The sequence below is a fragment of the Bacillus salipaludis genome (assembly GCF_030938565.1).
Classification (GTDB): Bacteria; Bacillota; Bacilli; order Bacillales; family Cytobacillaceae; genus Neobacillus; species Neobacillus salipaludis_A.
Genome location: NZ_JAVGVR010000001.1, coordinates 5,762,884 through 5,820,554, shown reverse-complemented (window position 1 = coordinate 5,820,554; position 57,671 = coordinate 5,762,884). Strand labels below are relative to the sequence as shown.

Sequence of the window (57,671 nt, the reverse complement as noted above, 5' to 3'; positions counted from 1 at the left end):
TTCATTCATATGGGTTCCGGATATGTTTATGAATCCGTGGGTTCAATTAGCTTTGGCCACTCCGGTTCAGTTCATGATTGGGAAACAGTTTTATGTTGGTGCCTATAAAGCTTTAAAAAATAAGGGTGCCAATATGGATGTTCTCGTTTCACTGGGAACTTCCGCTGCTTATTTTTATAGTTTATATCTATCTATTGTCTCTATTGGAAGTCACGGAAATTCAGTGGAGCTTTATTATGAAACAAGTTCAATCCTGATTACATTGATCATTCTTGGAAAGCTGTTTGAGGCGAAAGCAAAGGGTCGTTCATCTGAAGCGATTAAGAAATTGATGGGTCTTCAAGCGAAGACAGCAATGGTTGAGAGAGCAGGAATTGAACAGGAGGTCCCGATTGAGGAAGTAATCGTTGGGGATATCCTTCATATTAAACCCGGTGAGAAGATTCCAGTCGATGGAAAGATAATAGAGGGCCGTTCGGCTATTGATGAGTCGATGTTAACAGGTGAAAGCGTTCCTGTTGATAAAAGTCCTGGTGATGAGGTAATTGGAGCTACCATCAATAAAAATGGATTTCTCAAAGTGGAAGCAACAAAAGTTGGCAGGGATACAGCTTTGGCACAGATCATTAAAGTTGTGGAAGAAGCCCAGGGATCAAAAGCGCCGATCCAACGTCTAGCTGATAAAATTTCCGGCATATTTGTCCCTATTGTTGTGGCACTTGCCGTCCTAGCCTTTGTTGTTTGGTATTTTTTCGTAACACCCGGGGATTTTGCAGAGGCGTTGGAGAAGTTGATTGCGGTTCTCGTAATTGCCTGCCCGTGTGCATTGGGATTGGCAACACCAACTTCGATTATGGCTGGTTCAGGGCGAGCAGCAGAATATGGAATTCTGTTTAAAGGCGGGGAACACTTGGAAATGACGCATAAAATTTCTACTGTTGTTCTCGATAAAACTGGCACAGTTACAAATGGTACACCGGTTTTAACCGATGTTTTCACAAACAACTCTAAATCAGAAGAATTTTTATCACTTGTGGGATCAGCTGAGAAACAATCCGAACACCCACTTGCTCAAGCGATTGTTCAAGGGATTAAAGATAAAGGAATTGCTTTAAAGGATGTAACGGAGTTTGAAGCGATTCCTGGATTTGGTATAAAGGCAATTGTCGAAGGAAAAGAGCTGCTGGTGGGAACAAGAAAGTTAATGAAACAGTTTAATGTATCTGCGGAAAATGCTCTTGATCAGATGGATGTATTAGAAAGGGCTGGAAAAACCGCGATGCTTACAGCAATAAATGGTCATTTTGCAGGAATAGTGGCCGTGGCGGATACGATAAAAGAAACATCCCAAACAGCGATCAGCCGCCTAAGAAATATGGGAATTGAAGTAATCATGATTACAGGGGATAATCAGCAAACAGCAAATGCCATTGCAGTTCAGGTTGGAGTAGACCAGGTAATTGCTGAGGTACTTCCTGAAGGGAAGGCGGATGAAATCAAGAAGCTTCAGGCACAAGGTAAAAAGGTTGCCATGGTTGGAGATGGAATCAATGATGCACCGGCCCTTGCTATTGCCGATATCGGTATGGCGATTGGGACTGGTACGGATGTGGCGATGGAGGCAGCTGATATTACACTAATTCGCGGGGATTTAAATAGTATTGCTGATGCCATTTTTATGAGTAAAAAGACGATTCGTAATATTAAACAGAACCTTTTTTGGGCGCTTGCCTATAACACACTTGGTATTCCGGTTGCTGCGCTTGGGTTCCTTGCACCTTGGCTTGCAGGGGCAGCAATGGCATTCAGTTCCGTTTCAGTTGTTTTGAATGCATTACGGTTGCAAAAGGTTAAATTGTAAAGGTGTGGATATGATCCACTCCTTTTTATGGTGAAATCCTTATAGGAAATACGGAATTTCAATAGCTAATTTCATTTTTCTGTTGCAATTTTGTGAATAAATTTTTAGAATTAATTAACAGAAATGAATGAATGAGGTGTACCCATTGGTGATTAAATTTTTGTCGGCGCTTATTTTGCCGGGCTTACTCGTTTTGTTTTTTACACGGGTCACTTACAATCGGATTATAGGACTTGCATTAACCGTCGCACTTATTGCTGCTTCTGCTTATAAAGGTTATACCCATACTTTACCGCTTATTATCATCGATGCTCTATCATTGACGGCCGGTTTTTGGCTGGCTGCAAAAATGAAGCCGAGAATCATAAAAAAAAGCTAGAAGTCTGCCAAATCAGGATTTGGCAGGCTTTTTGTTTTTTATAATTAATAGACAGGATATTGGATTCGCGGATAAACCTGGTCAATTCGCGGAAAAACATTTAGTTTCAGAAAGACTAGTAATTTTACGACGGTATTCTATTTAATTTTAATTTGAGTGTAATATAGGTAGGAAAACAGCACTTATTTCAAAAAAACGAATATTCGTTCGCATATTATTGGTTTGTTTTTGGTGTTTTGTGGTAACATGGTAATATATATTATGGAAAGAATCACTTTTCAGCCGCAACCGGTCCGAGACTTTCTTAAAAAGGCAGAAAAGTAATGAATCGAACCTATTGTATTTAGGGGGAAATTTTGTGAAGGACCAATTTGAATTAGTATCTAAATATTCGCCGCAGGGCGACCAACCTGAAGCTATCCGTCAATTAGTGCAAGGAATCCATGAAAATAAACGTTATCAAACCCTTTTAGGAGCAACTGGGACGGGTAAAACATTTACGATTTCCAATGTCATTAAAGAGGTAAATAAGCCAACCCTTGTGATTGCTCACAATAAAACCTTGGCCGGCCAGCTGTACAGTGAGTTTAAGGAATTCTTCCCAAACAATGCTGTGGAGTACTTTGTCAGCTACTATGATTACTATCAGCCGGAAGCCTATGTTCCACAGACTGATACATTTATTGAAAAAGATGCAAGCATCAACGATGAAATTGATAAATTGCGGCACTCAGCAACCTCTTCGCTTTTTGAGCGGAATGATGTCATCATCATTGCCAGTGTTTCGTGTATTTATGGTCTCGGTTCGCCAGAGGAATATCGTGAAATGGTACTTTCACTCCGAACAGGGATGGAAATTGAACGCAATCAGCTGCTCCATCGTCTCGTCGATATCCAATATGAACGAAACGACATCGATTTCAAACGGGGAACATTCCGTGTCCGCGGTGATGTGGTCGAGATCTTCCCGGTTTCACGGGATGAGCACTGTATGCGTGTTGAATTTTTCGGCGATGAAATCGACCGGATTCGTGAAGTAGATGCCTTGACAGGAGAAATTATTGGAGAGCGGGACCATGTAGCTATTTTCCCTGCCTCCCACTTCGTTACGAGAGAAGAAAAGATGCGCATTGCCATTGAAAACATTGAAAAAGAACTCGAAGAACGCCTAAAGGTCCTTCGGGAAAATGATAAATTGCTTGAGGCTCAGCGAATCGAACAGCGGACACGCTACGACCTGGAAATGATGAGGGAAATGGGCTTTTGTTCAGGTATTGAGAACTACTCGCGCCATCTAACATTACGGCCGCCAGGTTCGACACCTTATACCCTATTAGACTATTTTCCAGAGGATTTTTTAATGGTTATTGATGAATCACACGTGACATTGCCACAGGTCAGAGGAATGTTTAATGGGGATAAAGCTCGGAAAGAAGTGCTTGTTGAACACGGATTCCGCCTGCCTTCCGCATTAGACAACCGGCCGCTTACGTTTGATGAATTTGAAAAACATATTCACAATATTATTTTTGTGTCCGCCACCCCTGGTCCCTTCGAGCTAGAGCATACACCGGAAATGGTTGAACAAATTATTCGTCCAACCGGCTTGTTAGATCCGCCAATTGAAGTTCGTCCAATTGAAGGACAGATTGATGATTTAATTGGTGAAATCCAGGATCGAGTGAAGCGTAATGAACGTGTGCTGATTACAACATTAACGAAAAAAATGTCAGAGGACCTAACCGATTACTTAAAAGAAATCGGCATTAAAGTCCAATACCTTCATTCAGAAGTCAAAACGCTTGAGCGGATTGAAATAATTCGCGAGCTGCGTCTTGGTAAATATGATGTCCTCGTTGGAATTAACCTGCTCAGGGAAGGTCTCGATATACCGGAGGTTTCGCTTGTAGCTATTTTAGATGCGGATAAAGAAGGGTTCCTCCGTTCGGAACGCTCTTTAATCCAAACGATTGGACGTGCGGCCCGGAATGCAAACGGACAGGTAATCATGTATGCTGATCGGATGACTAATTCAATGGAAATGGCGATTAGTGAAACGAAGCGCCGTCGCGAGATCCAGGAGGAATATAACCAAAAGCACGGGATAACACCAAAAACGATACAGAAGGATATTCGCGATGTTATTCGTGCAACGCATGCGGCTGAGGAGCAGGAAGACTACAAACCGGCAGCAGCACTTGGCAAGCTGTCCAAGAAAGAAAAAGAACGCTTAATTGCCGATATGGAAAAAGAAATGAAGGAAGCCGCCAAGGCGCTTAATTTCGAGCGTGCCGCCGAGCTTCGTGATTTAATTTTAGAATTGAAAGCGGAAGGATAACTTAATCATGGCAATGGAAAACATTATTGTAAAAGGAGCAAGGGCTCACAATCTTAAAAATATAGATGTTACAATTCCGAGAGATAAACTAGTGGTCGTAACGGGACTTTCCGGGTCAGGAAAGTCCTCGCTTGCCTTTGATACCATTTACGCAGAAGGTCAGCGCCGTTATGTTGAATCCCTTTCCGCCTACGCCCGGCAATTCCTTGGACAGATGGATAAGCCGGATGTCGACGCGATTGAGGGATTATCTCCGGCAATCTCGATTGATCAAAAAACAACAAGCCGAAATCCGCGGTCAACAGTAGGAACAGTAACCGAGATTTATGATTACTTACGACTGCTGTTTGCTAGAGTTGGGCATCCCACTTGTCCGATTCACGGAATTGAGATTTCGTCACAAACGATTGAGCAAATGGTAGACCGAATTCTGGAGTATCCGGAACGCACGAAAATGCAAATCCTTGCCCCAATTGTATCTGGCCGTAAGGGAGCACATGTAAAGGTGTTCGAGGATATTAAAAAGCAAGGCTTTGTACGTGTCCGGGTCGATGGTGAAATGCTCGATCTCAGTGATGAAATTGAGCTGGAAAAAAATAAAAAGCATTCCATCGAAGTAGTTGTTGACCGGATTGTCGTAAAAGAAGGGGTTTCTTCAAGGGTGGCTGATTCCCTTGAAACGGCCTTAGGACTCGGAGCTGGAAAAGTCATCGTCGACGTTATTGGGGAGGAAGAACTACTATTCAGTGAAAACCATGCCTGTCCGCACTGTGGTTTTTCCATTGGGGAATTAGAGCCGCGAATGTTTTCTTTTAATAGCCCGTTTGGTGCCTGCCCTCAGTGTGACGGGCTTGGCTCGAAGCTTGAGGTCGATGTTGACCTTGTGATTCCAAATAAGGATTTAACGCTAAAACAGCATGCAATTGCCCCGTGGGAGCCAACCAGTTCGCAATACTATCCGCAGCTGCTTGAGGCAGTCTGTGATCATTATGGTATCGACATGAATATTCCAGTTATAGATATTCCAAAACACCAAATGGATAAAATTTTATATGGATCTGACCGTGAAAAAATATATTTTCGCTATGAAAATGATTTCGGACAAATCCGTGAAGGTCATATTGAATTTGAAGGAGTACTCAGGAACGTTGAGCGCCGTTATAAAGAAACAAGTTCCGATTATATTCGTGAACAGATGGAAAAATACATGGGACAGCAGCCATGCCCGGCTTGTAAGGGGTATCGTTTAAAACCAGAAAGTTTGGCTGTCTTAATCTCTGGCAGGCATATTTCCCAGATTACGGACCTTTCTATTGAAGAAGCGCATCAATTTTTCTCCGAATTGAATCTATCTGAAAAAGAGATGCAAATTGCTAGGTTAATTTTTCGTGAGATTAGTGAGCGCTTAGGATTTCTGATTAATGTCGGTCTTGATTATTTGAACCTTAGCCGTACAGCGGGAACTCTTTCCGGCGGTGAGGCCCAGCGGATTCGCTTAGCCACCCAGATTGGATCACGGTTAACAGGGGTATTATATATTCTTGATGAACCTTCCATTGGACTGCACCAACGGGATAATGACCGTTTAATTGGAACCTTGCAAAACATGCGCGATATCGGGAATACCTTGATTGTCGTCGAACATGATGAGGACACAATGCTTGCGGCGGATTACTTAATTGATATCGGACCTGGTGCAGGGGTGCATGGCGGGGAAGTGATTTCTGCTGGTACACCTGAAGAAGTGATGGCCGATCCTAATTCTTTAACCGGCCAGTATTTATCAGGAAAGAAATTTATCCCACTCCCACTTGAACGCAGAAAATCTGACGGCCGTTTTGTTGAAATTAAAGGAGCCTCGGAGAACAATTTAAAAAATGTCAATGTGAAAATCCCACTTGGAATGTTTATTGCCGTTACCGGTGTCTCTGGGTCAGGGAAAAGTACGTTGATTAATGAAATCCTTCATAAGTCACTGGCACAAAAGCTGCATCATGCCAAAACGAAGCCGGGTGAGCATAAGAGCATTAAGGGGATTGACTATTTAGAAAAGGTCATAGATATTGACCAATCGCCAATCGGCAGAACTCCGCGTTCGAACCCAGCGACATACACAGGTGTGTTCGATGATGTTCGCGATGTTTTTGCGACAACGAATGAGGCAAAGGTTCGCGGTTATAAAAAAGGCCGTTTCAGCTTTAATGTTAAAGGCGGCCGCTGTGAGGCCTGCCGTGGTGACGGGATTATCAAAATTGAAATGCACTTTTTGCCTGATGTGTATGTCCCTTGTGAAGTGTGCCACGGGAAACGCTATAACCGCGAAACACTTGAGGTAAAGTACAAAGGAAAGAACATTGCCGATATATTAGATATGACGGTAGAGGCGGCTGTTCAATTTTTCGAGAACATTCCAAAAATCAGCCGCAAGCTGCAAACGATTTTGGATGTGGGGCTTGGCTACATCAAATTAGGGCAGCCGGCAACCACGTTATCTGGAGGGGAAGCGCAACGGGTGAAATTGGCATCGGAGCTCCATCGACGTTCAACTGGAAAATCCTTCTACATTTTGGATGAGCCGACAACCGGATTGCATGTGGATGATATTTCTAGGTTGCTTGTTGTGCTTCAGCGCTTGGTAGAGAATGGCGATACCGTTCTTGTTATCGAGCATAATCTTGATGTGATTAAAGCAGCGGATTATTTAATTGATCTAGGTCCGGAGGGCGGCGATAAGGGTGGTACTATTGTGGCGACCGGTACACCGGAAAAGGTCGCGGAGGTTCCTGAGTCCTATACAGGAAAATATTTAAAACCAATTCTTGAACGTGATCGCGTGCGGATGAAAAAGCAAATTGATGAAAAAGAAATGATTGCAAAAAGCTAAGGCCAGGTGCTCTAGCTTTTTTGCATGGGGAAAACTGAAACTTTAATTCCACTCAATTCGTATTAATAAAGTAGTACAGAAGGCGTAAAAGTCCCAGGAATGGAATAAGATGAATAGAATAAATGATTCGGGGTGAAAAACATGAAAGAGGAAAGAAAGCGGATTTTACAAATGGTTGAAGAGGGAAAATTAAAGGTTGACGAGGCACTATCCTTGCTTGAGGAGCTGGAAAAGGCACAGCAGACCATGGAGCAAAAACAGGAGCAAATCGTTCGTGAGCTTTCCACTGCAGTCAAGTTTGAGGAAGCGAATAAGGAAAATCAAGAATATGCAAATGGAAACAGGTTCCAATCTACAAAAGATAAAATATTTGACTTTGTTGATTCCGCTTTAAAAAAAATTAAAGACTTTGATCTCGATTTAAACTTCGGACAATCCGTAGAAATCTCCCATATTTTTCAACATGGCGACGTTTATTTAAAGGATATGGATTTGGATGTGGCCAACGGCTCATTAAAAATTGCTGCATGGGATCAGAAGGATGTTCGGATTGAATGTCAGGCAAAGGTATATCGGGTTGATACACCCGAACAGGCAAGACAAAACTTCTTAAAGGATGTCATTTTTGCCATAGAGGGGGAAAAACTGCGCTTTACGACCCAGCAAAAATGGATGAAGGTCGATGCGGTTATATATATCCCGCAGGCACAGTATGAACGAATTCGTGTAAGAATGTTTAATGGACCGATTTCAGGTGAAGAATTGAATGTAACCGATTTTCGCGTCAAAACCGCTAATGGTAAAATTGACTTAGCAAGGGTAACTGGAAAGCGAGCGGAAATCGAAACAGCCAATGGTCATATAAAGCTTCAAAATAGTATTATTGATGATATTGAGGCTGAGACCATTAATGGGGCAATTAAGCTGGATGGGAATTTTAGAAAGATGGCAACGCAAACATTCAATGGCAATGTAACATACAGCCTGAATGGCAATCGCTGTGAGTTAATCTCAGCAAAGGCAACCACAGGCAGTATTGATCTTTATGTTCCGGAGGGTGTTCCAGTTAATGGGGAATTAAAAACCAATCTCGGCGGCTTTAATATGAAGCTTGAGGGGGTCCAAATTCTCGAGGAAAAAAGCGAAATGATACAAAAATTACTGCGTTTCGAATCGATTAATCATCCTGAGCGACAGTTAAAGGTATTTGCCGACACAAAAACGGGTTCTATTACCATTCATAAATCAGACGGAGTTATTCCATTTAAATAGGTGGGAGTTTACATGAAAGAAACATTATTACCAATTGAGCAGGATGCGAGAAGATGAGATGGCTGATAGGAGTCCTAATTAATGCTATTTTATTTATGGCGCTTGCCGGATATTTTCGTGAAAGTATCCAACTGGCAGGTTTTACAGCTGCCCTTCAAGCAAGTTTTCTGCTCTCCATACTAAATATTTTGGTACGCCCACTGTTAATCCTGTTAACCCTGCCGGCAACCATTTTAACACTTGGCTTATTTTTGTTTGTGATAAATGCGCTTACCCTTGAGATTACTGATGCCATTATGGGACCGGCCTTTGAGATATCCGGCTTTGGAATGGCTCTGTTTGCTGCCATTATCATGGCAATTGTTAACCTGATTATTCAAAAGACGATTTTGGAACCTTCTAAAAAACAATAAAATGAAAAATAACGCGGGAGTGAATCCTGCGCTATTTTTTTGCAGTAAAATCAATAAAAACGTCAGTTCTTCGGCATAAACTTGTTCGGAAAATGGACATGGTTGTGTGGGAATTTAATAGAGTTGCATCTGTTTGTTTTCTTTTGCTCCTATGGTGTCATTTCAGAGAAATTGTCTAAATTATTTGGTTCTTGTTTAAAAAATGCTAAAATAAGAGGAAACTTATTTTAATTAATACCACTAGTATCAGCACTTATAACCAAATCATCAGCATCATTAGAAGTTTGCGCTTTTCTAAAAAAGGAGGAACCTACTTGGTAAAGGTACGCACGAAGGAAATTTTAGAAAAATTTCATCTAGAACTTATGAGTGGTGAAGAAGGAATTAACCGCCCGATTACCACAAGTGATATTTCCCGCCCTGGAATTGAAATGGCTGGATACTTTGAGTTTTATCCTGCAGAGCGAATCCAACTGTTAGGAAAAACAGAGCTTTCCTTTTTTGAGGAACTCACACCAAGTGAACGCATGTCCCGAATGGAACAGCTTTGCACCGATATTACTCCGGCAATCATTGTCACACGTGGATTAGAGGTTCCTCAAGAACTGTTTGAAGCGTCCGAACGCGAATCTGTTCCTGTCCTCCGCAGTGGTATGAAAACAACTCGATTTTCCAGCCGGTTAACCAATTTTTTAGAAAGTAAACTTGCGCCAACGACCGCTGTTCACGGTGTATTAGTCGATATTTACGGCGTCGGGGTGTTAATTACTGGTAAAAGCGGCGTTGGTAAAAGTGAAACTGCTTTGGAATTGGTGAAACGCGGGCACCGCTTAGTGGCTGATGATTGTGTTGAAATCCGCCAAGAGGATCAAGATACTCTTGTTGGAACTTCTCCAGAATTAATCGAGCATTTATTAGAAATCCGCGGGCTCGGAATCATCAATGTTATGACGTTATTTGGTGCGGGAGCTGTCCGCAGTAACAAAAAGATTTCGCTCGTCATTAGTCTCGAAAATTGGGATTCTCAAAAGCAGTATGACCGTCTTGGTTTAGACGAAGAAAAAATGAAAATTATTGATACAGATGTCACCAAACTGACTATTCCTGTTCGCCCAGGACGAAACATCGCAGTAATTATCGAAGTTGCGGCGATGAACTTCAGGCTTAAACGGATGGGTGTCAATGCCGCCCAGCAATTTACTGAGCGTCTCTCCGAGGTCATTGAAGAAGGCGAACATGAAGACATTTAAGGGAAATAAGGAGACTAGAACATGAAAGAAAATATTCAGCCGCTTAATCCCATTGCTTTTACACTTGGACCCATTCAAGTGCATTGGTATGGAATTATTATTGGTTCAGGATTGGCGCTTGCTTTGTTCCTTGCCATCAGGGAGGGGAATCGCCGCGGCCTGCCAAAGGATACATTTGCAGACTTAATGCTTTGGGCGATCCCGATTGCGATTATTTCAGCGCGGATTTATTATGTGATTTTTGAATGGAAGTATTATGCCCAGCATCCATCTGAGATTCCAGCCATATGGAATGGCGGGATTGCCATCCATGGGGCCCTTATCGGCTCCGTTATTACCACCTATGTTTTTGCGAAAAAGCGGGGAGTGTCCTTTTGGAAAATTACTGACATTGCTGCTCCAAGCCTCATTCTCGGCCAAGCCATCGGCCGATGGGGGAATTTTATGAACCAGGAAGCTCATGGTGGGGAAGTCACGAGAAGCTTCCTAGAAAATTTACATTTACCGAACTTCATTATCAATCAAATGTATATTAATGGAACTTATTATCATCCGACATTTTTATATGAATCTGTCTGGGACTTTATTGGCTTTATTTTATTAATACTGCTTCGCCGTGTTAATCTGCGCCGCGGGGAGTTATTCCTTTCCTATGTGATCTGGTATTCCGTCGGCCGTTTCTTCGTTGAAGGAATGAGGACTGACAGCCTTATGCTGACTAGTACTCTCAGAATGGCACAAATGATTTCCATTGTCCTAGTCATTGGTGCCGTGGCAATCCTGTTGATTAGACGAAAGAAGAATCTGTCAGAAGAGCGTTATTTAGATCAATCCATATCATAAGGCGGTGTGAGAAACAACCATGAAGAGCAACATTACCACCCTTCTATTTGATTTAGACGGGACATTAATCGATACGAATGAATTAATCATTGCGACTTATTTACACACACTTGAAAAATATTACCCAAACAAATATAAGCGAGAAGACGTACTTCCGTTCATGGGTCCTACCCTTCATGAGGCATTTTCAACCGTTGACCCTGACCGGGTTGAGGAAATGATTTTAGAATATCGGACCTATAATCTTGCCAACCATGATTTGCTCGTGAAAGAATTTCCTAGTGTGCTGGAAACCATCGGTACTTTGAAGGAAAAGGGCTATAAGCTTGGAGTTGTCACAACCAAGCGTCATGATACGAGTTTAAAGGGTCTACGCTTAATGAAGCTCGAGGAATATTTTGATGTCGTAGTTGCGCTGGATCATGTGACAAAAGTGAAGCCAGATCCGGAACCGATTCTTAAAGCGTTGGAGCAATTAAATTCCCAACCTGAGGAAACCATTATGGTCGGTGATAATTTCCATGATATTTTGGCTGGGAAAAATGCAGGAACAAAAACAGCAGGAGTCGCCTGGACCATTAAAGGCCGAGACTATCTTGCCAAATATGAACCAGATTATATGCTAGAGAACATGGCAGACTTATTAACCATTCTCGGAGAGTGAGAAGGATGAGAAATACAACCCGCTATCCGGTTGAAGGGGCGAATTCCCTATGGCATGTTTATAAGACTGTGCCATTTTGGAAGGTGGTCAAAAATTTTATTGTCATTCAGCTGGCACGTTACACACCCTTTCTCGGGATGAAAAACTGGCTGTACCGCACCTTCCTTCGGGTAAAGGTAGGGGAGCAAACCTCCTTTGCGTTAATGGTGATGCTCGACGTCATGTTTCCGGAAAAGATTAGTGTTGGCCGCAATACGGTGATTGGCTACAATACCACCATCCTGGCCCATGAATATTTAATCAAAGAATATCGGCTTGGCCCGATCGACATTGGCAGTGAAGTCATGATTGGCGCGAATTCGACGATTCTCCCTGGAGTTACAATTGGAGATGGGGCGATTGTTTCAGCCGGAACCCTTGTACATAAAGACGTACCGCCAGGGAGCTTTGTTGGCGGCAATCCAATGAGGGTAATCTACACAAGAGAAGAACTGGAAAAGCGCTGGGCAGCTGACCCGATTTATCGAAAAAATGAATAAGATTTTAGAAAAGAGCCCGGTTTTAGACTAGGCTCTTTCCTATTGTACAGACTATTCAATGAGATTTTTTCATTGACGAACTGCAACCCTAGCGTTAAACTACTAATAACTTTACTTTACTACCATATTAGCAGACTAAAGGATTTCCATAAAAAGGATGAGCGTAATGAGTCGTTTGTTTATGTTTGAGAAACCATTGGGCATGAGAGATACACTTCCAGAGTTATTTGAAAAAAAACATCGTGTTCAATCTTTATTAGCTGAAACGATTAAGCTTTGGGGCTATCAATTTATCGAAACCCCTACTCTTGAATACTATGAAACGGTCGGAGCGGCTTCAGCGATTCCGGACCGTCAACTTTTTAAATTACTTGATAAAGATGGGTATACGCTCGTATTGAGGCCGGAGATGACCGCCCCGATTGCACGTGTTGCCGCTTCTAAGCTATTGCAGGACGACCTGCCATTAAGGTTAGCCTATACGGCAAATGTTTATCGGGCTCAGCGCCGTGAAGGCGGGAGGCCGGCAGAATTTGAACAAATTGGCGTGGAGTTCATAAATGATGAGACCGTCTCGTGTGACGGTGAAGTGATATCACTTTTAGTCTCCTCTTTAAAGCAAGCCGGTTTGGATAAATTTCAAGTATCAATTGGCCATACCTCTTTTACCGAAGAATTATTTTTACAAATATTAGGTACGGAGGAACGGGCAGATTCACTAAGGAGATTTTTATTTGAAAAAAATTATGTCGGGTATCGTGAGCATATTCAAGCGCTCTCGTTGTCCTCGATTGATAAACAAAGGCTTCTGCAATTCCTAGAATTACGCGGCGGGGCAGAAGTGATCGGCATGGCACTTGATTTAATTGAAAATGAACAAGGAAAGCAAGCGATCCTCCAGCTCAAAGAATTATGGGATGTCCTCAGTGATTATGGAGTGCAGGATCAGGTGAGATTCGATTTAACCCTTGTCAGCCATATGAGTTACTACTCAGGAGTTTTCTTTGAAGCCTATGCAGGCAATGTTGGTTTTCCAATCGGTAATGGCGGCAGGTATAGTTTAATTGAGAAGTTTGGTAAAAAAGCAAGTGCGACCGGATTTGCACTTCAGCTTGACAGGGTATTAGAAGCTTTGGGTGAATTTGAAACCCAAAATGACTTGCAGTGTATTTTCTTCAGCCAGGAACGGCGAAAAGAGGGCTTTCTGTTAGCTCAAAAAATGCAGGAACAAGGGGAACGGGTCGTGCTTCAGGATATTTCCGGAGTGAAAAATCTAGATGCTTTTTCAAAGAAATTTTCCAATACCATCTATTTAATTGGAAAAGCAGGAAAGGAGCCTGCAGATGAGTGATTTACTAACGATTGCGATGCCTAAAGGACGGATTTTTGAAGAGGCGGTTGTATTACTTCGCCAGGCAGGCTACAAGCTGCCGCCGGAATTTGAAGATTCCCGTAAGCTAATCATCGATATTGAGGAAGAAGGTCTTCGGTTTATTTTATCCAAGCCAATGGATGTCCCTACTTATGTTGAACACGGGGTTGCCGATGTCGGTATTGCTGGGAAGGATGTTATGCTTGAGGAAGACCGAGACGTGTATGAGCTTCTTGATTTGAAAATCAGCAGCTGTTATTTGGCGGTGGCTGGTCTGCCGAACACGAAAATGAACGATGTGGCTCCAAAAGTAGCCACCAAATATCCCAAAGTGGCGGCTGCCTACTTCCGTGAGCAGGGCGAACAAGTGGAAATTATCCGTTTAAATGGATCGATTGAACTTGCCCCGATTATTGGTTTATCCGATCGGATTGTAGATATCGTTTCTTCCGGCAGGACATTGAAAGAAAACGGTCTTGTCGAATATGAACGAATTGTCGATGTGACTTCACGGGTCATCGTCAATCCTGTTAGTTATCGAATTAAGGATGTAAAAATAAATGAACTCGTATCAAGGCTTAATGAAGTGGTTTCAGCGGAGGTGGATTTATAATGAAAATTCAAAAAGTGGATGATTTGGTTTCCATTAAACGTTCGATTGAAACCGGTACGTCGGAACAGCTGTCGATTGTAAAAAATATTCTCTCCGATATCCGCACCCGCGGCGATGGAGCGTTACGGGAATATACAGAAAAATTTGACCGTGTACAATTAGCTTCTTTTTTCGTAACGGAAGAGGAAATCGCGGAAGCCTACAAGAAGGTGGATGAGGGTTTTGTTGCAATTGTTCGAGAAGCAGCGGAAAACATCCGCTCCTTCCATGAAAAACAGCTGCGTCCTTCCTGGATGACAACAGAAGAAAATGGAACAATCTTGGGACAAAAAATCACACCGCTTGATTCCGTAGGTGTTTATGTACCGGGAGGAACCGCCGCATACCCTTCTTCGGTGCTGATGAATGTGATTCCGGCTAAAGTCGCAGGGGTTAAACGGATTGTCATGGTATCGCCGCCCGACCAGGAAGGGAAGCTGCCTGCTGCCGTTTTAGTTGCCGCAAAGGAAGCCGGCGTGAAGGAAATCTATAAGGTCGGCGGGGCACAGGCAATTGCTGCACTTGCCTATGGAACAGCTTCAATTACAGCCGTTGATAAAATTACCGGACCGGGGAATATATTCGTTGCACTGGCAAAGCGTGAAGTTTTTGGAGATGTCGATATCGATATGATCGCCGGACCTAGCGAGATTGCAGTTCTTGCGGATGAAACAGCTAGGGCTGAAGAGATTGCAGCCGATTTATTATCACAGGCAGAGCATGATCCACGTGCCTGCAGTGTTCTAGTCACACCATCGCAACAATTGGCAGATGAGGTTTCTTTGGAGGTTGAAAAACAGCTGGCTTTGCTTCCGCGAAAAGAAATTGCTGCGCGTTCCATTGCAGATTACGGTGTCATTTATGTGGCAGAAAATCTGGATCAGGCAGTGGAGACAATCAATGTCCTTGCACCGGAACACTTAGAAATTATCACTGAAAATGCAATGGAGCTTCTTGGGAAAATCCGTCACGCAGGGGCGATTTTTATTGGACGATACAGTTCAGAGCCAGTTGGCGATTATTTTGCCGGTCCGAATCATGTATTACCGACCAACGGCACAGCACGGTTTTCCAGCCCATTAAATGTGGATGATTTTCAAAAGAAATCCAGTGTCATTGTATACAGTGAAAAAGCTTTAAGGGATAACGGTGCGAAAATCGCAGCGTTTGCCCGCATGGAAGGGCTAGAAGCACATGCAAGGGCAGTAGAAATGAGACTGAAAAACTAACTTGAGGAGGCCCCTTCATGGAAAGAGTGGCAGGAATTGAACGGAATACAAATGAAACACAAATTAAACTTTCTTTAGCAATCGATGGTGAAGGGCATTCAGAACTTGAAACAGGGGTGCCATTCCTTACACATATGCTTGACCTATTTACAAAACATGGGCAATTTAATCTTATGGTGGATGCGAAGGGCGATATTGAAGTTGATGATCACCATACTTCAGAAGACATCGGAATATGCCTCGGACAGGCACTTCGTGAAGCACTCGGTGATAAGCGGGGAATCAAACGCTATGGAAATGCGTTTGTACCAATGGACGAAGCATTGGCGCAAGTCGTGGTCGACCTCAGCAATCGCCCGCATCTTGAAATGCGGGCGGAATTCCCAGGTCAAAAGGTTGGGACTTTCGATACTGAACTCGTCCATGAGTTTTTATGGAAGCTGGCCCTTGAAGCGCGAATGAACCTTCATGTTATTGTACATTACGGAAAAAATACACATCATATGATCGAAGCTGTTTTTAAAGCATTGGGCAGGGCGCTTGATGAAGCGACGACGGTTGACCCACGTATCAAAGGGGTTCCATCGACAAAAGGGATGTTGTAGTAACAATAAAAACCACAACGAAGGGAGTGCTATCGATGATTGGCATTGTTGACTACGGAATGGGCAATCTTTTTAGTGTCAGTAAGGCGCTAGAGCGTTTAGACGCAGATTATTTTATTTCCGCCCAAAAAAGTGATTTGCTTGCGGCAGATGCGTTAATTCTTCCGGGTGTTGGTGCGTTCCGGGACGCAATGGAGCGCTTGCCAGTGGAAACGATTAAGGAATTTGCAGCAACAGGAAAACCGCTCCTTGGAATTTGTCTTGGCATGCAGCTTCTTTTTGAGGAAAGTGAAGAACATGGACCAACGAAGGGATTAGGCCTGTTACCAGGAAAGGTTGGCAGATTTCCAGGAAAAACAGATCAAGGAGAAACCTACAAGGTTCCTCATATGGGCTGGAACCGCCTTGAATTTGTTAAAGCCTCACCTCTTTTAAAAAATCTTGAAGAGGATTACGTTTATTTTGTCCATTCCTATTATGTGGACGCTGCTGACTCGGATGTATTATTGGCGAAGGCAAACTACCATGAGGAAGTCTCTGCAGTTGTTGGCAGGGAAAATATTTTTGGAATGCAGTTTCATCCGGAAAAAAGCAGTAAGCTTGGAATGGCACTTTTAAATAATTTTTTACAATTGGTTGATAAAAAGGAGGTTGTACGATGAGTATCACAATTTACCCTGCGATTGATATGCTGGGCGGAAAATGCGTACGCCTTCTGCAGGGAGATTACGAAAAAGAAACGATTTATGGGGACTCCCCTTTTGCGATGGCACAACAATTTGCGGCAGATGGGGCAGAATGGATCCACATGGTAGATCTTGATGGGGCAAAGGATGGAAAACGTGTTAATGATCGTTTTGTTATTGAGGCAGCCAAGCAATTGTCGGTGAACATTCAAATCGGCGGCGGTATTCGCTCTGAAGAAGATATCGCCCATTACCTTGAAAATGGGGTAAATCGGGTGATTATTGGGAGCATTGCTGTTTCTAATCCTGATTTTGCAATTGAAATGATTAAAAAATACCGAGAGCAAATTGTAATCGGCATTGATGCGAAGGATGGCTTTGTGGCAACACATGGCTGGCTTGATACATCAAAGGTAAAGGCGGTTGATTTAGGCAAACGGTTTGCTGAAGCAGGTGCCGAGACGTTCATTTTTACAGATATCGCCACAGATGGAACGCTTGCCGGACCAAATATTGCCGCGGTTTGCGAACTGGCAAAAGTGACGGGCAAAAATGTAATTGCTTCCGGCGGCGTGAGCAGTTTAGCCGATCTCAGTGCCTTAAAATCGGTTTCCTATCAGGGCGTAGGCGGTGCCATTGTTGGAAAGGCTCTCTATGAAAACCGGTTTACTTTAAAGGAAGCACTTGATGAGGTGAGAGTATGGCCTTAACAAAACGAATTATTCCTTGTTTGGATGTAAAAGAAGGCCGGGTTGTAAAAGGAATCCAGTTCGTCGAGCTGCGGGATGCCGGTGATCCTGTGGAACTGGCGAGATTTTATGATGAACAAGGTGCTGATGAACTTGTATTTCTTGATATTTCTGCATCGGTAGAAGGCAGAAAAACGATGGTTGAGGTTGTAAAAGCAGTTGCCTCGGAACTTGCAATCCCTTTTACGGTTGGTGGGGGAATCAATGCTTTAGAGGATATGAAACGAATTCTTCGGGCCGGGGCAGACAAGGTATCATTAAATACAGCTGCCGTTTTAAATCCCAAGCTGATTGAAGAAGGCGCTAATTTTTTCGGATCTCAGTGTATCGTTGTTGCCATTGATGCAAAATTTGATAAAGAGATCGGGACGTGGCGTGTTTATACCCATGGCGGCCGCACACCAACAGATAAAAAAGTAGTAGAATGGGCACAGGAAGCAGCTGCCCTTGGTGCTGGGGAAATCTTATTAACGAGTATGGACAGCGATGGCGAGAAAAATGGCTTCGACCTTGAACTGACAAAAGCAGTGGGCGATGCAGTATCGATCCCGGTGATTGCTTCAGGCGGCGCGGGAAATGCAGCCCATTTTGAAGAAGCATTTCTAACAGCAAAAGCGGATGCGGCACTTGCGGCTTCCATTTTTCACTATAAAGAAACGTCTGTACATGAAGTGAAGAGCTACTTAAGGGAAAAGGGAGTGACGGTACGATGAAGGTGAAATTTGATGAAAAGGGACTTGTTCCTGCGATTATCCAGGATGCGGGTACAAAAGAAGTATTAACACTTGCTTATATGAATGAAGAATCGCTCAAGAAAACATTGGAAACAGGAGAAACATGGTTTTACAGCCGCTCTCGCCAGGAGCTTTGGCATAAGGGGGAAACGAGCGGGAATACACAGTCTGTTGTGAGCATTAACTATGACTGTGATCAAGATGCGCTCTTAGTACTTGTTTATCCGAAGGGCCCTGCCTGCCATACCGGTGCGGTTAGTTGTTTTTCCGAAAGAGTATATGAAGGCGGATCAAGTTTAGACGATTATCAAATCTTGCAATCTCTTGAGAAAGTCATTTTAGACCGGCAGCGGGAACGTCCGGAAGGGGCATATACAACCTACCTTTTTGAAAAAGGCGTCGATAAGATTTTGAAAAAGGTAGGGGAAGAAGCAGCGGAAGTGATCATTGCGGCAAAAAATCGCAGCCATGAAGAACTAAAGTGGGAAGCATCGGACTTACTCTACCACCTTCAAGTTTTGTTGGTTGAACAAGAACTTCCGTTTAAAGAAGTATTAAAAACATTAGAAGAAAGACACAAAGACCGGTCGTAAGTTGGCTGGTTTTTTTCTTTTCGACAAAACTCGGGCGGTGCCTGTCACCACCCGAATTTTGTCGAATTTCTACTGTCTTTGCCTTCCAGACTCTTCTCGTACAAGCGCCTATTATGTTATACTACATTAGTTATGTAAGTTTACTGAAAGATGGAGGACATTATGGGAAAAGACTCGAAAGCAAGAATTCAAAAGGGAAAAATTCTCTCATTTGTCCCAACAGGGGAATATTACTTCAAGAAGGGATTAAAGGCCTACTATCGACGTGACTTTATCAAAGCAAAGAAATACCTAGGGCGTGCCATGCAGCTTGAACCAGGTGAACCCATTATTACTTGCCAGTTGGCTATTGTATCGACAGAACTAGGTGAATTTGAAAATTCAAATCGACTTTTGCATCAGATTCTTGAAGAACTTGATGAACAAATGGTAGAATGCCATTATTTTTTAGCGAATAATTATGCCCATATGGGATTATTTAAAGATGCTTATCACCATGCAAAACTTTATATAGAGCTTGAGCCCGACGGTGAATTTATTGAAGATACAGAAGACCTACTCGAGTTACTTCTTTTTGAAGAAGAGGATCTTGAAGATGAGCTTTATCAGCAGGATGATCTTATTGTAAAACAAGAACAAGCCAGAGATTTACTAGAGTCAGGATATTTTCCAAAGGCAATTGAATTATTAAAAGACGTTGTCGAAGAATATCCAGAGTATTGGTCAGCCTATAATAATTTAGCCCTTGCCTATTTTTATTTAGGAAAAACAGAAAAAGCAGAATCGATTTTAGAGGATGTTTTGGTGAGAAATCCGGGGAATCTTCATGCCCTTTGCAACCGGCTTGTATTTGCCCATTATCAAGGGGAATTTAAGAGCGCTGAAAGATTAATGGAATCCTTGAAAAAAATAAAACCGCTTCTTGTTGAACAACAGTTTAAATTAGGGGCAACGTTTGCCTTAGTAGGGGAATATGAACTTGCCTACTTTTGGCTTAAAAAGCTATATAAAAATGGCTTTGATGGAGACGGTCCATTCTACTATTGGCTCTCGAGTGCCGCCTACCAAATCGGTAATAAACCCTTTGCCCAAAATATTTGGAAAAAGGTTCTTGAAATCAATCCTGAAAAAGAAGGATTTGAGCCATGGAATACTGACAAAGTGCAGGGGAGTGGATTTGAGGACCATCCAAGTTCCATATTTCAAAAATTAGACAGTGATTATATTGAGGAACGATTATTTGCTCTATTTCTTACAGCTTTATCAGATAAAGCGGAAGATATTTTTTCATCCAAACGATTTTTGGATAACCAAAAGCTGACGCCGATGGAACAGGAATACATGTCGTTTATCAAATCTGGTACCCCATCGATTTCGGCTGATGCGCATGAAATTGCCGCGCTTTTATACCAAAATCATCAACCAATTGGTCCGATTGAATCGGGTTTATATTTAATCTGGTTTTCGACATTTGTGGAAATCTCGAAGTCGGATGTCAAATTGAAAAATAAGCAGGCCTGGGCCGGAGCAATTGACTATGTTTGGAACAAGCTTCGCAGCGAAAAAGTAACGCGTGAGGAAATTGCAGAACGGTATGGGCTTTCCACAGCGACTGTCGGAAAATATGTTAAATTGGTGAACAACTTTTTAAACTGAAACAAGGTATTTTCGCTCTTTTAACAAGCATATTTTTGGACTATAATCTATTTGTTTTATACGATTAGGGAAAGGGAATGATATAACCTAATCGTATTTTTTATAGGGAGTGAAAAAAGTGTCCGAAGAGAAAATTTATGATGTTATTATTGCGGGTGCCGGCCCAGCTGGTATGACCGCTGCAGTATATACTTCACGTGCAAACCTTTCAACACTTATGATTGAACGCGGAATGCCAGGCGGGCAGATGGCCAATACTGAAGATGTTGAAAATTATCCAGGCTTTGAAAGTATTTTAGGCCCGGATTTATCCACCAAAATGTTTGAGCATGCTAAAAAGTTTGGTGCAGAATATGCCTATGGTGATATTAAAGAAATTGTGGACCATGGTGAATATAAAGTAGTAAATGCAGGTTCAAAACAATATAAAGCCTATTCGGTCATTATTACGACTGGTGCTGAATATAAAAAGGTTGGCGCACCTGGTGAAAAGGAACTAGGCGGACGTGGTGTTTCTTATTGTGCAGTTTGTGATGGTGCTTTCTTTAAAAACAAAGAACTTGTTGTAATCGGCGGCGGTGACTCAGCTGTTGAAGAAGGTGTTTATTTAACAAGATTTGCATCAAAGGTAACGATTGTTCATCGCCGTGATCAGCTTCGCGCTCAAAAAATTCTTCAAGACCGAGCGTTTGCCAATGAGAAAGTGGATTTCATTTGGAATCACACCATCAAATCGATTAACGAAAAGGATGGTAAGGTTGGCAGTGTTACATTGGTTTCTACTGTAGATGGTGAGGAGCAGGAATATAAGGCGGATGGTGTATTTATTTATGTCGGAATGCTGCCATTATCGAAACCATTTACAAACCTTGGGATCACGAATGAAAATGGCTATATTGAAACAAATGAACGAATGGAAACAAAAGTGCCTGGAATTTTCGCTGCTGGAGATATTCGCGAAAAAACATTGCGCCAAATCGTAACCGCTACAGGTGACGGCAGTATTGCCGCACAAGCTGCCCAGCATTATGTCGAGGAGCTTAAGGAAGAATTAAAACAAAAACAATAAAAAATGGAAAAAAGTAACTCTGTTTTAATTCTTCTGTAACAGTAGTGAAATATTGATGGGGTAAGATAGAGATAGTAATTGACCCCCTTTAAAAATATACCTTTTTTGTGCACAGGCTAAAGCCTGTGCTATTTTTTTGCTTTTCCTGAGGATTTAAATAAAGCAGGAATTTTTTAGTTAATTATCAAATTTGTATTCATTGTGACTGGATATTAAAAATAGTATAATGAAATGAATCATGAACACGGAAATTTTTTTGAAAAAAAATTATCGATAGAGGCTAGTTTTTAGTGCGTGGGGTTAGGCGCTTACGTTTGTGAAAGAAGGTGAAAAAAGTGCAGCGAGTCACCAATTGTGTTTTAATAAGGGATAATCAAATCTTGTTGCTGCAAAAGCCACGACGTGGCTGGTGGGTGGCACCGGGCGGCAAAATGGAGCCGGGTGAGTCTGTCAGAGATTCCTGTATTCGTGAATACCGCGAAGAAACGGGAATATATTTGAAAAACCCACAATTAAAAGGCGTTTTTACGATGATTATCAAAGAAAATGATTGTGTGGAATCTGAATGGATGATGTTTTCATTTTTGGCCAATGACTCAGATGGCATGGATGTCGAGGAGTCAGAAGAAGGAATTCTTCAATGGCATACATTGGATCAGATTAAAAATCTGCCAATGGCAGCGGGTGATTATCATATTATCGATTATATGATTCACGGAAAAGGAATCATTTACGGCACTTTTACGTATACAAAAGATTTTGAACTAATCAGTTATCGATTAGATCCAAGCTAATTTATAGGGGGAATTGAAAATGAGTACCGGGTCTACGGGCGATACTCAAATGGTCATCATTACAGGAATGTCTGGAGCAGGAAAAACAGTTGCCATTCAAAGCTTTGAAGATTTAGGGTTCTTCTGTGTGGATAATTTACCCCCGACATTATTACCAAAGTTTCTTGAACTAATGAAGGAATCAGGGAATAAAATGAATAAAGTGGCCTTAGTCATGGATTTGCGTGGGAGAGAGTTTTTTGATCATCTTTTTAAAGCTCTTGATGACCTAGCCGAAACCTCATGGGTTACACCAAGGATTTTATTCTTAGATTCAGATGATTCCACTTTAGTGCGCAGGTATAAAGAAACAAGACGGTCACACCCGCTTGCCCATGAAGGGCTTCCGTTAGAAGGAATTAAGCTGGAAAGAGAGCTATTAGAGGAATTAAAAGGCCGGGCCCAATTAATTTATAATACTTCAGAGATGAAACCGCGCGAATTGCGGGAAAAAATTTTAACGGAATTTACTGCGAATAAAGAACATATCTTTACTGTTAATGTCATGTCATTTGGATTTAAGCATGGGCTTCCAATCGATGCTGACCTTGTATTTGATGTGCGTTTTCTGCCAAATCCACATTATATTGATCATATGCGCCCTAAAACAGGAATGGATGAGGAAGTCTCCAGTTATGTTTTGAAATGGAGCGAAACCCAAAAGTTTTTAGAAAAGGTTACGGACTTGCTTTCCTTTATGCTTCCTCATTATAAGCGTGAGGGAAAGGCACAATTGATTATTGCGATTGGTTGTACGGGCGGGCAGCACCGCTCAGTAGCACTTGCGGAATATATTGGGAAGTTTTTCGAGAAGGATTACAAGACTTGTATTTCGCACCGTGACATTGAAAGGAGAAAGGAAAAAACTACATGAGCAATTTCGGACAGCCAAGAATCGTCATCATTGGTGGGGGAACTGGATTGCCTGTTTTGTTGCGAGGGTTGAAGCAATATCCTGTTGATATCACTGCGATTGTTACCGTTGCGGATGACGGTGGAAGTTCAGGGAGATTGCGGGACGATTTGCATATTCCACCGCCCGGAGATATTCGTAATGTATTAGCGGCCATGTCGGATGTAGAGCCGCTTGTCGAGGAAATGTTTCAGCATCGTTTTAAAACCTCAAATGAGTTATCGGGACACTCACTTGGAAACCTCATACTTGCTGCTATGACATCGATTACCGGCAACTTTGTGCATGCTATTCAAGAAATGAGTAAGGTTTTAAATGTTCGCGGCAAGGTATTACCTGCTGCCAATCAAAGCGTAGTACTGCATGCTGAAATGGAAGATGGGACTGTCGTTTCAGGTGAATCGAAGATCCCGTATTCCGGTAAAAAAATAAAAAGAGTTTTTTTGACACCAGATGATATTCGTCCATTACCTGAATCCATTCAGGCGATACGCCAGGCTGATCTAATTATCATTGGCCCAGGAAGCCTTTTTACAAGCATTTTGCCGAACCTTCTTGTTCCAAAGCTTGGTGACGAAATATGCAAGGCACATGCAAAAAAAGTGTATATCTGTAATTTGATGACACAGGCAGGGGAAACGCACGGCTTTACAGCAAGTGATCATGTAAAGGCGATTTACAATCACATGAAATGCGCGTTTATTAATACAGTTCTGGTCAATAATGAAGAAATTCCACCGGAGGTACAGCTCCGTTATAATGAAGAATTAGCGGACCCTGTTCTCTATGACTTTCCATTTCTTTATGAGCTCGGTTTAGAAGTGGTTCATGCTGATATTGCCATTCAGGAAAACGGGGCATTAAGGCATGACCCGAAAAAAGTAGCAAACATCTTATACAATTTGCTTATAGATGAAACTAAAAAGCGTTATCATCGTAAATAATAGCAGGCAAGAAATTTGAGGGGGGTGAAGGGATGTCTTTCGCTTCGGAAACAAAAAAGGAATTAACCAACTTGGAAGTGAAAACGTGCTGCATTCAGGCAGAGCTTTCTGCTTTAATTCGAATGAACGGTTCCCTTTCCTTTTCAAACCGGAAGTTAGTTGTCGATATTCAAACAGAAAACGCGGCAATTGCAAGAAGAATTTACACATTGTTAAAAAAAGCTATGATGTTCAAGTCGAGTTGCTCGTTCGAAAAAAAATGCGTTTGAAAAAAAATAATGTTTATATTGTCCGGTTAGCGGATCAAGCAAAAGAAATTCTAGAGGATACGAAAATCTTAGGTGAGGGCTTCACCTTTATTCATGACATTTCAAACGATTTAATCAAGAAGAAATGCTGTAAGCGTTCTTATCTGCGCGGTGCATTTCTTGCAGGGGGATCCGTGAACAATCCGGAGACGTCTTCCTATCATTTGGAAGTTTTTTCGCTTTATAAGGAACACAACGATTCTTTATGCGAATTAATGAATACATTTGGATTAAACAGTAAAACGCTTGAGCGGAAAAAAGGTTTTATTACTTACCTAAAGGAAGCAGAGAAAATTACCGAGTTTTTAAATATCATCGGTGCTCATAATGCCCTTTTACGTTTTGAGGATGTCCGAATTGTAAGAGATATGAGGAATTCAGTTAATCGTCTTGTCAATTGTGAAACAGCGAACTTAAATAAAACGATTGGTGCATCCATCCGCCAGGTAGAGAATATACGTTATATTGATCAAATGGTTGGACTTCATATCTTACCGGAAAAGCTTAGGGAAATTGCGGAGCTCCGGATCAACTATACAGATGTTACACTTAAAGAGCTTGGTGAAATGGTTTCCGGAGGAACAATCAGCAAATCAGGAATCAATCATCGTTTAAGAAAAATTGATGAAATTGCAGAAAAGCTGCGAATTGGTGAAATAGCTGTAAAAAATAGATAATACTTTTGAGGAGGATACTAGAAATGTTAGAAAGACAAGTGGAGGTAAAATTGAAAACCGGTCTTCAGGCCCGCCCTGCAGCCCTATTCGTACAGGAGGCTAACCGTTTTTCGGCAGATGTTTTTCTTGAAAAGGATGGCAAGAAGGTTAATGCAAAAAGCATTATGGGGTTAATGAGTCTTGCTGTCGGTTCAGGAGTGGTCATTAATATTATTGCTGATGGTACTGATGAAGAAAATGCCATTACGACCTTAACTGATTTTGTCGAAAATGAACACCATCATTAAGTAAAAAAGGTTGGCTTAGAATAAAGCCAACCTTTTTTTAAAAAAACAACCGGTCAAAATACCGGTTGCTTTAGACATTACTTTTTATTTTTCTCATCCAATAAATTGCGGGTAATAATGTTATCGATTAGCCCGTATTCTTTTGCTCTTTCCGCTGTCATAAAGTTATCGCGGTCTGTATCCTTGGCAATCACTTCGAGCGGCTGGCCAGTCCGTTCTGCTAAAATTCCGTTCAATTTATCACGGAGGAATAGAATCCGTTTTGCAGCAATTTCAATTTCTGTTGCTTGCCCTTGAGCACCGCCTAGTGGCTGGTGAATCATGACCTCTGCATTTGGAAGCGCGAAACGCTTGCCTTTTTCCCCTGCAGCAAGTAAGAATGCGCCCATAGAGGCAGCCATCCCGATACATACAGTTGATACATTCGGTTTAATATATTGCATCGTATCGTAAATGGCCATTCCAGCTGTGATACTTCCGCCAGGGCTGTTGATATAAAGGGTGATGTCCTTTTCAGGATTTTCTGCTTCAAGGAATAATAATTGGGCAACAATGGAGTTTGACACATTGTCATCAATTGCACTGCCAAGCATAATGATCCGGTCTTTTAACAGACGAGAATAGATGTCATATGCTCTTTCCCCTCTGTTCGTTTGTTCAATAACTGTAGGAATCAAATTCATTTTTCTTCCTCCTTTAAGTATGAAAGATTTTACTTATGTATAGTTATCATACACTGATGGTCAATAAAGGTCAAACATTTCGATTGTAAAATTGTTCGACAACTTTCCTTCCTTCATCATTTCCATCTCTCCTAAATTTAAACCTATTTTCCCCTTGCATTTAGGACAGATATCGCATATAATAGGTAAGTCGCTAATATTTGCCCTCGTGGTGCAACGGATAGCACGTAAGATTCCGGTTCTTGAGATGTGGGTTCGATTCCTGCCGAGGGCGTCATAAAAGCCTCCTGTTCTGTAAACGACAGGGGGTTTTTATTTGTCTAAAATTTCGACACTTTCTTTTAAAATATCTGAAAAAATTTAACCTTCGAAAAAATATCCAAGCCCCTTAAAACCCTTATAAATCCTGTATTCTTCGCAATCCAATTGAAAAAACATTCCATATACCAATTTCTTGCCATACACCAAATCCCTCCAATCATGTAAAATAGAACTATGGGGGGATTGGAATGAACTTAAAGGCTGGTTTATGGCAACAGCAAACGTTAAAATTAACCATGACGCAGGAGCTCTCGCAGGCTATTGCGCTTTTGCAATACAATGCTCAGGAACTAACTGCTTTTTTGGAAAATAAAGCGCTTGAAAATCCCCTAATGCAGATTGAAAATGGGAATGTTCAACCGATGAATCCGTTGATTGACCGAAACCGGAAAAAATCGCAAAAAGCAGAAAAAGACTGGATTGAGCAGATTGCCGGAAAGACTAGCAATTCACTTGAGAATCAATTAATTTCTCAATTAAACTTAAAAACTCTTACATCTGAGCAATTAAAGATAATCCGTCATCTTATTCATAATCTCGATGAAAACGGTTACTTATTTGGTGATCTGAGTGATATGGCTAAAGCGTTAAAAGTGCCGGAAGAGCTTGCCTGCGAATGCTTACTCATCATTCAAACACTTGAACCGGTAGGAATTGGTGCCCGGAATCTACAAGAGTGTTTATTGATTCAAATAGAATGGGAATATCCTGATGAAGAATTGGCTCATAAAATTATTTCCGATTACTTTGTTCCCTTTGCAGATAAGAAGTGGAAACAAATTGCAAAAGAGCTGCAGGTATCACTAAAGGATATTCAAGATGTATTTGATCTTATTCAACTGCTCAATCCTAAGCCGGGAGCACAATTAGGCCTTGGGGATTCTACTACTTATGTTATTCCTGATGTCATAGTCGAACGGAATGGGGACGAGTATACGATTCGGATGTGTGATGACTCCCTGCCAAGACTTTCATTTAATGATGGTTACTACAAGAAGTTTTCTGGTATTCAAGGGCAGGATCCTAGTGTTACGCGGTTTTTGCAGGAGAAAATGCAAGATTATCAGTGGATATTGAAAAGCATTGAACAAAGGAAAGAAACGTTAACAAAAGTAGTGGCGAAAATTTTAGAAAAGCAGGTAATCTTTTTCCAAAAGGGGCCAAACTATTTATCGCCGATGACAATGAAGGATATTGCAAGTGAACTGGAAATTCATGAATCGACAGTCAGCCGTGCTGTTCGTGAAAAATTTGTGCAAACACCAGTTGGAACTTTCCCGTTGAAATCATTTTTTACGAGTACCATTCAAACTACATCTAACGAAAATACTTCATCAACTTTAGTAAAAAAAGCAATTTCCTCTATGATTGAAAAAGAAGATAAGCAAAAACCACTTTCTGATCAAGAAATTGTAGAACAGCTAAAAAATGCCGAAGGGATGGTCGTGTCGAGACGAACCATTGCGAAATATCGTGAACAATTAGGAATTCCTTCTTCCTCCAAAAGAAAGCGGTTTAATTAAAAGGAGTAAAACATGGAACCAATTCTCGTTACCTTATATACAAGAACGCGCTGTCCATTATGTGATAAAGCAAAGAATTCTTTAATGGAACTTAAAGAAACCTGGAATTTTGCTCTGGAAGAAATTGATATAGAGGAAAGTGATGAACTAACGGAACGTTATGGCTTAATGATTCCAGTTGTTCATATTGATGGAGAAGAAGTTGGATTTGGCTATGTTGATAAATTTGATATAAGTAACCGTTTGCAAGAAAAATCTGAATCTTAACTGTTGAAATTACATTTCACTCCTGCTACAATAAAGGAGTGATTTTTTTTAGCTGTAGCGGGACATAATATGTCACGGGTGGACATTTTACGGCCAACTACATAATATAAAGGAGCTTATGCTCATGCAATCAATCATCGACATCCAAAAAAGGCTAGTTCCTGATATTTTACATATGCTGCAGAAAAGACATCATATTCTGAGATACATCGGATTCATGCAGCCAGTAGGAAGAAGAAGCTTAGCCGTAAGCCTTGGGTATACGGAGAGAATTCTCCGAAGTGAAGTGGACTTTTTGAAGGATCAAAACTTAATATTCACCAATAGTGTGGGAATGAGTCTAACATCTGATGGAAAAAATTTACTTGAAGATTTGGAAGGACTCATGCGTGAACTTAAGGGCATTGATGTGATGGAATTAGAATTAAAGCATCGTTTGGGTATTAAAAACGTCATTATTGTCCCGGGTGATAGTGAGGACTCTCCGATGGTGAAAAAGGACCTTGGTAAGGCAAGTGCCTCTTACATGAAAAAACATCTTGGAGGAAAAAATATTATTGCTGTGACTGGCGGTTCCACAATGGCGGCTATTGCCGATGAGCTTTCTCCGGAAACGGATCAAAAAGAGATTTTATTTGTCCCAGCGCGGGGTGGTGTCGGTGAGGATGTTCACAATCAAGCCAATACCATTTGTTCAATTATGGCGACAAACATGAAGGCGAAGCATCGTGTATTTTATGTGCCTGATCAGGTTAGCCCAGAGATTTATGATTCACTTATTAAAGAACCTGGGATTCATGAGGTTTTAGAGTTAATCAAATCGGCGAGCATGGTTCTTCATGGGATTGGGGACGCTATGACAATGGCTGAACGTAGAAAATCAAGCTCCGAAATCCTTGGGAAAATTGAAGAGGGGAATGCTGTTGGCGAGGCATTCGGTTATTATTTTAACGAGCTGGGTGATATTGTACACAAGGTATTTACCATTGGTATTCAACTCAACGATTTGGCCCGCATTCCGGAAATCATTGCAGTAGCAGGCGGTGCATCAAAGGCTAAGGCCATTCGAGCCTATATGAAGCAAGCACCGGCATCCACGATTTTAATAACGGATGAAGGTGCAGCAAAGAAGTTATTAAAAGGATAAATCCTTTGAATATAAATCCTTAACCAATTAAAGGAGGAAATTATCATGACAGTAAAAGTAGGAATTAACGGGTTTGGTCGTATTGGACGGAATGTTTTCCGTGCGGCATTAAACAATTCAAATATCGAAATCGTAGCAATCAATGACTTAACAGATGCTAACATGTTAGCACATCTTTTAAAATATGATACTGTTCACGGAACTCTTACTGAGGATGTAACCGTTGATGGTGAATACTTAGTGGTAGGCGGACATAAAGTGAAAGTTATCGCTGAGCGCGATCCTGCACAACTTGGCTGGGGAGATCTTGGTGTTGAAGTAGTTGTTGAATCTACTGGCCGCTTTACAAAACGCGAAGATGCTGCTAAACACCTTGAAGCGGGTGCTAAGAAAGTAATCATCTCTGCTCCAGCAACAAACGAAGATATTACAATTGTAATGGGCGTTAACGAAGATAAATATGATGCGGCTAACCATCACGTACTTTCTAATGCATCATGTACAACAAACTGTCTTGCACCATTTGCAAAGGTATTAAACGATACATTTGGCATCAAACGCGGTATGATGACAACTGTTCACTCATATACAAATGACCAACAAATCCTTGATTTACCGCATAAGGATTACCGTCGTGCCCGTGCAGCTGCTGAAAATATGATTCCAACATCTACTGGTGCTGCTAAAGCTGTTTCTCTAGTTTTACCAGAGCTTAAAGGCAAATTAAATGGTATGGCTATGCGTGTTCCAACTCCAAACGTTTCTGTTGTTGACCTTGTTGCAGAATTAGAAAAAGATGTAACAGTTGATGAAATAAATGCAGCGTTAAAAGAAGCTGCTGAAGGTCCATTAAAAGGAATTTTAGCATACAGCGATCTTCCATTGGTTTCAAGCGACTATAATGGCGCAACTGTTTCATCTACTATTGATGCTTTATCAACAATGGTTCTTGAAGGAAATATGGTTAAAGTACTTTCTTGGTACGATAACGAAGTTGGATACTCTAACCGTGTTGTTGACTTAGTAGATTACATCGCTCAAAAAGGACTTTAATCATAGAACATTTCTGTTTGGACGGGATTGGCAAAAACGCCAAGGGCAGTCTATAATGGTAAATGGTGTGACAAAGGGGAGTGGGGAAGATTCCCCCTCCTTTTTTTAATGTAAATGGATGTACCATTGATCGTTATCCGAAGTACATATTAAGGAGGTCCTTTCATGAACAAGAAATCATTAAAAGATGTGGATGTTAAGGGGAAACGCGTTTTTTGCCGAGTGGATTTTAATGTTCCTATGCAAGATGGAAAAATTACCGATGAGACGCGGATTCGTGCCGCATTGACAACCATTCAATATTTAATGGAACAAGGGGCAAAGGTTATTTTGGCGAGCCACTTTGGCCGTCCAAAAGGCCAAGTAGTAGAAGAAATGCGGTTAGCGCCTGTTGGCAGACGTCTCGCGGATTTGCTTGGCAAAGACGTTAAAATTGCCAATGAAGCACATGGCGAATCTGTAAAAGCCTTGATTGAAACGATGAATGATGGGGATGTTCTTCTTCTTGAAAACGTTCGTTTTTATCCAGGTGAAGAAAAGAATGATCCAGAGCTTGCAAAAGCATTTGCAGAACTTGCGGATGTGTATGTGAATGATGCATTTGGTGCGGCACATAGAGGACATGCTTCAACTGAAGGGGTAGCCCACCATCTTCCAGCTGTTGCCGGATTCTTAATGGAAAAAGAATTAGAGGTTTTAGGAAAAGCACTTTCTAATCCTGAGCGTCCTTTTACAGCGATTATTGGCGGTGCAAAGGTAAAAGACAAAATTGGCGTTATTGAAAATCTATTAGAAAAAGTTGATAACTTAATTATTGGCGGTGGCCTCGCTTATACATTTATAAAAGCGCAAGGACATGAAATCGGTCAATCACTGCTGGAAGAAGATAAAATTGACTTAGCTAAGTCTTTTATCGAAAAAGCAAAGGAAAAAGGCGTTAATTTTTACATGCCGGTGGATGCGGTTATCGCAGATAAATTCTCTGCGGATGCGAATACACAGGTTGTTTCAATTGAAGCGATTCCTGCTGATTGGCAGGCACTTGATATTGGCCCTAAAACCGCTGAGATCTACCGTGAAGTAATTCAAAAATCAAAATTAGTCATTTGGAATGGACCGATGGGTGTATTCGAAATGGATAAATTTGCAGGCGGTACAAAAGCAGTTGCCGAAGCACTTGCGGAAGCGGAAGGAACGTATTCCGTTATTGGCGGTGGAGACTCTGCAGCGGCTGTGGAAAAATTCCATTTAGCAGATAAAATGAGCCACATCTCAACAGGCGGCGGTGCTTCTCTTGAGTTTATGGAAGGAAAAGCATTACCTGGAGTCGTGGCATTGAACGATAAATAATATTTATAAATATTGCTGTGTTAAAGGTCAATGTTGATTGGAGCGGAAGGCACGAAGACTCCTGTGGGAGTACGGGGCAGGGGAGACCCCGCAGGAGCGTAAGCGACGAGGAGGCTCCCCGGACAGCCCACTGAAAACGAAATGCTTGGAGTGGAAATCAACAAACAAGTTTAACAGAGCCTCACTTTAGAAAGGATGGGACAGCATGCGTAAACCAATCATTGCAGGCAACTGGAAAATGCACAAAACTCTTTCAGAAGCAAAAAGCTTTGCAGAAGAAGTGAAAACATTAGTTCCTGCACAAGACAAAATTGAATCCGTCATCTGTGCACCTGCATTATTTTTACAAAGCTTAGTGGAAACAGTTAAGGGCAGCGATGTAAAAATCGGTGCTCAAAACATGCATTTTGAAGAAAGCGGAGCCTTTACTGGAGAAATTAGTCCCAAAGCTCTTGCTGATTTGGGAGTGCAATATGTAATTATTGGGCATTCGGAACGTCGTGAAATGTTCAATGAAACAGATGAGTCTGTAAATAAAAAAGTTCTTGCAGCTTTCCATTACAATTTAGCTCCAATCGTTTGCTGTGGTGAAACACTTGAACAGCGTGAAAACGGCGAAACGATGAATTTTGTTGGAGGCCAAATTGAAAAGGCGCTGGCTGGTTTAACAAGTGATCAAGTAAAACAAACTGTTATTGCGTATGAACCAATTTGGGCAATTGGCACTGGTAAATCCTCTACTTCAGAAGATGCAAACGAAGTGTGTGCACATATTCGTCAGGTGGTTGCAAAGCAATTCTCAGAAGATGTTGCGAATGCGGTAAGAATTCAATACGGCGGCAGCGTGAAGCCGGGCAATATTAAAGAATACATGGCACAGCCTGATATCGATGGTGCTTTAGTTGGCGGAGCCAGCCTTGAAGTACAATCATTCCTGCAGCTATTGGAGGCAGGAAGCAATGAGTAAATCTCCTGTTGCGCTCATTATTTTAGACGGCTTTGGATGCCGCGATGAACAGAAAGGGAATGCTGTTTATCATGCGAAAAAGCCGAATTTTGATCGTTATTGGGAAACTTTCCCTCATTCCCATTTAACAGCATCCGGTGAAGCAGTAGGTCTTCCAGAAGGACAAATGGGAAACTCTGAAGTCGGGCATTTAAATATCGGTGCCGGCCGGATTGTCTATCAAAGCTTAACTCGTGTAAATATTGCAATCCGTGAAGGGGAATTTGAAAAAAATGAAACCTTCACCGGAGCAATGGAACATGTGAAAAAACATGGAACAAGTCTTCATTTGTTTGGATTACTTTCAGATGGAGGAGTTCACAGTCATATCAACCATATGTTTGCTTTATTAAAGCTTGCAAAGGATGAGGGCGTTGAAAAAGTATATATTCATGCCTTCCTTGATGGCCGTGATGTTGGGCCGAAAACAGCAGAAACATATATTCAGCAGACGCTGGACAAAATGAAGGAGTATGGTGTTGGCGAATTTGCTACCATCTCTGGAAGATACTATTCAATGGATCGTGATAAACGCTGGGAGCGGGTTGAAAAATCCTACCGTGCAATGGTTTACGGAGAAGGTCCTTCGTACACAAATCCATTGGAAGTTGTCAAGGATTCGTATGAACATGGCATTTTCGACGAGTTCGTCATTCCATCTGTGATTACAAAAGAAGATGGACAACCTGTGGCAACGATTCAGGACAATGATGCCGTGATTTTCTATAATTTCCGACCTGACCGTGCCATCCAAATTTCAAATACGTTCACGAACGAAGATTTTCGTGCTTTTGACCGTGGTCCTAAGCATCCAAAGGATTTATTCTTCGTTTGTTTGACACATTTTAGTGAATCGGTTGATGGATATGTTGCTTTTAAACCATCAAACCTTGATAATACCCTTGGTGAGGTCTTATCGCAAAATGGATTAAAACAATTGCGAATTGCCGAAACGGAAAAATATCCGCATGTCACATTCTTTATGAGCGGAGGCCGTGAGGATAAATTCCCCGGGGAAGAGCGAATTTTGATTAACTCTCCTAAGGTTGCTACCTATGATTTAAAACCTGAAATGAGTGCCTATGAAGTTACGGATGCCCTGTTAAAAGAAATCCAAGCAGATAAATTTGATGCCATTTTACTAAACTTTGCTAACCCTGATATGGTTGGCCATTCCGGAATGTTGGAGCCAACCGTTAAGGCGATTGAAACGGTCGACGAGTGTTTAGGAAAAATTGTTGATCTTATTCTTGAAAAAGGCGGAAAAGCGATTATTACCGCTGATCACGGAAATGCCGATGAAGTCATCACGCTCGAAGGTGAGCCAATGACGGCCCACACAACAAATCCGGTACCTGTGATCGTAACAAAACCGGGTGCCCAATTACGTGAAGATGGAATACTTGGCGATTTAGCCCCAACCATGTTAGATTTATTAGGTGTACAAAAACCAGCTGAGATGACAGGAACATCATTAGTTAAATAATTAAATTTATTTTTAGGAGAGATACAAATGCCATTTATTGTTGATGTTTATGCACGTGAAGTTTTAGACTCCCGAGGTAACCCTACTGTTGAAGTGGAAGTTTTCACTGAATCAGGCGCATTCGGACGCGCATTAGTACCAAGCGGTGCTTCTACAGGTGAGTACGAAGCAGTTGAGCTTCGTGACGGTGACAAAGGTCGTTACCTTGGCAAAGGTGTTTTAAAAGCCGTTGAAAACGTAAATGAAATTATTGCTCCATTCTTAGTTGGAGAAGAGTTCAGCGTTCTTGATCAAGTTGGTGTTGACCAAGCTTTAATCGAGTTAGACGGAACTGAAAATAAAGGTAAATTAGGAGCAAACGCGATTCTTGGTGTTTCTATGGCCGTTGCTCATGCTGCAGCGGATTACTTAGATGTTCCTTTATACCAATACCTTGGCGGATTCAACTCTAAGCAGCTTCCAGTACCGATGATGAACATCGTAAACGGCGGAGAACATGCTGATAATAACGTTGATATTCAGGAATTTATGGTTATGCCTGTCGGTGCGCCAAACTTTAAAGAAGCATTACGCATGGGCGCAGAAATTTTCCATAGTTTAAAAGCAGTTCTAAAAGACAAGGGCCTTAACACAGCTGTTGGTGACGAGGGTGGATTTGCTCCAAACCTTGGTTCTAACGAAGAAGCACTTCAAACGATCGTGGAAGCAATCGAAAAAGCTGGTTACAAACCAGGCGAAGAAGTAATGTTAGCCATGGATGCTGCATCTTCTGAATTCTACAACAAAGAAGATGGAAAATACCATCTTGCAGGTGAAGGCGTTGTGAAAACATCTGCAGAAATGGTAGATTGGTACGAAGAGCTTTCTTCTAAATATCCAATCATTTCAATCGAAGATGGCTTAGACGAAAACGACTGGGAAGGTCACAAGCTTTTAACAGAGCGTCTTGGCAAAAAAGTTCAATTAGTTGGTGATGACTTATTCGTAACCAATACGAAGAAGCTTGCTGAAGGTATTGAAAAAGGAATTGGAAACTCAATCCTAATTAAAGTTAACCAAATCGGAACTCTTACTGAAACTTTTGATGCGATTGAAATGGCAAAACGCGCGGGATATACTGCTGTAATTTCTCACCGTTCTGGTGAAACAGAAGACAGCACAATTGCTGACATTGCAGTAGCAACAAACGCAGGTCAGATCAAAACTGGTGCGCCATCTCGTACTGACCGTGTAGCGAAATACAATCAATTACTTCGCATTGAAGATCAATTAGGCGAAACATCTAAGTTTAACGGAATTAAGTCTTTCTATAACTTAAGCAAATAATTTTTTGTATAAACCTCCTATAGGTGTGGGGAACCCCACATTTATAGGAGGTTTTTTATGTTTTACAAGAGATGTCGAATAGTTCATTCTGATGAACTAAATTTTGTCGAAGGTTAGGTATTTTTGGGTGGATGGGGTGAGGGAAGAGTGGTTTAAAGGAATTAGGAGGAGTGGATTTCTGAAAGAAATTAGAAGTGAGGTCGGACCTTTTTACCAATATATAGATAAAATAAATTGGAATAAAGCTTATTAGTAAAACGAAAATTATTTACTAAAAATTACAAATAATGAATAATAAGGGTGTATTTCAAATAAAAGGGGGATTTAGTTAGATGTTTCGAAAAAAATCGATGATTACGGTTTTAACAGTTGGGATGGTTTTATCCTCTGGGACTGTTTATGCTCAAACGACAAGTCCGGCAAATGGACAATCAGACACAGCCTTTGACAACAAAATTATCAAAAAAATCAGTGCGGATAATATGTATAACACCATTGCCTTGTTATCAGAGCAGCCAAGGGAGGCTGGTACAGAAGGGGAAGTTCGTGCAGTAAATTACATAGAGGGGCAGTTTAAGAGTTTAGGTCTTGAAACAAAAGTAATCCCGTTCCCTATTTACGATTATCTGACAAAACATGTGTGGGTGAAAATTGACGGTATAGACTTGGATGGAACGGCACCAAGAGCGTTTAGTGGCAGCGTGAGTGGAAAAGTGACAGCCCAGCTTGTGAATGTTGGAAAAGCAAAACCTGAGGAAATTACTGATGCTGTAAAAGGTAAAATTGCCTTAGTGGAACGTGGGGACCTAACGTTTGTTGAAAAGGTGCAAAATGTTCTTGAAAAAGGTGCCGTTGGGGTCATTATGTATAATAATGTTAATGGGAATAGTTTTGGACAAGTTTCAGAAGGACAGAATATACCGGCAGTCGCTATCACACGTGCTCAAGGTTTGGCATTAGTTGATCAACTAAAGTCCGGACCAGTTGAGTCAACCTTAGATGTCGATATTGAAAAAATTGAGAAAACTTCTTATGTGGTGGAAGCGAAATTGAAGCCGAACAAAAATAAGGATACCGGGCAAATCATCACCATTGGGGCGCACCATGACTCTGTTCATGGCGGTCCGGGAGCTAATGATGATGCCTCAGGGGTGTCCGCTGTCCTAGAATTAGCACGAATATTTTCTAAAACTCCGATTGACACAGAAGTTCGATTTCTTACCTTTGGTTCAGAGGAAAGGGGTCTGGTTGGTTCATCGTTTTATGCATCAAAGCTTCCAAAGAGCGATGTGGAGCGCATGGTTGCCCACTTTCAAATGGATATGATTGGCGGGCGTGATGCAGGGGAAGATAATCCCGCAGGCGGCTTAATCATGTATACAATCGACGGTAAGAAAAATCTTGTAACGGATTTAGGCTCCTCTGCTGGTGCAAGAACGATGGATGTAGCGATACCATATGGACAATTAGGCCGAAGCGATCACCAACCATTCCATGAGCTTGGAATTCCTTCAGCACTATTTATCCACTCACCGGTTGAGCCTTGGTATCACCAACCGACGGATACAATTGATAAAATTAGCAAGGAAAAGCTTCAGCAAGCTGCTTCAATCGTAGGAGCTGCTGCTTATCAAATTGCGCGTCCTGACACGCCAGCTCTAGTAAATGCACACGTAGCTCCTGGCCCAGTTGATTATGATTTTGATGACCGCCCAGTAGATTAATATGTTCAAAAAACGGCTTAGAACTTATGTTTAAGCCGTTTTTCTCTGTGGGAACTTCTTTTTTAGAAGTATTTTTAAGTTAATATACCTTTAAATGATTGCAAAATATATAATTTCCCAAAAGCTGTCACAACAACTCTATTGTGGAAAGGGAAATAATATGGTAAATTTAAGTTACTGTGATGCACGTGTAACTGGAGGTGGCCTTATGCATACATTCGTTGTAATCTTGTTAGTAATCGTAAGTATCGGACTTATCGCTGTTGTTTTACTTCAATCAGGAAAAAGCGCTGGTTTATCCGGTGCCATTTCAGGTGGTGCTGAATCACTATTCGGTAAGCAAAAAGCTCGCGGTATCGACCTAATCCTACATCGAATTACCGTCGTTTTATCGGTGTTATTTTTTGTACTAGCAGTTGCTGTTACCTACTTTAAAGTTTAAACCTGGCCGCAGGCCGGGTTTTTTTGTGCTTTTAGAGGAATTGTTCCTCCAAAAAGTGTCGATATATCTTAAAAAGTGTTGATTTATCTTAAAAAAGTGTCGATATCCCTCCAAAATTGTAGATATTTTCTAAAAAAGTGTTGATATCGCAAAAACAACGCTTTTCCAAGCTCACTGTAAGCCTTTTTTCTGGAATGTTCCCCACCCCATTGCTTAAACTAAGATAAGCTAGAGATAAAGAAGGAGTTTTTACATATGAGAATTTCATTACCAAAGCCATTTACCTTTGAAGGAGGAAAAAGAGCGGTTCTCTTGCTCCATGGATTCACTGGGAATTCCTCGGATGTGCGGATGCTGGGCCGTTTTCTTGAAAAAAAGGGCTATACTTGCTATGCCCCACATTATAAAGGACACGGAGTCCCACCAGAGGAGCTTGTTCATACCGGTCCTAAGGATTGGTGGCAAGATGTACTGAATGGCTATGAATTTTTGAAAAATAAAGGTCACGAGGAAATTGCAGTCGCCGGTCTTTCCCTTGGCGGGGTATTTTCTTTAAAATTGGGTTACACTGTACCTATAAAAGGCATCATAACTATGTGTGCGCCTATGTATATTAAAAGTGAAGAGGTTATGTACCAAGGCGTTTTAGAATATGCCCGCGAATTTAAAAAACGAGAAGGAAAAACAGAGGAACAAATCGAATTGGAAATGAACGAGTTTGCAAAAACGCCCATGCAAACCTTACGCGCTCTTCAGGAGCAAATCGCAGATGTTCGGGACCATGTTGATTTAATTTATGCTCCAACCTTTGTGGTTCAAGCTCGCCATGACAACATGATCAACACGGATAGCGCCAACATTATTTACAACAACATTGAGTCTGTTCAAAAACAAATCAAATGGTTCGAAGATTCCGGACATGTGATTACTCTAGATAAAGAGAAAGAACAGCTTCATGAGGATGTATATGCCTTTTTAGAAACATTGGAATGGAACGATTAAAGCACCCGAAAAGGAGGGATTTGCTTGGAAGATACAATTCAAAAGCATATTGACAAGCTTTTGCATTATATGAAGGACGAAGCCTATAAACCGTTGACTGTACAAGAGCTAGAAGCTGCATTTGGAATTCAGGACTCCAGTGACTTTAAGGAATTCGTTAAGGCATTAGTCCAAATGGAGGAAAAAGGATTAGTAGTCCGAACTCGCAGTAACCGCTACGGCTTGCCGGAAAAAATGAACCTAATTCGTGGAAAATTAACAGGACATGCAAAGGGCTTTGCCTTTGTGATTCCGGATGAGCCGGGAATGGACGATATTTTTATTCCTCCGAATGAAACAAACACAGCTATGCACGGGGATACCGTTTTAGCTCGTGTATCATCAGAGAGCTCCGGCCAGCGCCGGGAAGGCAGTATTATTCGGATCATTGAACGAGGAATTCAGCAAATGGTCGGAACTTATGTGGAAAGTAAAAGTTTTGGTTTCGTAATTCCGGATGATAAAAAGTTTGCTAGTGATATTTTTATCCCGAAAGCTGCTTCAAAGGGAGCAGTGGAAGGACATAAGGTAGTTGTAAAATTAACTACCTATCCAGAGGGACGCAAAAGTGCTGAAGGGGAAGTCATTGAAATTCTTGGACATAAAAATGACCCGGGAGTGGATATTCTCTCGATTATCCACAAGCATGGTTTGCCAATGGCTTTTCCGGAGGATGTTTTGCAGCAAGCAAATGAAACACCGGATACCATTGATGAGAGTGAACTGGCGAACCGACGTGATTTACGGAACGAAACCATTGTGACGATTGATGGTGCAGATGCAAAGGACCTCGATGATGCCGTAACGGTTACGAAACTTGAAAATGGAAACTATAAGCTTGGTGTACATATTGCTGATGTCAGCTATTATGTAAAAGAAGGGTCACCGATTGATGTAGAAGCTGAGGACCGGGCAACAAGTGTTTATTTAGTAGACCGAGTAATCCCGATGATCCCTCACCGGCTTTCAAATGGAATTTGCTCGTTGAATCCAAAAGTGGACCGCTTAGTTCTTTCTTGTAATATGGAGATTACCTCGGAAGGTCAAGTGGTGGATCATGAAATTTTTCAAAGTGTCATTAAGACAACTGAGCGAATGACCTATTATGATGTTAACCGAATTTTGATTGATAAAGATGAGGAAACTAGAAAACGCTATGAACCGCTAGTTCCAATGTTTGAGTTAATGGAAGAACTGGCTGCGATTTTACGCGATAAAAGAATGAAACGGGGCGCCATCGATTTTGATTTTAAAGAATCAAAGGTATTAGTCGATGAGGAAGGAAATCCAACAGATGTGGTTCTACGTGAGCGTTCCGTTGCCGAGAGATTGATTGAAGAATTCATGCTTGCCGCAAATGAAACGGTCGCAGAACATTTTCATTGGATGGAAGTTCCGTTCATTTACCGTATCCATGAAGATCCGAAGGAAGATAAGTTACGGAAATTTTTCGAGTTTATCACCAATTTTGGCTATATTGTAAAAGGGACAGCCAATGAAGTGCATCCAAGGGCTCTTCAAGAAATTATTGAAGAGGTTCAGGGAAAGCCTGAGGAAATGGTTATTTCAACAGTGATGCTGCGCTCGATGCAACAGGCGAAGTATGACCCGGAAAGCTTAGGGCACTTTGGTCTTTCTACGGAATTTTATACCCATTTCACCTCGCCGATCCGACGTTATCCGGATACGATTGTACACCGTTTAATTCGCACGTATTTGATTGAAGGCAAGCTGGATGAAGCGACAAGGGAAAAATGGAATGCCCAGCTTCCGGAAATTGCAGCCCATTCTTCAAGAATGGAGCGCCGTGCCGTTGATGCAGAACGTGAAACGGATGAATTGAAGAAAGCGGAGTACATGGAGGACAAAATTGGCGTTGAGTATGATGGAATCATCAGCTCTGTTACCAATTTTGGGATGTTTGTTGAGCTTCCAAATACCATCGAGGGACTTGTTCATGTCAGCTATATGACAGATGATTATTACCGCTTTGACGAACGCCACTATGCGATGATTGGTGAACGTACGGGTAATGTATTCCGGATTGGTGATGAAATTACTGTTCGAGTTGTGAAAGTGAATAAAGAGGAACGATCAATTGATTTTGAAATCGTCGGTATGAAGGGTACACCTCGCCGCGAACGATCAGAGGCACCGAAGGTCTTTAAGACCGGCAGTGATACCAATAAACCTCGTAGAAACAAGCAGCAGGGCGACCGCAATCAAAGGTCTGGTGAAGGCGGCCAGGGCGGCAACGGTTCGAAGTCGAAAAAGAAGCGCAAATTCTACGAAAATGTGCCGAAAAACAAAAGTACGAAGCGGAAAAAGAGAAGATAATCTAGTGGAGGCTGTCGTAAAAGGTTGATTCATATGCCTTTTTGATAGCCTTTTTTGATAATCAAAGTAAGCCGACGTTTTATGAAGGCTAAAACATTAGAAGAATCTGATGGAAATGGTCTCATAAGGTCGATGAAGGCCAAAAAAGAGAGGGAGTTTCATGGAAATGGTCTTCATAAGGTCGATGAAGGCCAAAAAAGAGAGGGAGTTTCATGGAAATGGTTTTCATGAGGTCGATGAAGGCCAAAAAAGAGAGGGAGTTTCATGGAAATGGTCTTCATGAGGTCGATGAAGGCGAAAAAAGAGAGGGAGTTTCTTGGAAATGGTTTTCATAAGGTCGATGAAGGCGAAAAAAGAGAGGGAGTTTCTTGGAAATGGTCTTCATAAGGTCGATGAAGGCCAAAAAATAGAGGGAGTTTCTTGGAAATGGTTTTCATGAGGTCGATGAAGGCTGAATAGAGAGGGAGTTTCATGGAAATGGTCTTCATGAGGTCGATGAAGGCCGAATAGAGAGGGAGTTTCTTGGAAATGGTCTTCATGAGGTCGATGAAGGCTGAATAGAGAGGGAGTTTCATGGAAATGGTCTTCATGAGGTCGATGAAGGCCAAAAAAGAGAGGGAGTTTCATGGAAATGGTTTTCATGGGTCGATGAAGGCCAAAAAAGAGAGGGAGTTTCTTGGAAATGGTTTTCATGAGGTCGATGAAGGCGAAAAAAGAGAGGGAGTTTCTTGGAAATGGTTTTCATGAGGTCGATGAAGGCCAAAAAAGAGAGGGAGTTCCTTGGAAATGGTTTTCATGAGGTCGATGAACGCCAAAAAATAGAGGGAGTTTCTTGGAAATGGTTTTCATGAGGTCGATGAAGGCCAAAAAAGAGAGGGAGTTTCTTGGAAATGGTTTTCATAAGGTCGATGAAGGCCAAAAACTGAAGAGGAAAATCAAAAGTGGTCTTTCAAAAATAGTTCCGCAGATAAAATCTAACTTATCGCAGATAAAACCTCTACTACCGTAGATTAAAGTGGATTTTCCGCAGATAAATTTTCAAAAGGTTGTTAAAACCTCGCCAAATACCCGTTTCAATTGTACAGCCCCAAGAATTCTGCTACAATTTAAAGGAAATAGAGGTGAGAACATGCCAAAAGGTGAAGGAAAAGTTGTTGCGCAGAACAAAAAAGCTTATCATGACTATTTTATCGAAGAAACGTACGAAGCCGGAATCGTTTTGCAAGGAACTGAAATCAAGTCGATCCGTGCGGGTAAAGTAAACCTAAAGGATTCATATGCCAGAATTCAAAATGGCGAAGCGGTTTTATTCGGGATGCATATCAGCCCCTATGAGCAAGGGAATCGCTTTAATCATGATCCATTAAGAACTCGTAAATTATTGCTTCATAAACGTGAAATCAATAAACTAATTGGTGAAACAAAGGAAGCGGGCTATGCGCTTGTACCATTAAAGCTTTATTTGAAAAATGGCTTTTGTAAGGTTTTAATTGGCCTTGCAAAGGGTAAGAAAAATTATGATAAGCGTGAGTCTCTGAAACAAAAAGAAGCAAAGCGTGAAATTGAGCGGGCATTCCGAGAACGTCAAAAGATGTAGTTTACAAATACTTACAATTGAAATTTTCCCGCAGTGTGTTATAATAAATTTGTCGCTAAGGAGCGACGGAAACTTTTGCTCTTAACTAATTCTTGAGCACCCGAACGTCTTGCTAAAATCTTTCACATTTTATAATGGGGACGCTACGGATTCGACAGGGGTAGTTTGAGCTTAGGTTGCGAGTCGAGGGGATCGGCCTCGTTAAAACGTCAAAGCCATAACTGGCAAAACTAACAACAACCTCGCTTTCGCAGCTTAATACTGCATAGCGGTTCCTCCCTCCATTGCCCATGTGGTAGGGTAAGGGACTCACTCTAAGTGGGCTACGCCGGATTCCACCGCCTGAGGATGAAGGAAGAGAACAACCAGGCTAGCTGACCGGACGCCTGTCGACAGGCATATGGCTCAGCGAAGTGCCAATATGTCGACTACACTCGTAGAAGCTTAAGTGCCGATATCTTTGGACGCGGGTTCGATTCCCGCCGTCTCCACCATACATAGGTGGATACAAGACCAGCATAAATAATGCTGGTCTTTTTTATATTTCAAAAAACATTTCCTCAAATGCTATTTTCCTCCACGATCATACTGCATTATACTTTCCAATCCAAGGAATCACCTTTTCATATTTCGAACATACATTCTGTTTTTATTTTAATCCATTAAAATCTATTTTTAATTTAATTTAAAATAATTTGAATTTTTAGTCATTTTTGATTATGATTAAATCAAAAATGACTAGGTGATAAAGATGAATTTAACTTTAGATGACTCCATTCTTTTAAAGCATATTTTAGAGCATTCTTTTGATGAAATCTTTATTGCGGATGCATCGGGAATGGTTTTATATACAAGCCAATCTACTGAAAAGGTATTTGGAATTCCTAGTGAGCAAATTGTGAATCATAATATTTTTGAACTAGAAAATCAGGGAATGTTTTCGCCATCAGTAATTGCGAATGTCTTGAGAACCCAAAAAAAAGATACGTTAATCCAAGAAACGAAGCATAATAGAAAACTCATAATCTCAGGTTATCTAATTTATGACTCAACAGGCGAATTAGTTGGAGCATTGAGTGTTTCAAGGGATGTTACAGAATTTGAATACTTAAAAAAAGAAAATGAGCAGGTTGCTAAGGCATTGAAATTATATCAAGAAGAGATTGCAAAATTAAAAAAACAAGCGGCAAATCCATTCTTTCTTCGTAACAGCAAAATGGAAAAAGTTTTTGATATTGTATCAAAAGTGACCAATCTAAGTGTTACGGTCCTACTAGAAGGGGAGTCCGGGGTAGGTAAAAATCATATTGCCCATATGATTCATCAAATGTCTACAAAAGAAAATCATCCGTTTATTGAAGTAAACTGTGGTGCGATACCTGAGTCCCTATTTGAGTCGGAACTATTTGGGTATGAGGAAGGAGCATTTACCGGTTCTAAAAAAGGCGGTAAAAAAGGGTATTTTGAGGCAGCAGGGGAAGGTACATTGTTTCTCGATGAAATTGGTGAATTGCCAATGAATCTTCAAGTGAAATTGCTTTCTGTATTGCAGAACCAAACGTTAATGAGACTAGGCGGTAGTAAAAAAGTTGAGGTAAAGTGCAGAATCATTTGTGCTACAAATCAAAACTTAGAAATCTTAATTAAAGAAAGGAAATTCAGAGAAGATTTATATTACCGAATCAATGTAGTTAAAATTGAGATCCCACCCCTTAGGGAACGAAAGGAAGAAATCATTCCACTCATTTATAAGATTACAGAGGAAATGAATCGAAAGTATGAAATGAATAAACATTTTACCCCGGCAATGATTGCATGGTTAAGTCAACAAATCTGGCCGGGAAATGTTAGGGAATTAAGGAACTATATTGAGAAAAAGATTATCACTTCAAGTGGCATTGAAATAGGTATTGAAGTAGAGGATGAAGAGGATCAAAACAAAATGATTACAGAATCCAATGAAATGACTTTAAATGATTATATAGAAACAATAGAAAAGGAATATATTGTCCGGATGTATCAGAAATTTCCTAGCAGTATTAAACTTGCTGAAAAATTGGGGATTAGTCAATCCACTGCCAATCGGAAAATAAGGAAGTATGTTGATGGGGGTAGTCAGTTTTGACTATAAATTATCTGCTGCCCGTAATTTATACCTTACATAATCATGAATAAGTTCATCCCAGTAAAGATTGGCATGAAAGTTGCATTATTTTTAGTGAAAATCTAAAAAGGAGGCATATTACATGTCAAATCAGGATGAAAAGCAATTTTTGAATTTACCTTTTACGGGAATCAGTACATTTGGAAAATACCCTGTTTGCCCAAATCTAAATGAATTGGATGCAGATGTTGCAGTCATTGGTGTTCCAAATGATATGGGTACGCAATGGAAATCCGGTGCAAGAATGGGTCCAAGGGGGATTCGTGAAGGTTCAACGCTTTATAGCTTTGGGTTAAATGGTGCCTATGATATCGAAAAAGATATTACGTATTTGGGGCCAAAATGGAAAGTAGTTGATTGCGGAGATGTTGATATGGTACATGGTGATATTATCCAGTGTCATGAAAATACTGAAGAAGCCATTAGGAAGATTGTTTCAAAAGGAGCCATGCCGGTTGTCTTAGGCGGGGATCATTCGATTTCAATTCCCGTCGGAAAAGGGTTAGAGGATTTAGGACCTTTTCATGTCATTCAAATCGATGCTCATTTAGATTGGGCAGACCATCGTTCCGGGCAGCGGCTTGGTCATGGAAGCTGCATACGGCGTTTATCTGAAATGGATCATGTTCAGAAAATTTTTCAATTTGGGATTCGTGGAATTAGCAGCAGTTTAAAGGAAGATGTAAATGCTGCCCGAGAATATGGCAGTGTCATCTTATCACCGAGGAAAATGAGAAAAATGGGATTTGAAAATGTGTTGGAGCTGATTCCGGAGGGAGAGAAATATTACATCACCATTGATATTGATGGATTAGATCCTTCCGTAGCGCCGGGAACAGGTACACCTTCTCCTGGAGGATTTATATACGATGAAGTTAATGAATTGCTTGAAGGAATTGCGAAAAGAGGAAAGGTAATTGGTTTCGATTTAGTTGAAGTAGCCCCTCCCTATGATTCTGCAGGAATGACAGGGCAAGTAGGCGCGCGCCTGGCATTGGACTTGCTTAGTTTTGTTTTAAAAGAAAGAGAAATTGATGAGGAAAGCAAAGCGAAAAAGGAAGAAATTCATACTTAATATTATTCTCCAAATTAAATAACGGAGGTATGTCGATGAAAATAGAGACAAGAAGCATTGAGTATATTCCTGCGAATGAACGTCATGGAAAAGCGAAAGGATTATTTTCAGTTTGGTTTGCTGCTAATATGCATATTACCACGCTAGTAACTGGAGCATTGTGTGTTACGTTCGGTTTAAATCTTTTTTGGAGTGTTGTTGCAATTATCGTTGGTAATCTATCAGGAGCTATTTTTATGGCTTCCCATTCGGCACAAGGACCAAAACTTGGAATTCCACAAATGATTCAAAGCCGTGCGCAATTTGGTGTGATTGGTGCAGTTATTCCCTTGCTTCTTGTTGTTTTTATGTACTTAGGCTTTTTTGCAAGTAGCGGATTGTTAGGAGCTCAAGTTTTGAGCAGTACATTAAACATCAATTTAACATTGAGTATTATTATCCTCAATATCATTACCTTTATCGTGACAATGATTGGCCACGATTTAATTCATAAAATGCAGAAATACTTGACATGGGTATTTTTTATCGTTTTCGTCATAGCAACATTTATTGTCTTTAAATTACCAGTGCCGGCTGGAAGCTGGTCTCCGGCCAATTTTAATTTTGGGACATTTATGTTAGCTGTTAGTGTGGTTGCAACCTGGCAGATTTCTTTTGCGCCATATGTTGCTGACTACTCAAGGTATTTACCGGTGGATACCTCTTATTCAAAAACCTTTTGGTATACGTATGCCGGGTCTGTTCTTGGAACTGGTTGGATGATGCTATTGGGAGTGTTTTTGACGACAGCGATTCCGGGTTTCCTAAACCACACCGGTGCCAATTTAGCACACCAGTTTGGCAGCTTCTCATTTATCATGTTTGCCGTTATCCTCTTAGGTCAGCTCTCAATTAATGTGTTTAATTTATATGGTGCCTTTATGTCAACTGTAACCACCGTTGAGCCTTTTTCAAAAATTAAAGTAACGCCAAAGGTAAGATTTTTCTTTGTGTTTGGAATAGCAACAATTGGAACAGTACTGGCCATTTTGGGGCAAGGGAATTTCTTATCGAATTTTATAAACTTTATATTATTTATCAGTTACTTCTTAATCCCATGGACAGCCATTAACCTCGTTGATTTTTATGTGTTGCGCCATGGCGAGTATAGTATTAAAGATATCTTTGATTTAAATGGGAAGTACGGGAAGGTTAACAAAATTACTGCTATATCATTCTTGGCATCCATTATTGCTGAAGTGCCATTTATGAATACATCCCTCTATGTTGGACCGGCTGCCAAGGCAATGGGAGGAGCCGATCTTGCTTGGATTTTAGGAATAGTCGTCCCGGCTGTACTCTATTATGTTTTAATGAAAAGAAAATTGAGGGATATGCCTCAGTTTTCAATCCATCATGTTGAGAATGATACTTCTTCAAATTTAAATTAAATATCGGATAAAAGGATAGAAAGCGGGAATGTAATATCCCGCTTTCTATCCTTTTTTGTGTAGAAACAAATAAGTAAAATCAGGTCATTCGTTGAGGGAATATCCTCCTATATTTCCTCAAGTTTTGCCCTTTTGTTCTATTGAAGGATATTTTGGGGTTCGTTTTAATTAGTAAATGTCGAGAAGTGTCGAAAAAAAGTTATTGAAGGAGGTATATAATGATAAAACAACGTATACCATGGTTCGATAACGTAAAAGGCCTTTTAATATTTTTAGTAGTGTTTGGGCATTTTATTGAATCATATCGAAATCATTCACATCCGGGAATTATTCTATATCTTTACAATGTAATTTATTTTTTTCATATGCCATTATTCATTATGGTGAGTGGGTATTTCTTTCGTCCGCAAAAATTCAAACGGATTATTCAATTACTTTCAGTGTACCTAGTCTGGCAAATCGCGAACGGCTTCTTACAAAAATTAATTCAGGATCATTCTGTGGTCAATTTATCACCAGAAGGAAGAATATTTGATATCTTTGACCCGTATTGGACGCTCTGGTACTTACTTGGAATCGTCGTGTGGAGTATTGTTACGCCATACTTCTTGCGCCTGCGGTTTCCAATCATCATATCACTTATTTTTGCTGTTGCTATAAGTTATGTTGACCACGTACCATCTTGGTTCTCAATGAGAAAATTAGTGAATTTCTACCCGTTTTTCTTAATTGGCTATAGCCTTGCGAAGAAGAACGTTCTTATCAGCCTTAGCCAAAAAACGAAAATTTGGAAAATACCAATACGTTGGGGAGCCTTATCCATCGTGGCCGTATTCCTTGTTTTCATGATCTTTTTTAACCAATTGCCATCAGGGACAGAATTTTTATTTTTACGAAGCTCCTACAGCTTTTTTACTTGGTCAATCTTAAAGGGAGCAGTCATTCATCTAGCTTACTATGGAGTTGTTGTCGTCCTTTCCATATCACTTATGCTGCTTGTTCCAAAGGAAAAGAAACTGGTTTTCTTTAATAAACTCGGAGTAAACTCCTTGTTTATTTACTTGATTCATACAAATATTGTCCGAGTATACCGCGAAATAGCACCGGAGCAGCTTGTCAGCCATAAAGGATTTGTCATTTTGGGAGCGATTCTATTTGCTTCAATTGTCTGCTGGCTGCTGACAAGAAAGTTTATTCTCAACCTATTCAAGCCAGTTATTTTGCCACGTTTAAACTGGATGATAAAGCAAAAAGAAATCCACTCATAAATGTTTTGCCATTTTATGTCCAGGAAGGTATACTATTTTGGTGGAAAAAGTTTTATTAAATAACTTTAGGTTGGGAGTAGGAAAATGTCTCAATTAAATATTGAAGCCTTTCGTGCGATTAATAATCTCGGGAAGGACCATTCGTTTTTAGATCCAATTGCCGTTTTTCTTGCAGAATACATGCTATATTTTTTAATTTTAGGAATGTTAGTTTATTGGTTTACTAGAACCGATAAAAACAGAATGATGATTATCTTGTCCGTTATTTCTGTAGCAGTGGCTGAAGTCATCGGAAAAATAGCCGGTAAGCTTTATTCGCATTATCAGCCGTTTGCAGAGCTGCCGCATGTTAATAAGCTTGTAAGCCATGCTGTAGATAATGCGTTTCCGAGTGACCACTCGATTATCTTTTTCTCAATATGTTTTTCAATCTTGTTGGTTCGCAAAAAAGAGGGTTGGTTATGGATTATTCTGGCCTGCTGTGTAGCCATCTCCCGTGTAATGGTTGGTGTTCACTATCCTCTAGATGTAATAACAGGTGCTCTTATCGGAATCATTTCTGCTTTGTTTGTTTACTTGATTGCTCCAAAGCTTTCTTTCTTAAACAAACTGCTTGCTATTTATGAAAAAGTAGAAGGAGTCATTCTGCCAAAATCGAAATCTGGCGACAGAAATAAAAACTTTTAATAAAAGAGGGCTGAAACTTTAAGTTTCAAGCCCTTTTTTAAGTTATCGTTAAAATCCATGAATGCAGGATGGATAGGATGGACAAAAAGGTTAAACTTGCAAATACCGAAAGAAACCATCTTAAATACTTGGAGCCCGTTCGTGAAAATAAAAATGATGCGCATAAACTAAACCAAATAACCACTGTCACAATGATGAAACCGTCCAGTAGATAATAGGGCAATACTCCCCCAAAAAATCCCATGCCTAAAATGCTGCTAATAACAATTGGCGAAACCAAATCCTTGCTCTTCATGATAACAGGCTCACTCGTCGCCTCAAGGCATTTTGTCGAAAGCAGGGGATAGAGAAAGTAAGGTAAGACGAGCCCAAAGCTTATTCCTGTCAGCAGCCTTCGAATATTGCTTGATTCAAATAACTGCAAATAAGATCCCAATCCGTCAATCATCAATGGAACAAGAAATAACAAAAGGAACAAGCTTGTTTTTACAGAAGGGATGGTTAAGCTTTTTTTCCTTTTGGTAAAATGCAAATAAATAAGGGATGAAAAGATCCCGATATAGATTCCTGTATCTCGGGCACAAACAGACAATGTTTCACCGGAAGCATGGAGTGAACGTTCCTCAAGCTGATGACAAATCGCTCTTCCTAAAAAATGAAATAATTCTTGAACCATTGTTGTTACCCACTCCTAAAGAAAAACCCAATCCACAAGGTGAATTAGGTTCTAATGATTTAATATCCGGACATAAAAGCAGGACCAATTGAAAGCGCGGATGCAGCAAACCAGCAAATACAACTTAAGACAATGGAGATAATTCCGACGATCAAGCAAGTTTTTCCAACTTGTTTCTTTTCAGGTTCCTGATCATTCAACCATATGATTCCTAAAATAATACCAACAACAGGAATGAAAAAGGACAAAATGTATAGCAGGGCTTTTAGACCACCTGACATCAGCCTTCACCTCCATTAGTTTATGGAAATTTTCACATATGAAAATGTATGTTATGGAGTGGGGGATTTTGTCTGTCCATGATTTAAATTTATATTTTCGTTTTAGGGGCAAAAAAAAGAGACAGCACCTGTCTCTTTAGAGTGATAGAATATCTCCCTGCTTTAAGCCTAATTGTGAAATGGACCCTGCTGGAAGTTCGATAACGGAGTAGGCATCCTTGATGGGTTTTACGAAGCGCCAAGGCTTTAATCTTTCAACCACTTTTACAATTTCTCCTTTATTGCTTAGAAAAACCGCATCAATTTCAAAATGCATGAAACACATATGAATCGAATTACAAGGGATAATCCATAATCCCTCCTCGACCAACTGTTCTTTTTTAAACATTAGTCCTTTTAGTCTAGTAAAAAAAGAATCTGCAAGTTTAATAGAAAAAGGAATGGTTTTAATTAATGGCTGCATTTTATACTCTCCTATCATTCAATTTGTTCGATATATTGAATATACAATATCAATAATTTGTTCTCAATAATGAAAAATGTTGAACAATGTCGTTTTTTATTTAGAACAAAAATAGGAAAAACTATTTACATTTCGGGACAATGGCACTATTATTAACTTAAGGATTGTTCATTAAAAAGAACAAACAGCGAATAAATATAGAACGGGCAGGCCGGAAGTATTGTTCGATACAGTGAACTAATCTTAAAAACTAACAAATTATTTAGGAGGAATGTAACATGTTGAAAAAAATTAAAAATCTAGTAGTACAAGAAGAAGGACAAGCATTAACGGAGTATGGGTTGGTTATTGGTTTGATTGCCGTTGGTTGTGTTGTTGCTCTAGGTGCTTTTAAAGATAAAATTGTAGCACTTTTTAATGGGATTAGTTTTAAATAATTAAATTAAAAATCCCTGCTTTTCAGACATGAGAAGCAGGGTTTATTTATAAGGAAGGGGGAATAATATCTTGGAAGATATTATCCTTGTAATTGTTCTTTTAATCTGTCTTTTTACAGATATAAAATCACGGAAAATATTAAATATTGTAACTTTACCTACTATCGTTTTCGGCCTAGTTTATAACATACTTACGACTGGATTTGAAGGTTTTTTATATAGCGGCAAAGGTTTCCTAGCGGGACTCGGTTTACTTATTATTCCCTATTTATTAGGTGGCATGGGAGCAGGTGATGTAAAACTAATGACAGTAATTGGGGTATTAATGGGAAGCAATTTCGTTTTTTATTCGTTCATTTACACAGCCTTAATCGGAGGAGCAATTGCTCTAATACTGATTATTAAGAAGAAAGGTCTAATAAATATCATTAAATCCATATTTTTCAATGTTGTTTTTTTCAGAAGTAATCTTGGTTCAATACTTTTATCAAAGGATAAAAAAAGTAGTATTTCATTCCCATATGGAGTAGCGATTTTCTTTGGTACATTATGCACACTTGTCTGGGGTGGTTTTTAATGAAATCGGAAAAAGGTCAATCTCTGGTTGAGTTTGCATTGATTCTGCCTATCTTAGTGTTATTGCTGTTTGGAATTATTGACTTTGCGCGAATTTTTCATGTGTATTTGACCATGGATCATGCGGGTAGAGAAGCAGCACGGGCAGCAAGTATTGGTAAAGATGATAGTACAATCAAAAGCACAGCTGTTTCCGATGCATCAAGCATTGGCTTAACAGCAGATAAAGTAGGGGTTACTCCTTCAGGAACAAAAACATCTGGATCAAATATAAGTATAACAATTACTTATCCTATAACATTTCTTACCCCAGTAATTGGAAACATTGTTGGACCGATAACTTTAACAGATACCACTGTAATGAGGGTGGAATAAATGAAAAGATTTTTAAGCTTGTTAAAATTGCGAGATGAAAGCGGTGCGGCTTTAGTAATAGTGGCTATTTCAATGGTTGCTCTTCTAGGTCTCACTGCTTTAGTGATAGATGGCGGCAGGCTTTATTTAGAGAAAAGCAAGTTGCAAAAGGCTGTTGATGCGGCTGTTCTAGCAGGAGCTCAAGGATTAACAACAAATCAGGCGCGGGCAATCGAAAATGCTGAAGATGTCTCACAAAAAAATGGCTATCCACTAATAAAAGACAATTTAACCTTAACAAATGATTCTATTAAGGCGGTTAAGCAAATTAATGTTCCACTGACTTTTGCAAGAGTATTGGGAATAAATACTGCAGATGTTAGTGCTACAGCAAAAGCTATTATTGCACCATTAAAATCCGCTAAAGGAATTGCCCCGATTGCGGTAGAAAAAAGCGCAGTTCCGGATAAAACAAATATCACATGTGGAAATGTAGAAAATGAGTCGGGAAAAAATAGCCCCGGGAATTGCGGGTTTCTTGATATAGATGGGAACGGGGCACCTGATGTAGAGGATGGAATTAAAAATGGGAGCAAAAAGATGGTCTCAATAGGTGATAAAGTTTCTACAGAAACAGGTGACATGAATGGACCCATTAAAAAGGCTGTTGAAACTGACTCTGACTCTTTAATTAATAGTGACAAAGACAAAGATTGGTGTCAGTCTGCGGCTACTGCTGATAACACTTGTAAACGGGTAATTTATATAGCTATTATTGATTCCTGGGAGAGCATCAATGGTAAAAAGCAAGTTGAAATTCTAGGTTTTGCTCCCTTTTGGGTCAAGGAATATGATAGTCAAGGAAAAAATAAAAGTATCGTAGGACAATTTATTAATTCCGTCACTGCAGGGGAAATTGGTGAATCTGGCAGCTACAATTATTTAAAAGGCGTCAAGCTTGTAGAGTGAAACTGGAAAGTCGTTGAAATAGGGGAGGACACTATGAACACAAAAAAAATTTGGATCATTTCATTAATATTGGGAATAGCTTTTGCAGGTATTGCCTATCTGTCCATATTTTCGAAGGGGAAAGTCTCAGAAGCTTCTACTGTAGAGGTAACTCAGAAAAGCGATGAGAAAAAATCGGATGAGGAACAAGCGAAAAAAGAAGAAGCACTAAAAAGGGAATTCAATAATCCGCTCGTTGTTGTAAGTAATGGCAAAAGGGCAATTTCGATCAATGTTGACCCAGCACAAGGGGTTTCAGGGTATATTGCCCCGAATTCCAAAGTTGATGTAATTGCCTACGGAACGAAAAAAGATGATAAAACGAAAAAAGAATATAGATCAGCTGTGCTAGTTCTTGAAAATGTAAAAGTCCTATCTTCTGGTAAATCCAGTGACAACAAGGAAGAAGCCCTCCATTATGAATCCGTTACATTGGAGGTTACCCCAAAAGAAGGCGTTATGCTTAGTTTAGCTGCCAAAGATAAGGATGGGTTCTATTTAATGCTTAGAAATACAGAGGACCCAGATAAAGGAAAAGTTGGTCTTAAGCAAACAAGAGAAGTAATCAAAGAGGGGGATTAAATCGAAATGAGCATAAACTGGGTTTATTTTTCTGATACGAATACACCTCCTGGAGAAATAAAATCACTTTTAGAAAAGAAGCAGTTCCGATTAACTGCGACCAACGAAATTGATAGACTCCGATCGCTTTTAATTGAGAATAATCAATCCGTATTATTTATAAAATCTCATACACTTTACAATGTATTTGATTTTTGTCAGGAAATATCTGTTCTTTACCCGCATGTTTATATCATCTTAATTGTACCTGATAACTTAGAAAACCTGAAAAAAGCAATGTTGATGGGGGCTTCGGATTCCTTGCGTTCGTCGTACACTCAGGAAGAACTGAATGATGCAATTGAGCACGCAAAGAAATATATGCAGCACCGGGCAAAGAAGGACCAAGGCTTAGTTAATTTAATAAAAGAAAAAAGTAAAGTAATTGCCGTTACCAATCCAAAGGGCGGCGTGGGCAGGACAATTGTAACCGTTAATCTAGCTGTAGCGTTCGCGAAAATGGGGAAAAAAGTGGCTGTAATTGATGGAAACCTCCAATTTGGTGAGGTGGCCATGTATTTTAATGTAAAACCGAAAAAAACGATATATGAATGGGTAAAGGAAGGATATGGAAGCGAACAATATTCAATCAACCAATATATGACCACTGTTGAGGGCAATGTCTCGATTCTTGCCGCTCCTCCTCGTCCAGAGTTCTTTGAAGGAATTTCAGAGAATCATATAAAAGCAGCCGTCAACGAAGCAAAGAAACTATTCGATATTGTCTTAATTGATATGCCGATTCACATATCAGAAATTCATTTACGATACCTTGATTTAGCCGATGAGATTTTACTAGTAACGCAAAATGAAGTTTCCGTTTTAAGATTAAATCAACTCTATTTAGAGATGTTAGAATCGATTAACTTAAAGGATCGCGTAAAACTAATTTTGAACCGTTTTGTAAAGAAACAGGGACTTGATATTAAAAAAATTGAAGCAATCTTAGGGTTGAATATCTTTTTCACCCTGCCGGATCAAGTAAATGTTGCGTCCTCCTCGATAAAAACAGGGCAGCCGTTTATTCTCTCGAACTCACGGAGCCAGCTTGGGAAGGCTGTTTTAAAGCTTTCAGAAAAGCTAATTGATCAAAAAATTGGTGAGACCAAGAAATTAAAAAAAGTAAAACGCTGGTCTCTATTTGGAAAGAGAGGAGAACAAAGGAATGTCACTATTTAAACGGTATAAAGAGGAAGCGGCTGCAACGATTACACCAAATGCATCAAGTACACCAAGTATACAAAGTAAACCCATCAAAGAGGTCCAAGAGTCTCCGGCTATAAAAAAATCACAGGAATTTTGGAACATAGAAGCAAGTCTTCACAATTATCTAGTAGAAGAGTTGAAAAAGTATCCTAGTCAGAATAAAGAGCAGGAGAAAATGAAAATAGAGGAATTAGGAGAAGCCTTTTTTAATGAAGAAGGCGGACGATTAACCTTTGAGGAAAAGCAAGAAATTTTTGAATACGTAAAGGATGAATTGCTTGCATATGGTCCGATTACTCCCCTGTTAGAGAACCCATTAATTAGTGAGGTAATGGTCAATTGTCATGATGAAATTTATTATGAACAAAACGGAAAGATTACTAGGAGTAATGTAAGCTTTATGGATGACCAGCATGTTATGAGGGTAATCGAGCGGATTGTTGCCCCCATTGGCCGTCGAGTCGATGAAAGTTCTCCGATGGTGGATGCTCGCCTGCCGGATGGCTCGCGTGTGAATGCAATTATTCCTCCACTTGCTTTAAAGGGACCGAGTTTGACAATACGGAAATTCTCGGATACTCCTTTTACCATTAAAGATTTAGTCGAATTTGGAACATTAAGTGAGGAAATGGCGGAATTCCTCGATATTTGTGTTAAGTCCAAACTCAATATTTTTATCAGCGGCGGTACAGGCTCTGGGAAGACTTCAACCTTAAATGTTCTCTCTTCCTTTATCCCAAATCGTGAACGAATTGTTACCATCGAAGATGCAGCAGAGCTTAAACTTCATCAGGAACATATTGTTTCGCTCGAATCCCGTCCTGCGAATATCGAAGGAAAAGGGCAAATTTCAATTCGTGATTTAGTCCGGAACTCGCTGCGGATGCGGCCTGACCGGATAGTAGTTGGGGAGGTGCGTGGAGCCGAAGCACTGGATATGCTTCAAGCAATGAATACCGGTCATGACGGCAGCTTAAGTACTGGGCACGCTAACTCCCCTAGAGATATCCTTTCCCGCTTGGAAACCATGGTGTTGATGGCAGGCTATGAGCTTCCTGTCAGGGCAATCCGTGAACAGATTGCCAATGCCATCAATTTGATTGTTCATCAGTCAAGATTAAAGGATGGTACGAGAAAAATAACCCATATAACGGAAGTACTGGGAATGGAAGGCGATACAATCGTTCTTCAGGATCTGTTTTTATTTAAAGAAAAGGGACATAATGGCGATGGTCTGATTCAAGGAAGCTTTATTAGCACAGGTATCAGGCCAAAGTTCACAGAGCAGCTTGAATTAAATGGATACTCCTTGCCTGCTTCTTGGTTTGTTGGAGAGTGGTTTAATTGAAATTAGTCATCGAATTGGTCTTTGTATTTTTAGTCGTTAGTATTTCGATGTATCTTATCTTAAGCGGGTTTTCAAAAAAGAGGAGAATGAATCACCGAATCAAGGAGTTTTTGCCAGTTTCGCAAGCGGAAGAGGATGAAAGTAAGAAAGAAAAAAGACCACCGCTTTCTAAACAGTTTATTCTTTCTCTATCAAATATGTTTAAAAATGTTCAATTTAGCAGGAAAACAGAAAAAATGCTAGTAGAAGCTGGTAGTGGATTGAGGCCGGAGGAGTTTTTTGCGTTGAGAATTTTAGCCTCTGCCGGTTTCGGACTATTCACAGCTTTCCTAAGCCTGCCATGGTTTCTTTCTGCTATTGCGGTAATTATTGGTTATGCCATTCCCCATTATTTTATGAAACAAAAACGAAAAAAACGGTTAACTCGGTTGTCCTATCAGTTAATCGAAGTCTTGGGGATGATGGCTAATTCCATGAGGGCAGGCTTTAGCTTTATGCAAGCAATGCAGCTTGTTGGCAAAGAAATTCCAGACCCGCTTGGTCCAGAATTTGATCGGATTGTAAGACAGGCAGGACTTGGGATGCCATTAGAGGATGTATTTGAAGAATTAATTGACCGATTACCTAACAAAGAATTGGAAGTTGTCGTTCAGGCCATTCTTGCACAAAGGAAGAGCGGCGGAAATCTTGCTGAGCTATTGGAAACAATGGAAGAAACAATTAGAGGCAGAGTCCGAGTGCTTGAAGAACTAAATACGTTAACAGCGCAGGGAAGAATGTCATCTTGGATCATCACCTTACTGCCGGTTGGACTTGGCTTATATTTAGCGTTTGTCAGCAAAGATTATTTTTCACCAATGCTGCATCATCCATTGGGATGGGCAATGCTCACTGTAGGCAGTGTCTTCATCATTATTGGGTGGGGGGTAATCCAGAAAATCATCCGAATTGAGGTGTAGGGTTCATGTTGAACTTTGTTTTCGTTGTTCTATCTGCCGCATTTGCAACCTTCGTAGTGGCAGGT

57 protein-coding genes, 1 tRNA gene, 1 other RNA gene and 1 pseudogene (2 of these 60 only partly in view) are annotated in these 57,671 nt (G+C 40.5%); 56 read left to right on the top strand and 4 right to left on the bottom strand.

What is annotated here, in order from left to right:
- The 25 genes and pseudogenes from RCG21_RS29050 to RCG21_RS28930 all read left to right on the top strand — a co-directional run.
- Positions 1–1,861: the 3' portion of a heavy metal translocating P-type ATPase gene (locus tag RCG21_RS29050; protein WP_133333960.1), read on the top strand. 551 nt of this gene lie to the left of the window's left edge; only the last 1,861 of its 2,412 coding nucleotides appear in the window; its start codon lies off the left edge, out of view; the stop codon is at positions 1,859–1,861.
- A 145-nt stretch (positions 1,862–2,006) separates the two neighbouring features.
- Positions 2,007–2,240, top strand: a complete 234-nt coding sequence (locus RCG21_RS29045) for a CsbA family protein (RefSeq protein ID WP_133333961.1) — start codon at positions 2,007–2,009, stop codon at positions 2,238–2,240.
- Between the two features lie 358 nt (positions 2,241–2,598).
- Entirely contained in the window at positions 2,599–4,578 is a 1,980-nt protein-coding gene (gene uvrB / locus RCG21_RS29040) for an excinuclease ABC subunit UvrB (protein ID WP_308914034.1), read from the top strand.
- 7 nt (positions 4,579–4,585) lie between these two features.
- Positions 4,586–7,462 (top strand): excinuclease ABC subunit UvrA, encoded by a 2,877-nt coding sequence (gene uvrA / locus RCG21_RS29035; protein ID WP_133333963.1) that lies wholly within the window; start codon positions 4,586–4,588, stop codon positions 7,460–7,462.
- 141 nt (positions 7,463–7,603) lie between these two features.
- On the top strand, positions 7,604–8,734 hold the full coding sequence (locus tag RCG21_RS29030) for a DUF4097 family beta strand repeat-containing protein (RefSeq protein WP_133333964.1): 1,131 nt from the start codon (positions 7,604–7,606) through the stop codon (positions 8,732–8,734).
- A gap of 53 nt (positions 8,735–8,787) precedes the next feature.
- Positions 8,788–9,147 (top strand): phage holin family protein, encoded by a 360-nt coding sequence (locus RCG21_RS29025; protein WP_133333965.1) that lies wholly within the window; start codon positions 8,788–8,790, stop codon positions 9,145–9,147.
- A 314-nt stretch (positions 9,148–9,461) separates the two neighbouring features.
- The gene (gene hprK / locus RCG21_RS29020; RefSeq protein WP_308914033.1) at positions 9,462–10,397 is read left to right on the top strand and encodes an HPr(Ser) kinase/phosphatase; all 936 of its coding nucleotides are present in this window, start codon (positions 9,462–9,464) and stop codon (positions 10,395–10,397) included.
- A 21-nt stretch (positions 10,398–10,418) separates the two neighbouring features.
- Positions 10,419–11,240, top strand: coding sequence for a prolipoprotein diacylglyceryl transferase (lgt, locus tag RCG21_RS29015; RefSeq protein WP_133333967.1), 822 nt, complete (start codon positions 10,419–10,421; stop codon positions 11,238–11,240).
- 19 nt (positions 11,241–11,259) lie between these two features.
- Positions 11,260–11,904 (top strand): pyrophosphatase PpaX, encoded by a 645-nt coding sequence (gene ppaX, locus RCG21_RS29010; RefSeq protein WP_133333968.1) that lies wholly within the window; start codon positions 11,260–11,262, stop codon positions 11,902–11,904.
- A 5-nt stretch (positions 11,905–11,909) separates the two neighbouring features.
- Positions 11,910–12,443: an acyltransferase gene (locus RCG21_RS29005; RefSeq protein ID WP_133333969.1), complete on the top strand. Its 534-nt coding sequence runs from the start codon at positions 11,910–11,912 to the stop codon at positions 12,441–12,443.
- Between the two features lie 166 nt (positions 12,444–12,609).
- Entirely contained in the window at positions 12,610–13,794 is a 1,185-nt protein-coding gene (locus tag RCG21_RS29000) for an ATP phosphoribosyltransferase regulatory subunit (RefSeq protein WP_133333970.1), read from the top strand.
- Positions 13,787–14,428, top strand: a complete 642-nt coding sequence (hisG, locus tag RCG21_RS28995) for an ATP phosphoribosyltransferase (RefSeq protein WP_026575949.1) — start codon at positions 13,787–13,789, stop codon at positions 14,426–14,428. Before RCG21_RS29000 ends, hisG begins: the two co-directional genes overlap by 8 nt.
- A complete protein-coding gene (gene hisD / locus RCG21_RS28990) occupies positions 14,428–15,696 on the top strand; it encodes a histidinol dehydrogenase (RefSeq protein ID WP_133333971.1) in 1,269 nt (422 codons plus the stop codon). The genes hisG and hisD overlap by 1 nt, the downstream gene beginning before the upstream one ends.
- A 17-nt stretch (positions 15,697–15,713) precedes the next feature.
- Positions 15,714–16,301 carry an imidazoleglycerol-phosphate dehydratase HisB gene (gene hisB, locus RCG21_RS28985; RefSeq protein ID WP_133333972.1) on the top strand — a complete coding sequence of 196 codons (588 nt, stop codon included), beginning with the start codon at positions 15,714–15,716 and terminating at the stop codon, positions 16,299–16,301.
- Between the two features lie 35 nt (positions 16,302–16,336).
- The gene (gene hisH / locus RCG21_RS28980) at positions 16,337–16,963 is read left to right on the top strand and encodes an imidazole glycerol phosphate synthase subunit HisH (protein ID WP_133333973.1); all 627 of its coding nucleotides are present in this window, start codon (positions 16,337–16,339) and stop codon (positions 16,961–16,963) included.
- Positions 16,960–17,697, top strand: a complete 738-nt coding sequence (hisA, locus tag RCG21_RS28975) for a 1-(5-phosphoribosyl)-5-[(5-phosphoribosylamino)methylideneamino]imidazole-4-carboxamide isomerase (RefSeq protein ID WP_133333974.1) — start codon at positions 16,960–16,962, stop codon at positions 17,695–17,697. The genes hisH and hisA overlap by 4 nt, the downstream gene beginning before the upstream one ends.
- Entirely contained in the window at positions 17,688–18,449 is a 762-nt protein-coding gene (gene hisF / locus RCG21_RS28970; RefSeq protein ID WP_133333975.1) for an imidazole glycerol phosphate synthase subunit HisF, read from the top strand. The genes hisA and hisF overlap by 10 nt, the downstream gene beginning before the upstream one ends.
- Complete coding sequence (gene hisIE, locus RCG21_RS28965; RefSeq protein ID WP_133333976.1) at positions 18,446–19,063, top strand: bifunctional phosphoribosyl-AMP cyclohydrolase/phosphoribosyl-ATP diphosphatase HisIE; 618 nt, start codon at positions 18,446–18,448, stop codon at positions 19,061–19,063. Before hisF ends, hisIE begins: the two co-directional genes overlap by 4 nt.
- Positions 19,064–19,225: 162 nt before the next feature.
- Positions 19,226–20,719: a tetratricopeptide repeat protein gene (locus RCG21_RS28960; RefSeq protein WP_133333977.1), complete on the top strand. Its 1,494-nt coding sequence runs from the start codon at positions 19,226–19,228 to the stop codon at positions 20,717–20,719.
- Positions 20,720–20,837: 118 nt separating this feature from the next.
- On the top strand, positions 20,838–21,788 hold the full coding sequence (gene trxB / locus RCG21_RS28955) for a thioredoxin-disulfide reductase (RefSeq protein WP_133333978.1): 951 nt from the start codon (positions 20,838–20,840) through the stop codon (positions 21,786–21,788).
- A gap of 335 nt (positions 21,789–22,123) precedes the next feature.
- The gene (locus RCG21_RS28950; protein WP_133333979.1) at positions 22,124–22,582 is read left to right on the top strand and encodes an NUDIX hydrolase; all 459 of its coding nucleotides are present in this window, start codon (positions 22,124–22,126) and stop codon (positions 22,580–22,582) included.
- 19 nt (positions 22,583–22,601) lie between these two features.
- Positions 22,602–23,495 carry an RNase adapter RapZ gene (rapZ, locus tag RCG21_RS28945; protein WP_026575959.1) on the top strand — a complete coding sequence of 298 codons (894 nt, stop codon included), beginning with the start codon at positions 22,602–22,604 and terminating at the stop codon, positions 23,493–23,495.
- On the top strand, positions 23,492–24,478 hold the full coding sequence (gene mgfK, locus RCG21_RS28940) for a gluconeogenesis morphogenetic factor MgfK (protein WP_133333980.1): 987 nt from the start codon (positions 23,492–23,494) through the stop codon (positions 24,476–24,478). The genes rapZ and mgfK overlap by 4 nt, the downstream gene beginning before the upstream one ends.
- Positions 24,479–24,510: 32 nt before the next feature.
- Positions 24,511–25,463: pseudogene (gene whiA, locus RCG21_RS28935) on the top strand (DNA-binding protein WhiA).
- 23 nt (positions 25,464–25,486) lie between these two features.
- Entirely contained in the window at positions 25,487–25,750 is a 264-nt protein-coding gene (locus tag RCG21_RS28930) for an HPr family phosphocarrier protein (RefSeq protein WP_026575962.1), read from the top strand.
- A 77-nt stretch (positions 25,751–25,827) separates the two neighbouring features.
- Here RCG21_RS28930 and clpP read toward each other — a convergent pair whose 3' ends face one another.
- Positions 25,828–26,433, bottom strand: coding sequence for an ATP-dependent Clp endopeptidase proteolytic subunit ClpP (gene clpP, locus RCG21_RS28925; protein WP_026575963.1), 606 nt, complete (start codon positions 26,431–26,433; stop codon positions 25,828–25,830).
- A gap of 202 nt (positions 26,434–26,635) precedes the next feature.
- Between clpP and RCG21_RS28920 the strand changes: the two genes are divergently transcribed.
- From RCG21_RS28920 to RCG21_RS28815, 22 genes are all read left to right on the top strand, one after another.
- Positions 26,636–26,707, top strand: a tRNA-Arg gene (locus tag RCG21_RS28920).
- Between the two features lie 235 nt (positions 26,708–26,942).
- The gene (gene rpoN / locus RCG21_RS28915) at positions 26,943–28,277 is read left to right on the top strand and encodes an RNA polymerase factor sigma-54 (RefSeq protein WP_133333982.1); all 1,335 of its coding nucleotides are present in this window, start codon (positions 26,943–26,945) and stop codon (positions 28,275–28,277) included.
- A 12-nt stretch (positions 28,278–28,289) separates the two neighbouring features.
- A complete protein-coding gene (locus RCG21_RS28910; protein WP_208025342.1) occupies positions 28,290–28,544 on the top strand; it encodes a glutaredoxin family protein in 255 nt (84 codons plus the stop codon).
- Positions 28,545–28,668: 124 nt separating this feature from the next.
- Complete coding sequence (locus RCG21_RS28905) at positions 28,669–29,691, top strand: sugar-binding transcriptional regulator (protein WP_308914032.1); 1,023 nt, start codon at positions 28,669–28,671, stop codon at positions 29,689–29,691.
- Between the two features lie 45 nt (positions 29,692–29,736).
- Positions 29,737–30,744, top strand: coding sequence for a type I glyceraldehyde-3-phosphate dehydrogenase (gene gap, locus RCG21_RS28900; protein WP_133333984.1), 1,008 nt, complete (start codon positions 29,737–29,739; stop codon positions 30,742–30,744).
- Between the two features lie 165 nt (positions 30,745–30,909).
- On the top strand, positions 30,910–32,094 hold the full coding sequence (locus tag RCG21_RS28895; protein ID WP_133333985.1) for a phosphoglycerate kinase: 1,185 nt from the start codon (positions 30,910–30,912) through the stop codon (positions 32,092–32,094).
- Positions 32,095–32,299: 205 nt separating this feature from the next.
- Positions 32,300–33,061 carry a triose-phosphate isomerase gene (gene tpiA, locus RCG21_RS28890; protein WP_133333986.1) on the top strand — a complete coding sequence of 254 codons (762 nt, stop codon included), beginning with the start codon at positions 32,300–32,302 and terminating at the stop codon, positions 33,059–33,061.
- Positions 33,054–34,586, top strand: a complete 1,533-nt coding sequence (gene gpmI / locus RCG21_RS28885) for a 2,3-bisphosphoglycerate-independent phosphoglycerate mutase (protein ID WP_133333987.1) — start codon at positions 33,054–33,056, stop codon at positions 34,584–34,586. Before tpiA ends, gpmI begins: the two co-directional genes overlap by 8 nt.
- A 27-nt stretch (positions 34,587–34,613) precedes the next feature.
- Entirely contained in the window at positions 34,614–35,912 is a 1,299-nt protein-coding gene (gene eno / locus RCG21_RS28880; protein ID WP_133333988.1) for a phosphopyruvate hydratase, read from the top strand.
- Between the two features lie 332 nt (positions 35,913–36,244).
- Positions 36,245–37,636 (top strand): M28 family peptidase, encoded by a 1,392-nt coding sequence (locus tag RCG21_RS28875; protein WP_133333989.1) that lies wholly within the window; start codon positions 36,245–36,247, stop codon positions 37,634–37,636.
- Between the two features lie 208 nt (positions 37,637–37,844).
- The gene (gene secG, locus RCG21_RS28870) at positions 37,845–38,078 is read left to right on the top strand and encodes a preprotein translocase subunit SecG (protein ID WP_133333990.1); all 234 of its coding nucleotides are present in this window, start codon (positions 37,845–37,847) and stop codon (positions 38,076–38,078) included.
- A gap of 255 nt (positions 38,079–38,333) precedes the next feature.
- Positions 38,334–39,080, top strand: coding sequence for an alpha/beta hydrolase (locus RCG21_RS28865; protein WP_133333991.1), 747 nt, complete (start codon positions 38,334–38,336; stop codon positions 39,078–39,080).
- A 69-nt stretch (positions 39,081–39,149) separates the two neighbouring features.
- Complete coding sequence (gene rnr / locus RCG21_RS28860; protein ID WP_372512776.1) at positions 39,150–41,456, top strand: ribonuclease R; 2,307 nt, start codon at positions 39,150–39,152, stop codon at positions 41,454–41,456.
- A 212-nt stretch (positions 41,457–41,668) separates the two neighbouring features.
- Entirely contained in the window at positions 41,669–41,791 is a 123-nt protein-coding gene (locus RCG21_RS28855) for a hypothetical protein (RefSeq protein ID WP_268884063.1), read from the top strand.
- Positions 41,792–42,029: 238 nt separating this feature from the next.
- On the top strand, positions 42,030–42,203 hold the full coding sequence (locus RCG21_RS28850) for a hypothetical protein (RefSeq protein ID WP_308914031.1): 174 nt from the start codon (positions 42,030–42,032) through the stop codon (positions 42,201–42,203).
- Positions 42,204–42,585: 382 nt separating this feature from the next.
- Complete coding sequence (gene smpB, locus RCG21_RS28845) at positions 42,586–43,053, top strand: SsrA-binding protein SmpB (protein WP_133333993.1); 468 nt, start codon at positions 42,586–42,588, stop codon at positions 43,051–43,053.
- 136 nt (positions 43,054–43,189) lie between these two features.
- Positions 43,190–43,547, top strand: a transfer-messenger RNA (tmRNA) gene (gene ssrA, locus RCG21_RS28840).
- A 257-nt stretch (positions 43,548–43,804) separates the two neighbouring features.
- A complete protein-coding gene (locus tag RCG21_RS28835; protein WP_308914030.1) occupies positions 43,805–45,178 on the top strand; it encodes a sigma-54 interaction domain-containing protein in 1,374 nt (457 codons plus the stop codon).
- Between the two features lie 121 nt (positions 45,179–45,299).
- Complete coding sequence (speB, locus tag RCG21_RS28830) at positions 45,300–46,292, top strand: agmatinase (RefSeq protein ID WP_308914029.1); 993 nt, start codon at positions 45,300–45,302, stop codon at positions 46,290–46,292.
- Between the two features lie 35 nt (positions 46,293–46,327).
- Positions 46,328–47,722, top strand: coding sequence for a purine-cytosine permease family protein (locus tag RCG21_RS28825; RefSeq protein ID WP_133333996.1), 1,395 nt, complete (start codon positions 46,328–46,330; stop codon positions 47,720–47,722).
- Between the two features lie 218 nt (positions 47,723–47,940).
- A complete protein-coding gene (locus tag RCG21_RS28820) occupies positions 47,941–48,990 on the top strand; it encodes an acyltransferase family protein (RefSeq protein WP_133333997.1) in 1,050 nt (349 codons plus the stop codon).
- An 84-nt stretch (positions 48,991–49,074) separates the two neighbouring features.
- Positions 49,075–49,677: an undecaprenyl-diphosphatase gene (locus RCG21_RS28815; protein WP_133333998.1), complete on the top strand. Its 603-nt coding sequence runs from the start codon at positions 49,075–49,077 to the stop codon at positions 49,675–49,677.
- A 37-nt stretch (positions 49,678–49,714) separates the two neighbouring features.
- On the opposite strand, the gene RCG21_RS28810 is transcribed toward RCG21_RS28815, so the two are convergent.
- The 3 genes from RCG21_RS28810 to RCG21_RS28800 all read right to left on the bottom strand — a co-directional run bounded on the left by RCG21_RS28810 (position 49,715) and on the right by RCG21_RS28800 (position 51,097).
- On the bottom strand, positions 49,715–50,353 hold the full coding sequence (locus tag RCG21_RS28810; protein ID WP_133333999.1) for a DUF2085 domain-containing protein: 639 nt from the start codon (positions 50,351–50,353) through the stop codon (positions 49,715–49,717).
- A gap of 59 nt (positions 50,354–50,412) precedes the next feature.
- Positions 50,413–50,634 (bottom strand): hypothetical protein, encoded by a 222-nt coding sequence (locus tag RCG21_RS28805; protein WP_308914028.1) that lies wholly within the window; start codon positions 50,632–50,634, stop codon positions 50,413–50,415.
- Between the two features lie 136 nt (positions 50,635–50,770).
- Positions 50,771–51,097, bottom strand: coding sequence for a DUF192 domain-containing protein (locus tag RCG21_RS28800; RefSeq protein ID WP_308914027.1), 327 nt, complete (start codon positions 51,095–51,097; stop codon positions 50,771–50,773).
- A 278-nt stretch (positions 51,098–51,375) separates the two neighbouring features.
- Between RCG21_RS28800 and RCG21_RS28795 the strand changes: the two genes are divergently transcribed.
- The 9 genes from RCG21_RS28795 to RCG21_RS28755 all read left to right on the top strand — a co-directional run.
- Positions 51,376–51,534: a Flp family type IVb pilin gene (locus RCG21_RS28795; protein WP_133334002.1), complete on the top strand. Its 159-nt coding sequence runs from the start codon at positions 51,376–51,378 to the stop codon at positions 51,532–51,534.
- Positions 51,535–51,604: 70 nt separating this feature from the next.
- Complete coding sequence (locus RCG21_RS28790; RefSeq protein WP_308914026.1) at positions 51,605–52,111, top strand: A24 family peptidase; 507 nt, start codon at positions 51,605–51,607, stop codon at positions 52,109–52,111.
- Complete coding sequence (locus RCG21_RS28785) at positions 52,111–52,485, top strand: TadE/TadG family type IV pilus assembly protein (RefSeq protein WP_165976231.1); 375 nt, start codon at positions 52,111–52,113, stop codon at positions 52,483–52,485. Before RCG21_RS28790 ends, RCG21_RS28785 begins: the two co-directional genes overlap by 1 nt.
- Positions 52,486–53,433, top strand: coding sequence for a TadE/TadG family type IV pilus assembly protein (locus RCG21_RS28780; RefSeq protein WP_133334005.1), 948 nt, complete (start codon positions 52,486–52,488; stop codon positions 53,431–53,433).
- Between the two features lie 33 nt (positions 53,434–53,466).
- Positions 53,467–54,054: a Flp pilus assembly protein CpaB gene (gene cpaB / locus RCG21_RS28775; protein WP_133334006.1), complete on the top strand. Its 588-nt coding sequence runs from the start codon at positions 53,467–53,469 to the stop codon at positions 54,052–54,054.
- A 6-nt stretch (positions 54,055–54,060) separates the two neighbouring features.
- A complete protein-coding gene (locus RCG21_RS28770; RefSeq protein ID WP_133334007.1) occupies positions 54,061–55,272 on the top strand; it encodes a CpaE/TadZ family protein in 1,212 nt (403 codons plus the stop codon).
- Complete coding sequence (locus RCG21_RS28765) at positions 55,259–56,647, top strand: TadA family conjugal transfer-associated ATPase (protein ID WP_133334008.1); 1,389 nt, start codon at positions 55,259–55,261, stop codon at positions 56,645–56,647. The genes RCG21_RS28770 and RCG21_RS28765 overlap by 14 nt, the downstream gene beginning before the upstream one ends.
- Positions 56,644–57,606 (top strand): type II secretion system F family protein, encoded by a 963-nt coding sequence (locus tag RCG21_RS28760; RefSeq protein WP_133334009.1) that lies wholly within the window; start codon positions 56,644–56,646, stop codon positions 57,604–57,606. Before RCG21_RS28765 ends, RCG21_RS28760 begins: the two co-directional genes overlap by 4 nt.
- Positions 57,607–57,611: 5 nt before the next feature.
- Positions 57,612–57,671 carry the beginning of a type II secretion system F family protein gene (locus RCG21_RS28755; protein ID WP_308914025.1) on the top strand. It continues 873 nt past the right edge of the window, so only the first 60 of its 933 coding nucleotides appear in the window; its start codon is at positions 57,612–57,614; its stop codon lies beyond the right edge, outside the window.

Coding starts and splice junctions, on each gene's coding strand:
- RCG21_RS28810 (WP_133333999.1), bottom strand. CDS start 50,353: ATGGTTCAAGAATTATTTCATTTTTTAGGAAGAGCGATTTGTCATCAG.
- RCG21_RS28905 (WP_308914032.1), top strand. CDS start 28,669: ATGCAATCAATCATCGACATCCAAAAAAGGCTAGTTCCTGATATTTTA.
- RCG21_RS29005 (WP_133333969.1), top strand. CDS start 11,910: ATGAGAAATACAACCCGCTATCCGGTTGAAGGGGCGAATTCCCTATGG.
- RCG21_RS28795 (WP_133334002.1), top strand. CDS start 51,376: ATGTTGAAAAAAATTAAAAATCTAGTAGTACAAGAAGAAGGACAAGCA.
- RCG21_RS28825 (WP_133333996.1), top strand. CDS start 46,328: ATGAAAATAGAGACAAGAAGCATTGAGTATATTCCTGCGAATGAACGT.
- rapZ (WP_026575959.1), top strand. CDS start 22,602: ATGAGTACCGGGTCTACGGGCGATACTCAAATGGTCATCATTACAGGA.
- tpiA (WP_133333986.1), top strand. CDS start 32,300: ATGCGTAAACCAATCATTGCAGGCAACTGGAAAATGCACAAAACTCTT.
- eno (WP_133333988.1), top strand. CDS start 34,614: ATGCCATTTATTGTTGATGTTTATGCACGTGAAGTTTTAGACTCCCGA.
- gap (WP_133333984.1), top strand. CDS start 29,737: ATGACAGTAAAAGTAGGAATTAACGGGTTTGGTCGTATTGGACGGAAT.
- rnr (WP_372512776.1), top strand. CDS start 39,150: ATGAAGGACGAAGCCTATAAACCGTTGACTGTACAAGAGCTAGAAGCT.
- RCG21_RS28910 (WP_208025342.1), top strand. CDS start 28,290: ATGGAACCAATTCTCGTTACCTTATATACAAGAACGCGCTGTCCATTA.
- uvrA (WP_133333963.1), top strand. CDS start 4,586: ATGGCAATGGAAAACATTATTGTAAAAGGAGCAAGGGCTCACAATCTT.
- hisA (WP_133333974.1), top strand. CDS start 16,960: ATGAGTATCACAATTTACCCTGCGATTGATATGCTGGGCGGAAAATGC.
- RCG21_RS28820 (WP_133333997.1), top strand. CDS start 47,941: ATGATAAAACAACGTATACCATGGTTCGATAACGTAAAAGGCCTTTTA.
- hisB (WP_133333972.1), top strand. CDS start 15,714: ATGGAAAGAGTGGCAGGAATTGAACGGAATACAAATGAAACACAAATT.
- RCG21_RS29000 (WP_133333970.1), top strand. CDS start 12,610: ATGAGTCGTTTGTTTATGTTTGAGAAACCATTGGGCATGAGAGATACA.
- ppaX (WP_133333968.1), top strand. CDS start 11,260: ATGAAGAGCAACATTACCACCCTTCTATTTGATTTAGACGGGACATTA.
- smpB (WP_133333993.1), top strand. CDS start 42,586: ATGCCAAAAGGTGAAGGAAAAGTTGTTGCGCAGAACAAAAAAGCTTAT.
- hisF (WP_133333975.1), top strand. CDS start 17,688: ATGGCCTTAACAAAACGAATTATTCCTTGTTTGGATGTAAAAGAAGGC.
- RCG21_RS28765 (WP_133334008.1), top strand. CDS start 55,259: ATGTCACTATTTAAACGGTATAAAGAGGAAGCGGCTGCAACGATTACA.
- RCG21_RS28875 (WP_133333989.1), top strand. CDS start 36,245: ATGTTTCGAAAAAAATCGATGATTACGGTTTTAACAGTTGGGATGGTT.
- RCG21_RS28805 (WP_308914028.1), bottom strand. CDS start 50,634: ATGTCAGGTGGTCTAAAAGCCCTGCTATACATTTTGTCCTTTTTCATT.
- RCG21_RS28835 (WP_308914030.1), top strand. CDS start 43,805: ATGAATTTAACTTTAGATGACTCCATTCTTTTAAAGCATATTTTAGAG.
- speB (WP_308914029.1), top strand. CDS start 45,300: ATGTCAAATCAGGATGAAAAGCAATTTTTGAATTTACCTTTTACGGGA.
- lgt (WP_133333967.1), top strand. CDS start 10,419: ATGAAAGAAAATATTCAGCCGCTTAATCCCATTGCTTTTACACTTGGA.
- RCG21_RS28960 (WP_133333977.1), top strand. CDS start 19,226: ATGGGAAAAGACTCGAAAGCAAGAATTCAAAAGGGAAAAATTCTCTCA.
- RCG21_RS28815 (WP_133333998.1), top strand. CDS start 49,075: ATGTCTCAATTAAATATTGAAGCCTTTCGTGCGATTAATAATCTCGGG.
- RCG21_RS28930 (WP_026575962.1), top strand. CDS start 25,487: ATGTTAGAAAGACAAGTGGAGGTAAAATTGAAAACCGGTCTTCAGGCC.
- RCG21_RS28895 (WP_133333985.1), top strand. CDS start 30,910: ATGAACAAGAAATCATTAAAAGATGTGGATGTTAAGGGGAAACGCGTT.
- RCG21_RS28855 (WP_268884063.1), top strand. CDS start 41,669: ATGGAAATGGTTTTCATGAGGTCGATGAAGGCCAAAAAAGAGAGGGAG.
- RCG21_RS28800 (WP_308914027.1), bottom strand. CDS start 51,097: ATGCAGCCATTAATTAAAACCATTCCTTTTTCTATTAAACTTGCAGAT.
- RCG21_RS28865 (WP_133333991.1), top strand. CDS start 38,334: ATGAGAATTTCATTACCAAAGCCATTTACCTTTGAAGGAGGAAAAAGA.
- gpmI (WP_133333987.1), top strand. CDS start 33,054: ATGAGTAAATCTCCTGTTGCGCTCATTATTTTAGACGGCTTTGGATGC.
- RCG21_RS28780 (WP_133334005.1), top strand. CDS start 52,486: ATGAAAAGATTTTTAAGCTTGTTAAAATTGCGAGATGAAAGCGGTGCG.
- hisG (WP_026575949.1), top strand. CDS start 13,787: ATGAGTGATTTACTAACGATTGCGATGCCTAAAGGACGGATTTTTGAA.
- mgfK (WP_133333980.1), top strand. CDS start 23,492: ATGAGCAATTTCGGACAGCCAAGAATCGTCATCATTGGTGGGGGAACT.
- hisD (WP_133333971.1), top strand. CDS start 14,428: ATGAAAATTCAAAAAGTGGATGATTTGGTTTCCATTAAACGTTCGATT.
- RCG21_RS29030 (WP_133333964.1), top strand. CDS start 7,604: ATGAAAGAGGAAAGAAAGCGGATTTTACAAATGGTTGAAGAGGGAAAA.
- cpaB (WP_133334006.1), top strand. CDS start 53,467: ATGAACACAAAAAAAATTTGGATCATTTCATTAATATTGGGAATAGCT.
- hisH (WP_133333973.1), top strand. CDS start 16,337: ATGATTGGCATTGTTGACTACGGAATGGGCAATCTTTTTAGTGTCAGT.
- clpP (WP_026575963.1), bottom strand. CDS start 26,433: ATGAATTTGATTCCTACAGTTATTGAACAAACGAACAGAGGGGAAAGA.
- RCG21_RS28850 (WP_308914031.1), top strand. CDS start 42,030: ATGGAAATGGTCTTCATGAGGTCGATGAAGGCCAAAAAAGAGAGGGAG.
- hisIE (WP_133333976.1), top strand. CDS start 18,446: ATGAAGGTGAAATTTGATGAAAAGGGACTTGTTCCTGCGATTATCCAG.
- RCG21_RS29025 (WP_133333965.1), top strand. CDS start 8,788: ATGAGATGGCTGATAGGAGTCCTAATTAATGCTATTTTATTTATGGCG.
- RCG21_RS28785 (WP_165976231.1), top strand. CDS start 52,111: ATGAAATCGGAAAAAGGTCAATCTCTGGTTGAGTTTGCATTGATTCTG.
- secG (WP_133333990.1), top strand. CDS start 37,845: ATGCATACATTCGTTGTAATCTTGTTAGTAATCGTAAGTATCGGACTT.
- rpoN (WP_133333982.1), top strand. CDS start 26,943: ATGAACTTAAAGGCTGGTTTATGGCAACAGCAAACGTTAAAATTAACC.
- RCG21_RS28770 (WP_133334007.1), top strand. CDS start 54,061: ATGAGCATAAACTGGGTTTATTTTTCTGATACGAATACACCTCCTGGA.